Below are 46957 nucleotides of genomic sequence, written 5' to 3'. Positions count from 1 at the left end.
AATTGGAAGAGGAGTTGCATCCTAGAAGGAATTGAAAGTCAGAGACTATTTTTGCAAGAGTATTAAGTATATTGGCCCGTTGCATCCTAGAAGGAATTGAAAGTTTGTTTCGTTTTCCTCTTTCTCCCTCAATTATCTTGAGGTCTTTTCTTTTGTTGCATCCTAGAAGGAATTGAAAGACTATAACTTTTTGCGTGGTTGTGGGTTGACTTAAACTAAGTTGCATCCTAGAAGGAATTGAAAGAGGTAGAACTCTATATCTGCATACTTTTTAGCGTATTTCGGTTGCATCCTAGAAGGAATTGAAAGCTTGGTGACGTAATCAGTGTTACTGGTGTGCTATATGTTGCATCCTAGAAGGAATTGAAAGTTTTTTCATCTCCTTAATTTTTTGACTGAACATGCCCCGTTGCATCCTAGAAGGAATTGAAAGATATTTATCGTGTTCATATTCCACTCTTTGTGCCATACCCTGTTGCATCCTAGAAGGAATTGAAAGCACACTATTTCTTTTTCTCTATTAGTGCAATATTTTGCAGTTGCATCCTAAAAGGAATTGAAAGCCCATATATATAGCGGGAACCCATTCCCGCATTAAGAAAGTTGCATCCTAAAAGGAATTGAAAGAAAGACTTTAGAGCCAATAAACATAAAATATATATATTGTGTATTTTTTAATGATGACATTGATTATCATTACCTATTCCTTTGTTCCTTCTCATGAAGTAATTGTCCAGCCTTTTTCATCAAAATTTTCACGGACTGCCCTTCTCTCATTCTCTCAAACCTATTCAAAGCATATTGAAAATCCTGAAGAGGGAAAACCTTTTCGTGTGACCGCAATAAAGAAGGAAGGCAAACCACTTTATTCTAGGAAGGGGAGATTTGTAACTCTTCGCGCCAATGAAAAGTACACATTTAACGTAACCTCACTTGATAACGACTTCATGCAAGAGGCAATCTCTAACCCTTCCTTTTCATTTGAGATTTATAATGAAAAATTTTCAGTTGAGCTAGAGAAGATGGAAATATACGATGAGGAGAGGATTACTGCACTTATTCCCGACGATAGGCTAATTAGAATAGATTTTCTCACTCCTACCCTTCTCCAGCCTCCCCGTCCTTCCTTTAAAAGGAAAAAGAACAGATACGTCATTTTCCCTTATGTACCCCTCTTAATGTCATCCATTGTATCTCATTGGAATAAGAATATGGAAAGAAAAATAACAAACGTTTTAGGTCTTAGAACGCTCTATTACCTAAAGGAAGTTGATTACAGGCTTTTCCCCATTACCGTAAAATACGATAAGGGTTTTGTTAGAGGATTCACGGGTTGGTGTCTCTTTTCGCTTGAGGCTAAGAGGAACTCCAAGTTAAGAAACAACATCCTGACCCTCTTATCATACGCTAACTTCGTCGGTGTAGGTAAATCAAGGGCCATAGGCTTTGGCGAAATCAGGGTTAGATCAGCAGATCAGGGACGAAAGGAGAAATCTAATAGCGAAGCGCAGCAAACGTAATTTAACCCTTTCATTTGGGGTTGCCCTAAATTTAAATATGAGAATAATAAGTATAAAATAGTAGATAGGTGATAAAATGGTTGTAATTAATTTATGGAATCCACAAAACGTAGACTTTCTTAGTGCGCTTGTGATCTCATATTTACTTGGAATTCTTCACGGAGTAACTCCTGACGAACACACGTGGCCAATAACTTTCTCTTATTCTGTTGGAACGTTTAGTGGAAAAGGAGGTGCGAAGACGGGGCTAATATTTTCCTCAGGTTTTACTTTACAGCGCTCAATTCTCTCTGAGCTAGCTTACTTGGCACTGGCTGGGATATTTATGACAACTGCAGCCTTTGGAATAACCTACATAATAGTTGGTTTAGCTATGTTTTTGGCTGCAATCTACATGATAAGGACTGGGACTTATTTTCACGTTCACGCGCTAGAGAGAAAGCTTGGAGTAATGACCGGTGTGCATAAGAAGGGCAGTGCATTACAAGAGGAGGAGCTTTCCCATAAGATAAATCCATCTGGCATTAACGAAAAGGATCTAACTAAACCTGTCCCAGTAAAGTTAGCGTTAATTCACGGATTTGTAGCTGGTTTTGGATTTGGAGCATTTGCATTAATAATTTACACAGTCCTAGCTCCAACTATGCCAAACGTGTACTTAGGCTGGGTACCTGGATTTCTGTTTGGTATCGGCACTCTGACTGCTCAGGTATTGTTCGGAACGTTTTTTGGGAAATTTATGGAGACTAGAAAGCACTTGACCATGAAGGGGATAGCTTTAGTAGGGAAGACCATAACTATTACAATCCTGGAGTATGGAGGGTTGGCCTTCATATTGGGAGGATTAGGAGTTCTAGCTTTTCCTCAAGTTTTAGCATATAACATTATAACTCCAATTAAAGTCCATAACCTTCACTCTTTAGGTATAGGTTTCTTCCTAGTGATCATAACTGTCATAATCTTTGGGATTTACGGATATTATAAGGGCACAAAACTAGCCGTAAAAATGGGTTACGTTAACGAACGTAAATGAGGTGAACCTCTTGCCCGCATTGACACTCCTCGACTGCCTTAAGTTTTAGTAAAGGTGAGATCTTGCCTGGAAATCCTTCACCCTGCGCTAGGCTTACGCCAGAACCAAAGATTCTTGGCGAAATTGTAACCCTTATCTCGTCAAAGCAGTCCTCCCTGATAAGACTCCATATTGTTTTACCTCCTCCCTCAACCATTAGTCTTCTAACCCCTAGGGCATAAAGGTCCTCAGTTAAGGATTTCATAGTTAAGGGGTTTATCACTCTTACCTTAACTCCCTTTTCTTCGACCTCTTTTTTAATAAGGGGATTTGGATTTTCACTGTAAACGATTGTTGGGGGAGGCGTTTGAAAGATCTTGAAAGAAGGGTTAAGGTTTAGGTCTTTACTGATCACTACTCTAACTGGGTCTTTCCTAACTGGAGATCTCCTAGAAGTTAATGAGGGATTATCTAACCTAACAGTGTTTCCCCCAACAAGGATTGCATCTACCTCGCTTCTAAGTATGTGTTGCCTTTCCTTATCGTATGGACAACTAAGTTCACTAAAGTGATCTACGGAGGCGAGTTTTCCGTCAATTGTTATTGTAGAGAAAATAATAATGTAAGGTCTCATCAGGGTATATTTAAATTAGGCTTTTTAAAAAAATATTAACTATTTACACGAGAAGGAGATGACGTTTATCAACAATTTTTTTCAATGAATACTTGTTAGGAAAAAGTAAGATGTTAAGTTAACCTACGAAGGTAAAGTTTTGCCTTCTGAAGGGGTTCTTATTTAGATTATTAATTGAAGTTTAATGAGTTTTTATTATAAAATTCTCTATACGCTTGGAAAGAACAAGAATCTTTCAGTTTTTCTAGTGATCACGCTAAGAATACCCTCCAGACGAGAGGTGAATTGACGTTTCCTCATAAATTCTTATATGGTATACTGCGGTTCTACAATATGACGAGGGGTCATGACAAAAAGCTGTTCTCTAATTTAAGCTGTTCTCTAATTTAAAAAGTGTTAATTACGTCTTGCAGAATTAACTCGTATTTGTTTACGCTCAGTTCGTTACCTGACACCTCAACTATCACTACGCTCTCACCCGAGTGCGCTACCCCTAGACTAACAGTAACGTTATTTATTACTGGACTAGTTACGGCGCCAGAGTATCCGCTATAGCTCAGGTTTTGATAAGCGACATGATAAGCGTGAGCCGTCTCGTTTATAACGTAAAAGTAGTATTGAAAGAAACCAGAGGCAAACGAGGAGTTTGTAAAGTTAAATGCCACTACAGTAGCGTTTTCAGATCTATCGGTCAAAGACGTTATGACGTATTCTTTGATTTGCGTACCTGCAGGAAACGTAGACGATGAATTTTCGACTTCCTTTGTACCGTTCAATATTGACAAACTTACCGTTCCGTTGTTGTTAACTGTGATAATGCCACTGTAGTTGTCGTTGATTGCCCAATCTCCTCCATACAAAACACTGAACGTCTGAGGTAAGGAATCACTAGAAGAGCTGTGAGTGGAGGGAGTTAAATTACTTGTACTCCTATGTAAAAGTAAGAATCCTCCTATACCTAAAGCTATCAACGCTACTGCAAGAGCTATGATGAGGAATTTTTTGTTCCTATCCGGTTGTGGATTTGACATGGTATTGCGTTGTTTTCCTATGTAATAAATGAAGATCAATGTGAGAGTGGAAACGTTTTGTTCCACATTACAGCGCTTTCTCCAACTGTGAACTTGATTGGGGGTTTGGGCTTTATGGACAGTAATTGTCATGTTCGTGAACCCTTAGGCTTCACCACGTTCTGAGCCCATCATAACGATCAATTATTTGAAAACCTCGCCTTAAAAATGAATACTTAACCTTCTTCTGTTAGCAAGGCCCAGTTGTGGAGACGAGCTAAAGGATTTTTTTAAAAAAAAAGACCTATTTTATTCAAAGGTAAAATCACTGGAAGGTTACGACAAAGGTAAATTATGCCTTAAAAACCAATTGAAAGTTGTTATAAACTGTTCATCCCTTTTTCTTGATCGTGAAAATTAACAGTGAAGCTATCGCTATTATCAAAGCTATAATTACATACTCAAGAATGAATAAATTCTTTAGTTTGTCCTTCTCATCCGAAATTGAATGTTGTAATTTTGAAATACTATTCTCGAAGTTTACCTCTATTGACGATGTAGAGCTAATTTTATCTTGCTGTATTGCTTTCACGTAAATTGTGTACGTTCCATCAGGATATTGGGTAGTGTTGATCTCTACTTCTAGTCCTCCTCCCTCATTGAACGTCTTTATCAGTTTCCCGTCTATGTATACTTTCACGGCGCGTATATCGCTTCCATTTACATATACTTTTATGTGAACTATTCCAGTTAAGTTTGATAAGGCTTTAGGAGAAATTATACTGATTATAGGAACATGTGGTTTGATCCCTGTAACGTTAGAGTTTATTGTAGTTATTGTAGAACCGTTAAGGGTAACGTTTTGCACACGGCTATTTATTAACGTTATAGAACCATTAATAACTCTTAACCCACTTAAAGTTGAAGATATAACAGTTAAGTTCTCGTCAATCACCGTAACGTTTGAGGCGTTAACATAGTCTAGCGTTATTCCCCTTTCTATTGTTACGTTATCAAGAACGGAATTAGATATTTCTCCACTCATGTTAATAATGTCATTTGTTAGGTAAAGGTTGAAAGGTTGTATGCTCTGTATCACTTCTCCTTTAACCTGAAGGTAAGGTAATACATAAAATACATCCTGATAGTTATAGGTGTTTTCCGTTGGATATCCGTTATACGCATTACCGAAGATTACGATGCCAAAAGGTCCCGAGGCATATGGGTTATTGTAGTAGGACAAGTTACCAGAGGAGAGATCTGAAGGTAAAGTGAGGTTGCCTTCCCATAATCCTAGAGTTGAATTAAAATAAAGTGGAACATCAAATTCGTTATTTAGCTGAATCGTCGTCTCTTCCTCCTTATAGATCTCCGGGTATACCATTGCAGTAAATATACCGTATTTAACCTCCTTACCTGATTCAGCAGTTATGTTTGCGTATATCTTGATAGTAGACCCTTCATAGGCTAGCTTATTTATCAAGTAATGAACTTCAGAAATGGATGGAGATACGTAAATTTCCCCATAGAAGAGTCCAACCTGAGACCAGTTATCACCGTTAGGGACAGTAGAGTTTATAATAACGTAATAGTAACCGGGAGGAGTTAAATTAGGTACATCAAGAAAGTTTTGCCATGTGAGAAATTGCAGCCCTCCCTCTATTACAGGAATTGGGGGAATTGCAGTTTCGCTTATAATCTGCCCTCTTTGATTTACTAACTCTGCAGTTATGTTAGCCCCGAAATTAGTGGGGACTCCATCTACATATATGCTTTGTCCAGGAGCGACTACACCTGGCATTGAGGCTATGTGTGAAAGGACTATCCATAGTCCTTGCTGGAGATCTCCATTAATCCCAAATGTGTAACCAAAGAACTGTGAGGAAGCCCTCAACATATACACTCCAACAGGTAATTTTACCTTACTGGAGTAGCCGACTATACCTAAACCATAGTAAGTGTTGGGAATAATGGAGAAGTTTGCTTCCCCAACCTTGGTGTACGTGTTGTTTACAATGTTATAGGAGAATATAGAAGCGTTAAAGGTATAAGTAACGTTAACTGGTTTTCCGTAGATGGTATATACCATTGCGTTTACTGTTGGATCGCCTAGAATAATTATTTTAAATGGTGGTATAAATTTTACTAAATAGCCTAGAAATGCTTCACTCATACCTATAACTTTTCCATCCAAAACCATTACAAAGGCTATTCCAGAAGCATTAGGTATCTTAACTTTTCCGGTCCACAGCGTTCCGTTGTACTTCAAGTGTACTGAGGTAATATTGCCCTCCCACGTCTCAACTATTGCCGTGAAGTTCCCCTGCGTTACTTCCTTCCCATTCCAACTAATGTTTGAGATTATGTTCATCGTCTGACCTGGGTAAAACACTTCAGATTCCGTGCTAGAGTTCTCTAAAGTTACAAGGGCTGTTGGAAGCAATTTATTGTTAGTTATATTGAGGTAATGTGCAAGGTAACCTAAGTTTAGCGTCCCCCACCCAGTTACGTAATTGTATCCGTACTTTGCTTTCCATGGTATATTATAGCCGAAGTCTATTGGGGTTATTGCCTTTCCATATATGGATAAATTCTCAGCGATAGAGTAAATTATAGGGTTTAGAAGACCTAGCCTATGCCCGATATACTGATCTAAGAGAACAATAGAACCGGCAACTAGCGGAGATGCCTCGCTAGTCCCTCCTATGATTTGACTTTCATTACCTGGAAGGATAACATATATGGCTGGGTATATATTTGAGTTTGCCGATATATCTGGCGTAGTCCTTCCATTGGGAAAAGTAGGAGGAGTATGCATTCCTATTTGATACCAAGGTTTCGGCTCAATTACACTAATTCCTCCAGTGGAACCACCGTCATTGACTCTGAGAGGGATAAATCCATAACTAGACCATGCAGTCTGATAGGAACCGTTAGGAAAATCCACATACGTAGTAGTTCCTCCAACCGCAGTGACAAAAGGAGAAGAAGCTGGATAAACCACTCCTCCTAGGGGACCATAACTATAACCCGAACCTCCTCCATCTCCACTGCTAGCTAAAAAGGAAATTCCCTCAGAAGACCCTAGCGCGTAATACATATCAGTCATCATTATAAGGCTATAAATTGAGGATGGATCCTCTAGAATTGAAGACTCGGGAAAACCAAAGCTTTGAGACAGGACGTCAACTCTGTCCTGTTGATCTATGAACGCTACGATAGCTGGAAGGCTCAAGCTAGGATTTGCTACGTAAAGATCGATGTTCGCCCTAGGAGCCATTACGTGAGAGATTTCTACGTCCAGACTAATCTCATCTGCCCAACCAGATATTATCCCACAATTCGGCTCATATGAACCTACGGGGATGATAGTGAGGTTTGAATTAGGAAGATTGTAGACCCTGTCGAAGTAGTTAAGTTGTTCAGATATTAGGGGATCTCCCTCAAAATCTAGAATACCTATGGTGTAGTTGTTTCCATCAATCCCTTTTAAGTAAAGTGATGTTGCGTTGTAAACCCTCTGCATTACTGTAGGCGGATATCCTTCTATAGGTTCAGTAATGTTTCTAGAGGATTGCATTTCCTCTGTAAGAGAATGAGTGATGAGGAAATTAGGTTTAGATAGAAAAATTGAGGTGTAGTTAGATGAAAAGACGTAGGCTGAAACGCTTGAAGTACCATAGGAAGTATAATACGTTAATGTGCCATTTCCGTAAACTGAAAAGTGCAGTCCAAGGTACTTCTCTGCTTGCCCTGCAGTTCCCTGAACGACTATAATTGAATCTAGTGCTTTCAGGTCGATTTTAAACCCGTGATCGATAAGGAAACTCTCAATCTCATCAAATCTTTTAACGGGATAAAACATTCTTTTCACTTCACTCTTAGTCAGAAAATGATGATATAGTGGAGAATACGGGTCTGAAGTAGATAGCGCATAATAGAAGATCTCACTTACGTCCTTAGGTGTTACGAAAACGGTTATCGTAACATCAGTTGATGAGCTAAGTGGACCTAGGTAATGAAAACCTTTCAGAAGTACTGGTGGGCTGTTGGCGGATGAAGTTATTTCGGTTGAACTATAGCTTACTGGAATACATAAAATAATCAAGATTGCTAGCGATAGAATTTTTAAATTTAAATTATACATGATTGTTAGATAAAAAGTGTATATAAAAGTTTTATCGCTAGTCTTTTTCTCCCGTTAACCTTTCATTGATGTAGAGTTTTGACTAGTTTATAATCGTTAATATACAATGCTTTATCGTTATCAAGGTGTTTTCAAGCTAATTATGACGTTAATTAAATTAATCTTTTTTTTATACAGGAAAAATTAAGATAGAAATGCGAACACAATGATGAGTTTACCCAGTTTTAGGTGTGAATAAGATAGTTTTTAATCCAAGTAAAGTAATGTTTGCATGGACTACTCTTTAGCTTACCAAAAAGCAATAGAAGATCCCTCCTCTTATTGGGATTACTTCGCAAACAAGCTAAAGTGGAGAGAAAAGTGGAGCAATACTCTCTTAGGAAGAAAATGGTTCGTAAACGGGAGGGCTAATATAGCTGAAAACTCGTTATCCCATGAAGGTAAAGCCTTAATCTGGTTTGGTGAAGGCGGAGCAAAGAGAGAGATAACTTACGCTGAATTAAGGGGAATTGTAGATTCCATTGCCTCAACCCTAAAAAGTAAGGGGGTAAAGGAAGGGGATCGAGTAGCAATATACATGCCAAATATCCCTGAAGCTATAGCGTCTATTCTTGCCTGTGCGAAGATCGGTTCGGTTTACACGCTACTATTTGCGGGTTTGGGAGAAGAGGCTATCTCGTCTAGACTTGCCGATCTGAATCCTAAGATAATTATCTCAACCGAAAAGTCTAGCAGGAGAGGAAAGGAGATTAAGCTGTTCGATTTAGGAGGTATTAATTTACCTAGGGGACTGGAACCCAGTGACCTTAATTTACCATATTATTACCCAGAGAGTAACGAACCACTTAAGATCATGTATACTTCTGGAACTACGGGAAGGCCAAAGGGCATTGTCTTGCCTCATGGTTCGTGGATGGTTGGGGACTATAACGTATTTGACATAATGTTCTCTCTAAGGGAGGGTGACGTCGTATTCACCACAGCCGATGTTGGATGGATAACGTTCTCCAGGATAATGTATGGCACTCTGATCCACGGCGGAACACTAGCTTTCATGGAAGGAGCCCCAGACTTTCCTAGGGATAGAATACCTAGAATAGTGGACGATGTAAACCCAAAGGTGTTCTTTACGTCCCCAACGCTTATTCGTCTCTTAGCGAAATTAGACGTAAAACCAAGAAGGATAGAATACGTAGCAACAGCAGGAGAAATAATGAACGAGGAAGCTTGGAAGTTCGCCGAGAGTTTTGCGGATAATGTTACGGACGTTTATGGTCAAACTGAAGCTGGATACATAGTTGGCACTCCATTTGCCTTAGGAGTTGAACCAAAGAAAGGTTTTGCGGGCGTACCATTCCCTGGAGTTGTTCTAGAGACTGTTGACGAACAAGGTAAACCTTCCTCTCCAGGTATTCTATTAGTTAAGACACCGTTCCCAACTCAATTCCTAGGAGTTAATAACAATCCGAGAAAATACGAAGAGTACTTCTCCCTAGGTGGACACAATACCGGGGATATAGCGATTATCGAACACAACTACGTCAAAATCGTGGGTAGATCTGACGACATGATAAAGGTTGCAGGCCATCGTCTCACTAGTGGCGAGATAGAGGCACTAATCTCCTCAATACCTGGAGTAGTGGAAGTAGCTGCAATTGGTATTCCTGATGAAGTCAAAGGAGAGAAAATTGTAATATTTTATGTCGGGGATCCAGCGGTAGACATTAAAGGAGAGGTAAGAAAGAAGTTAGGTCAGATTTACGTCATAGATAAAGTGTATAACGTTGAAAGGCTTCCAAAGTCTAGAAGCGGGAAGATTGTCAGGAGGGCTCTTAAGGATTTAATGTCAGGAAGGGAAATAGATAAGACAATCCTAGAAGATCCAGAGGTTTTATCTGAAATAAAGGCTAAGATAACCTCTTCTTAAGCAACTTTAACACTTCCTTAGCAACTTCTATGTGAATAGAGATGTCCTCTCTAGAGTGTGCAACTGAAACAGTCCATTCTCCGTCATAATCGGAGGATGGAATTATCCCTCTTTCAAGCATCATTTCTGCGTAAAGTCTAAACTTGGACGCCGATACCTTCAGAAAGTCTCTATAGTTTCTTGGTCTACTTCCAAAGAATAAAGAGGAACTAATACCCCATGAGGAGATATTAGCGTTTATTCCATAATCAAGGATTAGCTCTTCATAAGCCTTGGTCAAATCCCTGTTAAGTTCTATAGATTTATTTATGTTTTCCTCAGTTACTACATTAGTAAGGACAGCCTTTGCCATTACCGCCGGAAATTTATCGACTTTGAAGTTAATTACCTTAAGGATATCGTGATCTCCGCCAACGGCATATAAGGACATCCCATTGGCTAAAGATGGACCGAAGATAACCATGTCCGGTTTTATTCCTAGTGATCTTAAGGCTCCTCCATAGGTTTTAGTAGAAGTTTTTGTCTCATCGAATATTACAGTTATACCTTTTTCCTTAGATGTTTCAACAACTTCTCTAAGGAAATCATGGTCTGGTGGTACTATACCCATATTCATTGGAACCGGTTCAAGAATTACCACAGCAACTCCCTCAGATAATCGCTTAAAGGAATCTATATCGTTCCAAGTAGCGTAAACTACGTTTCTAAAGAAGTGTCTATGGAAGTGACCTTCAAATGACAGAATCTTTTTCCTTCCAAGTGTAAGCGCTTCTACCAAGCGTTTTATGGGATCGCTGTGGGATATTTTAACTTCCTTCAAGCCATATATGTTCCTTATTAATTCTTCAACTTCCCTCCTTCTCACGGAACTAGCGAGACCAAGAGAGTCTACAATCTCGCTATTACCAAAACCGGCAATTATGTCTCCTTGCACCATGTTAAAATCTATGTATTCCTTTCCTTCAACGTCTACTACTCTACTTCCTTTTCCAGACCTTATTAGAACAGGGTACGTGATCTGGGCAGAATTCCCCAGTCTTTCTTCATAGAAAGAGCTGGGCTGTTGTCGAGACGAACTCATTCACTCACAATATATTTATCGAGTGGGGGAATAATATACTTATCTTATTTATCTTAACGGAGGACATGAAACTTTTTCCTATTTTAAATCAGAAATAAGTTTTTTATGTGTATATAAATGCTATTATTTTCAAAATGATGGATGGCAATTTTTAGCTACTTGGAAAAAATGGTTGTTGATAATCTTTTTCCTATTTCTCAGATTGAGCTAATTGTCTTGATCCACTTGTTTAGGTAGAGGGGTCAACTCCACAGGATCTAAGGTGACCCCTCCCTGCACGGAATAACTGAGTATCTGAAACAGTTTCTCTCATCAAACCCTATAGAGATCAAAAAAAATTTTTAAAACTGAACAACTTAATTAATTCTGTATGGAGCCAAAAGGGTTTACAAGGGATACAGGTAAAGCTGTTGTCTCACAGTTTATAGGTTTTATGTTAGACTCATATGACCTTACTATGATTCTTTCAATAGCTCCAGTAATAGCCAATGTTTTATTACCTCCTCAAACACCTCTTTTAGCAGCGTTTTCTGTAATTTTAGCCTACTCCTTAACAATAATATTTAGACCAGTTGGATCTGCAATATTTGGTAATTTAGGAGATAAGATAGGGAGAAAAAACGATCTAATAATTACGATTCTAGGCTTAGGTATATCGGGTGCTTTAACTTCAGCTTTACCTACGTATGCACAAGTTGGGATACTATCTTTTATTTTATTTGTAATAATAAGAATTTCAGTTGGTATATTTGCTGGTGGAGAGTATGCTGCCGGACATCCTTTTGCGATGGAATGGACTCCACTAAAGTGGAGAGGATTAATAAGCGGAATTATCCAAGGAGGATTTTCTTTTGGTGCAGCAATAGCTGCAGCAGTGGAAGGAGCATTTATAGCAATATACGGCGTTAGCGGGTTAGAGGATTTTGCCTGGAGGTATCTATTTCTCACTGTGCTAGTTATAGCCGTCCTCGCCCTTATAATTAGACTGACTATGAAGGAAACCCCTATTTTCGATGACGTTAGGGAAAAGAGAATAATTAGAAAAAGTCCTTTCTTAGACCTCTTTCGTAAGCCGTATAGAAGAGACTTCCTTCAGGTAATGGTTTACATGACTGGGATGTTCTTCTTTGCATATTCGCTTTTCGCGTTTGTCCCAACAATCCTGGAGCATAGCCCGTCAGTATTCAGCCTTGGAACAGCTGACTCAATTTACGTATATGGCACTTATGCTGCTTTTGCCGGTGCGGTTATCTTTGGAGCTATATCCCAATACGTAGGTAGGAGGAAGTTAACTCTAATTTGGGCTTTAGCAACTGCGATAATCGCTATTCCGATTTACTATCTTTTAATTCGTGGAGCTACAATCAACAGTATACCATTAGCTCTTATAGCATCAATAGTTATAGGTATAATAACGCAAGGACCTTGGGGAATAATTCCAGTCTATCTTTCTGAGAGGTTTAAAGCGTCAATGAGAGCCTCAGGAGTAGGATTTGGTTACTCTTCAGGTATATTCTTGGGAGGATGGTTCAGCATTTACGTACCTCTCATGCATAACTATCTATTCAAATCAATAGATACTCCAACTAACATTTGGTTCTCTACCGCTGTACTTCTAATCATAGGTGCTATTCTTGTAGGAATAGGACAATTCCTAGGACCGGAAACTGTAGGAACTAAATTGACGGAATCGACCCCAGTGGAAGAAGTCAACAAGGGGTGAAATTTTTTCCTCTATTTTACCTTCTTCTATTTAACATTTTATAGGAAATCTTAATAAGTTTCTTATTACTTTTTAGTTATGGAGCTTAAGGAGTTAACGAGTAAGCTCATACAATTCAAGACAATTAATCCTCCCGGAGAGGAACTTTTTGATTGTGCAGGTTTTATAAGAGACTATCTAACCGATAATGGGTTCCAGGCAAGGATTCAGGAATTCGTAAAAGGTTGGCCTACAGTTATCTCAGGAAAAGATGGGGGGATAATGTTGAACGGACATTTTGATGTCGTTCCTGCTGGAGAAACTACTTCATGGAAAGTTGACCCCTTTAGAGGATTAGAAATAGATGGCAAAATATATGGCAGAGGGTCAACTGATATGAAGGGAGGATTAGCTGTCTTAATGAAGACATTTGTTGAGATTTCTGAATCGCTAGATTATCCAGTTTTATTTACTGCAGTTCCAGATGAGGAAATTGGAGGGAAAAGTAGCTTAGAGATCTCAAAGATTTTTTCTCCTAAGTTCGTAATTATAGGTGAACCAACTGGCCATGACAAGATCATGGTAGGAGAAAAGGGAATCTTACAGTTTAGGATATCAACTAAAGGAAAAACTGCACACGCAAGCACCCCCACATTCGGCGAGAACGCTATAAATAAGCTAATAGACGACTTGATATCCTTAAGAAGTCTGGAAAGGGATGTTGAACCCGAGAACGCACTAAAGGAAGCTATGGAAGGAGTTAAGGAAGTTAATGAGAACCTATATAAGGATGTAAAAAGAGTAACTGTTAATGTAGGAACAATAAAGGGAGGATTAAAGGTAAATGTAGTACCCGATACGGCTGAGGCTGAGATTGACATCAGAGTTCCTCCAGGCTTACTAACAAAATCTATTCTAGAAGAGGCTAAGAAAAAAATTAAGGGAAATTTAGATCTAATTGATTTAGCTGAACCCTCGTTCTCTCAGGGAGAATACGTTAAGAAATTTATGAAAGAGAAGGTTCCTCTCATATCAACTTACGCAACTGATGGAAGACATTTCAGAGAAAGGGGAATAGAAACTATTGCTTACGGACCTGGAGAACTTAACTTGCTTCATTCCACAAACGAATACGTTTATGTAAGCGATTTGGAATTGGCGTACAAAAACTTAAAGAGTTTTTTTGAGGTGTTAAAATGAACGCGACGAGGCTCTTCTTAAAACTCTTGAAGGAAAGGGGAATTGATAGGATATTTATGGTTTCTGGAACAGATTACGCAGCGTTCATAGAACAAAAGGTCGAGGATCCCTCTCTCCCCGAGTTTGAGGTCATACCTCACGAGATAACTGCTGCGTCCGCAGCTCTGGGCTATTCTCTAGGAGGTAAGATAGGTACTGTTGCAGTTCACACAGTTCCTGGGACAGCTAATGCCCTAGGCATAATAATTAACGCTTATACTTCAAGGATTCCACTAATCGTGATCGCTGGGAGGTCTCCTTACACAGAATCCGGAAGTGTGGCCAGTAGAAACTTAAGGATTCACTGGACTCAAGAGGCAAAAGATCAAGGTGGAATATTAAGGCAGTGGGTGAAGTGGGATTTTGAGGTCAGGGACCCAAATCAAATACCAGAGGTTGTTTCTAGAGCAATACAAATAGCCACAAGTGAACCGAAAGGCCCAGTTTACGTTGAGATTCCCAGAGAAGTAAGCATAGCTGAAGCAAAGGAAAGAAAAGTAAATGCAGCGAGCTTTGAACCTGGACCTACAAGAGAAAGTGTAGAAAAAGCTAAGAGGTTGATAGAGGAGGCTGAGAACCCTGTGATAATTACGTGGAGAGCTGGAAGAAGAAAGGAGTGGTTTAACTCTTTAAAACGGTTCGCTGATTCGTCAGGTATTCCAGTAATAAACTACGTGGGGGAAACGGTAAACTACCCAACTGATGGACCAATGGCAATTTCAAGGAGTGTTAGTGATTCGGATCTCTTGATTGCAGTTGAAGTAGAAGTGCCTTGGATCCCAAAGAGGGAAAAGGTTGAAGGAAAAGTAATTAAGGTAGACGTTGAACCTTCGTACTCCTATATACCATTTTACGGATTTCCGTGCGATCTTTGCATTCAGTCTACTCCTTCTGCTTTCTTCGACCAACTTGACATTAAAAACGAAGAAAGAAAAGCAAAAATTCTAGAAGAAAAGAGTCTTCAAGATAAGAAAAGGGAGGAAGAAATCCAGTCTCTGAAACTAGAGAGGAAGATCCATCCCAAGGTTCTCTCATATTATATAGGTAAAATAAGGGAGAAGATCAACGCTACTATAATCGATGAATATCCTCTTAATCCTAAATATTGTAAATTGAGTTTTGACGAATATTATGGAGATCTCTCAGAAGGCCACTTAGGATGGGCTTTAGGTTCAACAATAGGATATAAGATGGCCACGGGAAAGGACGTCATAACCACTGTTGGGGATGGCTCGTTCATATTTGGAGTTCCAGAAGCGTTCTACTACGCTCAAATTCCTTCTCTTGTGGTAATATACGATAACGGTGGATGGTTAGCTACAGCAGAGGCAGTGGAAGAGGTTTACCCTGAAGGATTAGCCAAGGCGAAAAAGGTATTTCCTGGCGCAGACTTTAAGAGATACGACATAGGCGGAACTGTAAAAGCTTTCAACGGTTACTTTAGACTAGTGGAAAGTATAGACGAGATTGAACTTGCCTTAACTGAGGGAATTCAAGAGGTTAAGAAGGGAAAAATAGCTGTAGTTCAAGTTATAGTAGAAAAAACTAGGTAGTTAAGACAAATTTCTAACAACTTCTTCTATTTCCTTATAGTTTGGTTCCTTTCCAGGATCGTCTGATACCCACTTATACCTTATTTTGCCTTCCTTGTCTAGAACGAAAACAGATCTCTTAGCTGTAACGTAACCTGGTAGAAAAGGAAATTCCATCGGTATGCCAAATTGCTTAACTGCTTCCCTATTATAGTCGCTGAGTATTGTGAAATTTAACTTGTTCTGATCTTTAAAAGCCTTGTTGCTAAACGGAGGATCTACGCTAATGCCAACAACCGTAGCGTTAATCTCGTTAAATTTAGACATGGAATCCCTAAAAGTGCACATCTCCTTTGTGCAGACTGATGTAAAAGCTCCAGGATAAAATGCGATTACTACTACCTTTCCTCTAAAATCCGAGATTTTAACTTTCTTTAAATCTGTATCCACGAGTTCTACATCAGGTGCTTTTTGATTTATTTCAACCATAGTTTACATCTTGGGGAAAAGAATTTAAATAATGTTTCAAAAAATTTTAAACCTACTTTTATCTCTTTAAGATCGAATTGAGGTCTAATTAAAAGCTCATGAATTGAGTAAATTCCGCGATTAAGATTACGTAAATTTCTTCGTATTCTATGAAATTAACTATTTATAAAATTAATTGTAATAGATTCACTAAATGATGATTAATATTGAATAAGATACTTCGATCTCCTTTGTAAAGGATATCCTAATATTATAGAATCTAAAGATTACTTTCAACAAAATAAGATAATAAATATTAAATGTGATATGAACTTCAATTGTTAGATAAGATCGCTTTATCAATTTTAAGAGTGTACCTAACTTCATCTCCGTTCTCTCTCCTTGTTACATCTAGTTTAAAGTATTCAATTAAATTAACTATATCCCTCTCCTGCGAACTTCCTTTTTCAACTACGATTTCTAGAACATCTCCTTCTTTCAATTTTTTAATCTTAGAATATGCTAAAAGTTGGGGAACAGCACAGCATAACCCTACCAAGTTTAACTCTACTCTCATGAGTTTAATTTCTAATTAACCTTTATATTTTTAGGGTTAACTGTTCTTTAACAAAATTTTTAATAAAAGAAAAAAAGCTTATAAATTTGGCTTCTAAGGTTACTCTATGAAGGCTAATATTTACAATGATAGTTATGAACCTCTACTGGATCTCAGAAAAAGCTGGAAATTCTATCTACTTAAAGATTTAAAAGCGTTAGACTACGGCTACGTCGCTAGGTTTAGGTGGTTAGGGAAGGATTATTGGGTATTTGCCTGGACTACAAAGGACTCAGTAAAAATATTGGAAGAAAATGGGAAATTCTCAATAACAGTTACGTTTAGCAATATTAAGGGAAAGATAACAGCAGAACTTGATTACGAGGGGATAGCTAGCTTTGCCTCTAGAATAATTTTAGGTAAAATTACAAAAAACCTAGAAGAGTACTCAAAGTATTTGCATGCGCAAACAAATTCCAGTTCAGGGAGCGTCCTCCTAATGAACGCTCTAAGTCCTAGAATTTCTAAGACATTGGATCTAAGAGGTACAACTTGCCCTATACCCGAGATAGAGACAAAAAAGGCTATACTTAAGTCGTCTCCTTACGACGTTATAGAGGTTCTAACAGATCACCCTGCAGCAATATTTTACACTCTTCCTGAGGTTGCTAAAGTTTTTAACTGTAGATATGAGGTTCGCAATAAGGGAGATTACGCGTCTTTTATTATTTACCTTAGTAGGATGGAATGGAAGGAGAACAACTTCTCCTTGGAAGATATAAAAAACCTCATAAGAAACGAAGGATCTTTAGCTAGACTTTACGTTTACTTCGATAAGATAGAGAAACAAAAAACAATGCAGAACTTTTCCCCAGAAATTTTGAATTATCCAGGATTAACACTTATTGTTGCTGCTTCGCAAGGTAGAGGGTGGCTCCTCACTGCAATAGAAAACGACGGAAAGCTGCTAGCAGCTAGACTTGAAAGAGGAAATACCAAACTGTTTGACGATGATGCAGTTAACGATCTCTCTGAGGAAGAAGGAACATTTAATGTATATTATCTAAAAACATCAAAACTTATTATAGACAAATACTCAATTTAGTTATGATTGATTCTTGTGGTTGTAATATAAAAAGAGTTTACGCATCGGATTTCCTAATGAGGAGACTGTTTAGACAAAGTAAACCTCCTAAAGATTATAAAAAGCTAGGAGATGCAGAAGTACAAGGGAGGCATTTTTCTATATACTATAAACCTCCCTTGGAATTGGCGTATACATCAAACGAGTGTCCACTGGTTATAATAACGTTAGAGGCTTTATGCGAGGCATTCAAGGATAGAAGGCTTAAGACAAATAACGCTGTTGATCTCCTTAAGGAGATAAGGGGATTCCAAGTAAATGAGTTATCTCAGCAAACTGCTCAGGAGTTGGTGAAGATCCTTGAAAAGAGTAGCTTACTTAGTTGAATCCTCCCTAGGAAACTACATACTTGGACAGATGATAGTACCTCAAATAGAGGAAGGAAGACATGGAGTTGAAGTTGTTGGAATGTTCTTTATAGATAATAACGTATACTTACTAATCAAGGGAAATCCGCTAGCGGAAAGGCTTGGAAAATTATCTAAAGAGAAGCAAATATATTTGCAGGCGTGCGATCAGTGTACTTATATGAGGGACTTGGCAGGAAAACTTATAGACGAGGCAAAAATAGGTTGTTTCCCTGACTTCTATAAAGCGGTAATAGATAAAGTGGACTTGATTATTACAATATAATGTTTCTTTACAATCAACTACAATAAGGGTTTAAAAGTCCAATAAGCTTTTATAAGTTATTTTCGTTGTTTTCTTTATGAATTATAAGTTAATTTTGCTCGCTGGTTTCATTGTAATAATTGCTGTAGGCTTCGGCGGAGCTTACCTAATGCTACATACCCCATCAACAACGAGTGTAAAAAGTCCTATAACTTCCTCAATCTCGACCTCTCCTACATCTAAGGTTTTCACTAATTTCGACCTCTTAGTATTAACTCAAAAGGGGATTTCTATGGTGATTAATCCGTTCTCGACAACCGATAGCTTTCTGGGTTTCCAACATGTAGTAAATATTTCACCTAACGTTCCAGACCAAGTGTTCTATTGGGAAGAAATGCCATACAACATGAGTTTATCCCAAGGAAAGGTAGTTTTTATGCCGTTAAATAATGGAACAGTATTTGTGGTAAACGCTACTACACAAAAAACCGTAAAGACGTTTAGCGTCGGAGATAAGATAGGCTTTATAGGCGTAGCGTATTCTCCGAACGGCGAATACGTAGCAATAGCAGACGGACCAAACGGAATAGTTGAGGTAATAAATACAAGAACGTTACAGGTTGTTTGGACTGATACTTTTGTATCACCTACAGGTAGGACGTATTATCCATGTGATATAAGATGGAGCCCATCAGGGAATTACTTACTAGTACCTATGAGATTTAATAATAGTATTGATGAAATTAATCCAAGCAATGGATCGGTTGTCAAAGTACTTTCGGCATCCCCTGGATCTCAGCCTTATATGCTAAGTCCTAACGTACAGGGCACAATGCTAGCAGTTGAGTTTGCTGGAAACGATTCCATAGGTTTTTACTCATTGCCTAGCTTAACGTTCCAGGGAATGGTAAAAATGCCTAGCGGGTTAATCCCCCAGAGAGGAACTTTCACACCTAACGGTGACTACTACTTAGAGGCTGCAGCTAACGAGAATGAAGTGGTAGTAATATCAACGTCGTCCTTCACCGTAAGTAATACGATAACTTTACCTTCCACTTCCTCTCCAGGACTAGCAGAGATAGGTCTAACTCCAGGTGGGAGTTACGCATATGTAGTAATACATGGAAACGTTAAAACTGGAGGTATGATAGTCTTGATTTCGTTAAGCACTTTTAGCGTAGCATATGAGGTTCCCCTTACTACAGCTCCAGCTATAGTATTACCTCTGCAACAAAGCACGGCTACATATCTAGTTGATAACGTGATGTTACCCCCAGTTACTGGACTCCACTGCTAGGTGATCGAATGAAGGCATTAAACCCTTTTTTCTATTATTTCATTTTCTTTGAAGCAACAGTTATAGCTCCAATAATTGTGAATGGAGCAAGAATTTATAGTATTTGGTATTCTCCATTAGCAGATACTGGTAGGTCCACGTTTCTTTTACCCTTTCTAATATTTGTCGTGATCGTTATAGCAGTATCAATAGTCATTGGTATGATAATCTTCAGAATCAAAAAGGGAAGATTTATCCTAGTTACTGGACCAATGAGACCAAGATCAGTCATAAAGGCAGTAACTAAGGATAGCTTAGGTAGATGGTTAGTAATCGGTTACTTTTTATCTTACCTAATTTCTTACCTCGTAGTTTCTGGAATTCTACTAATACCTAACTTAAACGTTAGTCAATACTTTCTAGACTTAACCGCCATTACCTACTTGGGAGAGGGAATTAACGTAATCCCATTGGGATCTGCATATTTGGTTATTAACTTACCTTTAATACTGCTTGGTTTCGCAGTGGACTTTTTCCTTACAATATCCATGATACTTTCCTATTATTTAGTTTCTCTCGTTTACGTATCAGCTAATATCTACAGTTTCCCTGTGCCAAAGAGCATGAGGATTTACTCCTTAAGTACAGCTGGAGGATTTTTGACTGCCTCTGTTCCTTCACTAGGAACTATTGCTGGAATATGTTGTTTAACCCCAACGGCTATTAATTCCTTGCTATACTTAGCTTCAGGAACTTTACCTTTAACAAAGGGATTAGCCTGGAAATATGGAACTTTTATAGCAGGAGCATGGACAGGTGGAATCTTACAGGTATTAAACTTGGTCTCTCCAATGATCTTAGGAGGATTAATGCTAGGGATTTCAATATATTATATTTACTTGATCTCGAAAAGGTTAAATAGGGTGCTACAAGGTGAGTAGAGTAAGTTCTGTGTCCTTTTGGGAAGTGGCTATGAGGTTAATCGTAGCGTCAATATGGATTAATGCAGGGGTATTTGATAAATTGCTCAATCCTGGCTTCCTAAACCCTAATTCTAACTCGTACATAGGTTTTACTATACTTTACTTCTCTCAAGGTTCGATCATAAAGGGCTTCCTTTACGCTGTTGCTTTTCCTCATCCTATTCTTACTGGTCAACTAGTAATGATAGGAGAGATAACTTTCGGTACTCTTCTTTTCTTAGGTTTGACTACTAGAATGGCTGCTACTGCAGCCTTTTATACCAACTTAATTTACTTTCTTTCAGCAGCATGGACTGGAGCAGAGGAATATGGTATAAACTTGTTAATGATGGCAGTTGATGTATACTTAATTCTATATGGTTCAAACGAATTTTCAGTTGACTCTCTGTTAAGCCATAAGATCAAGATAATAAAAGATCCAAAGCCTTGGATAATTGTTGCATCCTTAGTATATATCTCTGTTGTGATTTACCTCTACTTAATGGGAATCTAGATCGCTAAGATAAACATTACCCCTTTATACTATGAAATTTTAAGTTTTTATCCAACTTATAAAATAATGAGCTTATAAATCCGAGAAATTTATAAACGTTATTTTCATTATTTTATTTAGGTGTGAAAAAGTGGGTTCGGAACTAACAACGAGAAATCCCGATCAAGTTCTAGACGTTAGAGGTGAATCATGTCCTATTCCCGAAATGGAGGCCCAGAAGAAACTGAAGAAGATGAAGGGAGGACAAATATTAGAAGTTCTTACAGATCATCAGCCTGCTGTTGACGTTACTCTACCTTCTCTATGTAAATCTCACGGATATCCCTACGAAATCATAAAGGATGGTGAACAATATAAGTTCAGAATATTAAAGGTGGGCTAAGTGCCCGCTCAAGTCCTTGAACCCGTTTTTTCTTACGGTTGGCCAATTGTTTTCGCTGTGTTTGCTGCCTCCGGCTTTATTCTGGGTTGGGCAGCCCAGAGAGGAAACTACTGCTTTGTTAACGCTATGACATCTATTTTTACTACGAAAAGTTTTGAGAGATTTGGAGCACTTCTATTGCTTTTTGGACTATCAGCTCTTGGAACTGGCTTACTTGTAGCTACTGGATTCATTCCAAGCAGTGATCAATTTTACTTTAACTACTTTGGTGGGTGGTATATTTTAGTTGGTTCCACAATATTTGGTTTTGGCGCAGCCCTTGCAGGAGGATGTAATTTATCAATGCTATACAGGGCTGCGTCTGGTTATGTGCAGAATTGGATAGAACTCTTCGGCATGATGATTGGTACTTACATCTTCGCTATAGGTATATGGCCATTCCAACTCTTCACAATGGAAAAGGGAATTCTATCCACTACTGCCGGAGGATACGTAGAGTATTTACCTTACTTAATTTTCCATTCTGTTTCAAATGAAGCTGTACTCCTCACAACATTAATGCTAGCCATCCCACTAATATTCTTAGGCATCTACCTTCAGATTTATACAAAGAGAAAATGGAATAAGGTAGCTAGAGGTGAGAGGGGAATTCCAGGAATATTTGCTGTCCCAAAGCTTGGGAACTCTCTAGGACTTCCTTCTCCTACAGTTCTTCCAGAAAAGGTAAAGCTTAGTAAGGAAATAAAGGATTTAATTCTGCTAAGAAAACCTTATGGGACAAACTTAACAACAGTTATTTTAGCTTTAGACATAATTCTTGTATTCATAGTTGGGGCTGGATATACTTTTAATTACTTAGTCATCACTTCGTCTGATGGAGGTAGATTCTTTGAATATATAATGATGATGTTTGGACAAAACTTGTTCATAACTACTCCCTGGTTCAACGACTCTCTTCCAATAGTTGATACTAGCACATTAATGGTAGTTATGTTGTGTGTAGGGGCTTTCACTTCCTCGTTCCTGAGCGGAGACTTTAAAATAAGAATTCCAAAGGACAGGAGGAGGTTGCTTATAGGTTTTATAGGTGGAATCCTCGTTGGTATAGGCGTTAGAATGGCGTTAGGTTGCAACGTTGGATTGATGTGGACAAACTTTGCTCAACTGGGCTATGACGGAATAATATTCCTGTTCGGCATGTTGTCTGGAGTATATCTTGCAGTAAAGGTTCAGGAGAGGTTGTAGGCTATGTATTTAAGAAAGGTTTTAGCTCCTCTAGTACTTTCGCTTTTTGCAATGGGCTGGTATAGGTTTAGTGAAGTGTACATTGTTGGATCAGATCAGATAGCTCTATGTCATGGGAATTACGCCGTCTACGTTATACCAGCGCAATTAGACGGGTATTTAGTAGCCAATCTTTGGATATGTTATTCCTTAGTGTTTGTAGGATTGAGCATGTTCTGGTATAACCTTGTTAAATACGTAAAGGATAAAGGCTTTTTAACTGAGGGAAAGGGAAGTATTGACTTAGCTTTTCCGTTGGCAATAGCTGCTGAAATTATAGCTCTTTTCACTATAGGTAGTTCAATCATAGGAGGGGATATGACCATAAGACTGGCAGGATATACTTGTTTAATAGCTTGTTTAATGTGGTTCTGGTACTCATTAGTTAATATTATAAAGGTGAGAACTCTTGCCTGATTATGCTTTCTTCATAATATCCGGAGAGAGGGAAAAGCTATACATGGCGTTCATTACAGCAATAGGTTACGTTTCTGCTGGTAGCAAAATTTACATGTTCTTCACAATGGACGGTTTGAATGGCATAACAAAAAAGGGACTAGAAGAAATCAAGCTAGAAAACGTAAAACCATTAAAGTACTACGTTGACAATTTAATAGAACTAGGAGAGAACGACATAGAGCTAGCTGCATGTGAATTTGGAATGAAAGTGAAAGGAATAGGAGAGGAAGATCTTATTCAAGGAGTGAAAGTAAGTGGAGTTTCAGAATTCGCGTATAAGAGCTCGACAGCAAAGAGCATTCTTGTTTTTTAGCTAAACGCAAGTTATAACCACTTCCATTTAATTTTTTATTTTTATAAAAATAACTCTCTTTTTAAGGAGGTACTATCAAAGCTAGGATATAGTGATTAAAATGGCAAAGATACACTAACTGCAGAAAACTGAAAAACTGTTAAAACCTCTTGAGTTGAAAATGTAGTATTTAGATCCTTTTATTCTAAATCCAAATCTAAAGTTAGCCAAACTTTGGGGCCTAATGTGGAAAGTATTATACTTTGTATTGTTCCGCCTTTATTTTGTGGTTAAGGAGTTATAACTATACCATGAACAAAATGAGAAACCTAAGGCATGCTCTCCAAAAACCTTAACCTCTACACATCACTTTTTAGTAGGAGGCTATTTAAACGGTTTTTATATTTACCATAAGTTTACAGATACATTTATTTTAAATATAGTAGAATTAACTCATATGTTAAATCATCGTAGTTTATGATTATTTTTTCAAATTATATTGAAATACTATATTAGTTTTAGAAAATGGTCTTAGACTTCACGCTGTAGTATCTATGAAACAGCAAGTTAAATAGAACTAACGAGCTAAGCTAATAAAAGTTGGTGCATTTTATTAAGATTAGCTTTTTAAGGCATTAGAAAAACCTTTTAAAAAAAGCGATTACGATTGCAATATTGTATACAATACCGTGCTTTATAGTAGTTAGTCTTATATTTAGAAACATTATTTACGTTTTACCTGCTCTTCCTTTAATTTACATATTATATATAAAGAATAAAATTCCTAGAATTAATAATCAGAAAACTTTACAACAATTTCCCAAGAGATTATACAATAAAAATCCTAACAACATAAAATTTGATAAAAAGGGGATATTTATGCTTTCCTTCAATGCTTAAAGACGAAAGCACTATTGTTTCAGATGATGATGCTATATTTAAACGTAATAACGTGTTAGAGATATATACTAAATATGAAGGAATAGATGCGTTCATAAATGATAAGTAAATGAAAATTTTACATATATGTATGGATAAATCTTCTATCCTTCATTAATTCAACGTCCTCAGGAAACGCTAAATTCGAAGATAATCTAAATGCATAACTAGTCTCTGAAAAGTTTTCTTTCACTAATTCCATAGTTATTCTTCTAACCTCCCTTTCATCGGCTATCCCTAACAAATGAAGGTATTCATGAAGTAGAATTACGTACAGGTATTCATATGCGTATTGAGTATTATTAACAATTCTATAGTATGGAATTTCATTCACAAATATAACATTACTTCCGGCCCTTACAAACGCCAATACATTCGGATTAAATTTAGCAAATTGAATTCCATCAACTACTATCTCTTTTCCCATCCTTGCCTTTACGTCGATACGCACTTTTTCTAATACAGTGTCTGGCAGTACGGAAACTGTTGGCATAGTTTTGCTTTTGATTTGATAAATAAAACTCTTTCCAGCTCTAGTTTATAGATCAAATTATGAGGATTTTAACTTAATGAGGATAAGGGGTTAAAACTTCATTAACGCGGATTCCTTATAAAAGTATATAAGGTCCCTTTTACGTACAATAATTATGTGTTCACCATAGCGTTATTTTAGGGCTTACAGTGATGAACAGATATAAGTAAGGATTGGGAGTTTTACTAGGTCCCTTATTTCCTCTCTTAGTTTCTATGAGATGAGAGAGATCTTCAGAGAGCAAATGAAAAAGGAGGGAAAAGAGGTCAGTAGTTATCTAAACAATCCAGGGCTCCTCTAAAATAGTGAGATTGATCGTAAGGTCAGATAGTTTACTAGTATACCCTAAAGGATGATAAAACTTGTCTATAACATATTTTAAACCAGTTCGCTATTTATAATCAATGCGCAGAAAGTACCTAGCGTTCATGCTTTTATTCTTGAGTTTAATACCATTATCCTCTATGGCTGGACTAATCCCAGTTCAGCATGCAGAATATGGAGTATTTCAGGGGACTATTTTCTTGAATAATGATAGCTTTGTTGCGTCAAACTACGAAGGATTTAATCCAGGTCTTGGTACAGATCGCCTAGCATTTAATCCATTAAATAATTATATCTATGTTACAAATTCATTTAATAATAGTGTTTATGTTATAAATGGAACTAAAATAGTTGGAAGGCTTAATATCCCTAGATTCCCAACTGACATCGTTTTCAATCCCATAAACGGTTATATATATGTAGCGGACGCAGGTTCAAATGAGGTCACAGTCATAAAGAACATGACTATCATAGCCAACGTTAAAGTAGGAGATTCTCCTCATGGACTAGCGGTTACGTCTTCAGGTTACGTATATGTAGCTGACTCTATCTCAAGACAAATAACTGTAATTGATAATACATCAGTAATTAGAGAAATTTACCTAAATTTCAGCCCATATGAGATTGTATATGATCCCTCTAATGGAGATCTCTTTGTGACATCTACCAACTTTAATGGCGTTTACATTATACATAATGGAAGTATATCAGAGATCCATGGAAATTCTCAGCCTTACTCGATCTCTTATGACGAAAAAAATGGCGAGGTTTACATAGATGGTCTATTCAAAGGGTTTATCTCAGCTATTTCTTCAAAGGACGTCATTATAGAAAACATCTCATTTCCATATCCGTCTTACGGCTTAGCTTTTTCATCAAACGGATATATTTACGCTACATCTATCAATGGTAGCGTTTTTGTAATCAATAATCTAATATTAAAGAATTTCCATGTTGGGAAATACCCTAAGGGAATTGTACTTGCTAATGACAAGGTATATGTAGCTAATTATGACTCGAGTACAGTTTCGGTAATTAACCTTAACCTTAGTTTCTTTCATTTTCTAATGATTAAGGCTATACCTGACAATATCACCTTCTCGGTAGAATATAATGGAGAGATATTTAGCTCGATAAATGGAGAACTCTCTTTTATCTCAACTCCAGGAAATTACTATCTAATAATTGAGAACACTTCTCTTTACTACACAACAAACACGTCTCTTGAAATATCTCTAGGTAATAGCAATAGAACAGTATATATCTACTATTTAAAATATGCTTTCATTGAGGGACATGTTAACCCATATAATTCCTTGATTTTCCTAAATGGAAAGAAAGTTGCGACCACGGGAACTTTTCTCTTAGAGTTACCTGCAGGCAGATACAACATAAGAATAGAATCTCCTGGATATCAGAATTATAGCATAAACGTGACTCTTTCTAATGGACAAATTTATATCCTTAACACAACATTGAAGATTTTAAATACAACATATCTAAATCCTGAATACCACATTACTCTCGTTGATAAACCAAGTTCACACAAAAATTTTATAGAAATTTGGCTTATAATCTTGGGAACGAGCATAGGGATTATCTTGTTCTTAACTAGAAATAAGATTTAACTTTATAAGAGATTTTTTTAAAAAAAAGTTAAATATATTTTTATGATAATGCTAAAGGTTAAAAACTATAAAAGGGAAAAAGAATTATGAAAGTTGCGGTAGTAGGTTGTAGGGGATTTGGAAGAGTCCATTTGAACGCACTTAAGGAATTAGGGGAAGAAGTTTACGTTTTCAGTAGGGAAAAGGATTACGCTAAGGAATGTGCGGAAGAGTTTAACGCTTCGCAATACTTCACGTCTTTTGAGGAAGTTATAAAATCAGATGCTGACGTTATTGACTTAGTCGTGAGTCATGAATCACACTGCTTTATGGCAATAAGATCTATGAGTGCAGGGAAAAACGTAATGGTGGAGAAACCCATTGCTATTAACATGAATGAAGCTCGTTCTATGATAAACGCCTCAAGTAAATACGGTGTAAAATTCATGGTTCTAGAAAATCACTACTTAGATCCAATGGTTTGGGAAATCAAGAAAAACATGAATAAACTAGGCAGAATATCCCTAATAAACGTAAGGAACTTAAGGTTAAATAGACCTGAAGGATGGAGAAAACACAAGGAGTTAATGGGAGGGGGAGCTTTAATCGACGGAGGAATACATTACATTGATTCTCTTCTGAACCTAGGGGGAGAATACAGCGAAGTGAAGGCAAGCTGTAAAAAGTTTTTCTCAGGATTAGAAGGAGAGGACACTGTTACGGCAGTTTTTCTCTTCAAACAAGGTATGATCGGAAATTTCACCTACAGTTGGTCAACTCCCTCCTGGAATCTTCCTCACTTTGAGGTATATGGAGAGAATGGAAATATAATGGATGAAGGAGATGAAGTGGTGTTGAAAATTTTAGGTGAAGACGAAAGGAGATTTAAGATAGAGAAAGTTAATACTGTAAAGGAAGAGATCAGACTTTTTCTGGACTCAATAAGGAAGGATAAAGAACCTCCAATTCCCTTAGATATTGCAATAAGAGATCTAAAATGCGTTCTAGACATTTACACCTCTTGCGGGGAGAACTAAAGACTGCACGTAAGCTAGACCCCTCATTATCTTTGCCATATCTCCTTCTATGTAAGAGTTCCCAAAATCTCCAAAAAAGAAATTATTAACTCTTAAAATTGTTGCGGTTCTTCTAGGAATGAACGTATTTTCTTCACCTAAGGCGTTTCTCATAGCTATTTTTCCCGCTGATATCGCTACTTCTGCTGACATAGGGATGTCCTCGTTGGAAAAAGTCGCACAATCTCCTGCTCCAAACACGTCTCTGTAATCTATGGATCTCAGGTTTTTATCAACTATCATCCTATGGTTCTTGTTAGTATGCCCAAAGTCCTCTACTATACTAGGCCCCTTTAATCCTCCTGCAAACACTGTCACCTCTGACTTAATCTCACCGTTAGAAGTTACCACTGAATTCTTTTTTACCTCTAACGCTTCAGTTCCTAAAAGCAATTTTACTCCATTTTCCTCTAATAGAGTTCTTGCCCTTTCTGAAGAAGCTGTTGACATTGTAGGTAAAAGTCTATCTCTTCTCTGAACTAATGTGACGTTTTTCCCCCTCAAATTTCCTGCGATCTCAACACCAGTGGCTCCTCCTCCAATAATTACTATATTCTTTGAAGTTTCTATTTTACTTTTCAAATTTACCGCATCCTCAAAAGTCTCTATTTTGTGGGCAAACTCTTTTGCCCCCTTTAATCTCGGAAGATTCTGATGATGCCCCAAAGAGACAATTAGCTTATCAAATTTTATCTCAGTTTCACCTACAATTACCCTTTTCTCCTTGTAGTCAATTTTGGATACTTCTCCCTTGATTACCTTAGGATATTTTGCCTTGACCTCTGTCTCGTTCCTGATCCCACAAACAAAGTCAATTAGCCAAGGAGTCAAGGTAAAATAGCTCTTCCTATCCACCAAAATTGCATTACTATTCTCAGAAAGCGCAGAGAGACCTGCATATCCTCCACCTAAAATTACTATCACTCAAATCCCCTGGAGTTTTTCTCTAAATATGGATATAACATATCCTTCTGCCTGCTTAAAGGTCAATTTAGGAGGCATTGGTCTCTCGTTTGGGTCTATGATTGCATCTAATAAAGCTGGACCTTCAGTCTTCAAGAACTCATCAATTGTTGTTTCAGCATCATTAGGATCAGAAATGGAAAAAGCCTTAAAACCTATAGATTCTGCCAACTTACCTAGATCCGGATTATAAAGGTCTACTCCCCACTCAGGGTAACCCATTACTTCCTGCTCAAACTTTATCATTCCTAACTTTGAATTGTTATATACTATAATTTTAACCGGGAGATTGTACCTCTTTGCTGTTATCATTTCCATCATTGTCATAGTAAATCCTCCATCTCCAACGAAAGAGATAACTTGTCTTGAATTCCCCACTGCAAACGATGCACCGACTGCCCCAGGGACACCTATACCCATTGAGCCTAACCATGATGAAAATACAAACGTTTGCTGTCCAGACGCCCTGAAGTGTCTCGCCGTCCACATTGTTACGTTGCCAGTATCAGTAACTATTACTGCATTCTTTGCGCATTTCTGCGAGATAAGGTACGCAATTTTTTGAGGCTTCATTGGTTTATCATTGCTCTCCTCTTGTTTCCTTAAGGAGTTTAACCAATCCTCCTTTGAACCTTTCATCTTCTCATAAAACTTCTCATCTTTCTCCTCTACGTCAATCTTTAAGAACGAGTCAACTGGTATTGGATAAGATAAATCAACATTAATTCTTTTACCTATGTGAGATGGATCTATGTCGACTTGAATTGTCTTCACGTCCTTTGGGAGGAAGTTCACGTATGGAAATACTGTTCCTAGCATTATGAGAAGATCTGCCTTGTCAATAGCGTCAATAGATGGTTTACTTCCTAGAAGGCCTATTCCTCCCATAACCTTTGGATCGTCATCAGGCAGAATACCCTTACCATTAAGGGCATATATTACAGGAGAGCCGATTTTCTCGGCAAAGTCGTTTATACCCTTAGATGAACCCCTGGAACCCCCTCCTATCATAATAACAGGCCTTTCGCTTTTCTTTATAAGCTCCTTTGCTTTTGTGAAGTCTACCGAATACTCTACCTTAGCTTCAACTGTATCCTTAACCCCCTTATAATTTACGCTTTTCCTTAGAATGTCAACCGGCAGGTTAAGATGTGCAACTCCTCTCTTAGTTTTAGCTTCTCTTATGGCCCTTCTTATTAAATACTCTGCATTATCTGGATTAACTATCATCTGGTTAAACACTGAGACATCATCAAAAAGCTTCAGCAAGTTTACCTCCTGGAAGTAATCATGACCAATCATATCTGACTCTACTTGGCCTGAAAAGGCAATAACTGGAACGTGATCCATTTTTGCGTCGTAAAGGCCATTAAGTAAGTGTATTGATCCAGGTCCCGAAGTGCCCATAACTGCTGCGGGCTTTCCTGTTATTTTCCCCTCGACAGAAGCAGCAAAAGCAGCCCCCTCTTCATGCCCTACATGAACATATTTAATATTGGACTTTCTTATTGAATCTACAAGAGGATCTATAGAGTCCCCTGGGATTCCGTATATTCTTTCTATTCCACTCTCTTCAAGTACTTTTACTATAACGTCTGCAACAGATGTCATAATAATCTAATCGAGAACTCTGATATAAAATTAATCGAGAACTCTGATATATTCGTATATTATGAAAGTCTTAAAATCTTTCTAAGAAGATTAATTCTATGTCATCAAACCTAATAAATTGAAATAACTATCTGGAGATAAGTTAAGAGGATAGTACACAATAGATATGTACAGACAATTCCATGAAGGAATCAGTTGCATAAAGATAAGGTGGGATACCTCTAGGGACAAACGGAAAGTGCAAAATACCCTCTTCATAGACGAATTGATAAAGCTTAAACCGAAAGGCGAGATGGTTTTACTTCTCTATCTAATTTCAACTGATCTTTTAACCTCAATGTTTGTTATCCGTGTACGAATAAATTTAAAGATTCTAGTGAGGATATCAAATTATTATCTAAGAAATGACTTAATACTTTCTATAAGGAGATTTTCATCCCTATAGTCTTGATGTTTTAGTCCATGATATCCCGGAGATTGAAAAAACACTAGAAAGGTTTAAGATTTTTGCTAGCTAATTCAATTCATGAAAATCCAAGACATTGAACCAATTGTTCTAACCTCTAAGGAAAAAGGAGGTGCTACATGGGCCTCTAGTGCTATTTTGGTTAAAGTAACAACTACTAACGGTATAGTTGGATATGGAGAGGCAGTTCCGACTCTGAGGATTGTGTCAGTATATAATGCAATAAAGCAAGTAGCCAAGGGATATATAGGAAAAGAAGCTGAGGAAGTTGAAAAGAACTATCATGAGTGGTATAAACAGGATTTTTACCTTTCTAGGTCTTTTGAATCCGCTACAGCCACAAGCGCTATTGATATAGCGTTATGGGACATTTTAGGGAAGGAATTGGGATCGCCTATCTATAAACTACTTGGAGGTAAGTTTAGGGAACAAGTTAAAGTTTACGCTAATGGATGGTATTCAGACTGTGTTACACCTCAAGATTTTGTGATGAAAGCTAAGGAAGTTACTAAAATGGGGTATAAGGCGTTAAAGTTTGACCCGTTTGGGCAATACTATGACTGGATAGACGAAAAAGGATTAAGGGAGGCTGAGGAAAGGGTAAAAGCAGTTAGAGAAGCTCTTGGGGACGATGTTGAGATTATGATTGAACACCATGGAAGGTTTAACGCAAATTCAGCAATTGACATCGCTAAGAGAATAGCTAAGTATAATCCTCTATTTATGGAAGAACCAGTACATCATGAGGATATTGAAGGATATAAAAAATATAGGACTTCAACCAGCGTTAGAGTTGCGTTAGGGGAAAGACTAGTCAGCCTAAAGGAGGCAATGTTCTACATTGATAACAGGCTTGCGGACGTATTGCAACCAGACCTAACTAATGTAGGGGGTGTTACAATAGCTAGAAAGGTTGCAGCATTGGCTGAGGCAAATGATGTGGAAATAGCTTTCCATAATGCCTTTGGTCCTATACAGAACGCTGTCACACTTCAGCTTTCCTCGGTTATACCAAATCTGCTTATCCTTGAAAGCTTTTATGATTTCTTCCCTCAATGGAAGAGAGATCTAGTTTATGGAGAGACACCTATAGAAGGAGGATATGCAAAAGTTCCAGAAAAAAGCGGAATAGGCATAAATGTAAACGAAAAGTTAATCGAACAACTCAAGGCAGAACCAATCCCACTAGATGTAGTTGAGGAACCTGTTTGGGTAGTAAAGAATACGTGGAGGGGATATTAATGGAGATCGTTGTCCCTATAGTTACTCCGTTTACTAGCGACGGAAAAATTGACGAAACTAAGGTAAGGACACATGTTGAAAATTTGCTAAAAAAAGGAGTAGATATTATATTTGTTAACGGTACTACTGGATTAGGTCCCGCCCTTTCTGCAGAGGAGAAAAGGAAGATGTTTGACGCAACTATTGAGGTCACTGACAAGGTAATATTCCAAGTAGGTTCTCTGAACTTGAGCGAAACAATGGAATTAGTAAGTTACGCTAACAAGAAAGATTTGATCGCAGTAGCATCTTATCCACCTTATTATTTTTCTATACCAAAAGAGTTTATAGTCAAATACTTTAAAGATATATGTTCGAAATCATCTAATGCCGTTTACCTTTACAATTACCCTTCAGCGACTGGAAAGGACGTAGATGCAGATATGGTTAAAGAAATAGGATGTATTTCGGGAGTCAAAGATACTAATCCTGATTTCGCACATACTTTGCGATATAAAGAACTCGGTATAAAGACATACAATGGAAGCGATAGTCTGGCTATGACTTCGATGGCTTCCGGGTTAGACGGGACAGTGTCAGGGGCCGGAAACTATGCACCAGAAATCCTTAATCAGATAAGGGAATCGCTAAGAAATGGAGACGTTGGAAGTGCAATCAAAAATCAATTCGTGTTAATTGACCTAGTAAACCTCACTAAAAGGGTAGGGCAATTCTCTGCAATATATGAACTAGTGGAAGAGTTTCAAGGCTATTCAGTTGGATATCCAAGAGATCCAATTTACCCGCTTTCTAAAGATAGTAGCGAAAAATTAAGAGAAGAAGCAAGAAAAATCTGGAAAAAATAATTTTTTAAAATTTAGGATTTTTCCTTGACTTCGCTCTTTTGACTTTCCTTTTTTGGTTTACCGAGTATAGAATCTGGAAACTGATTGTAAACTAATGCGCCTAAGAACAGCAGAAAGACGGCTATAAACCCAACTGCCGCAACTTGAGATCCCGTTAAAGGCTTTGTAGCAGTATCGTTGGTAACAGCTGCAGCCACGACAAGCATCAATATAAAGCCGACTATCAAGATGGCCTTATACGCTTTATCAAGGGAATCTAGGTTTGTTCTACTCATCATTTTCTCTCACCTCTTCCTGTAAACGTAATGAGCTGTTATCAGCATTGCCGCGAATACTGCTGCAGTGAACTCTAAACCGCTTATTGCCATCTGTAGATCACCACTTAATATATGTCCAGATGCGCACCCATCAGCCATTCTTGCTCCAAACAGCATTAGATAAGCTCCGCCAAATGATCCTAGGAACCTTGTAATCTGGCTGTTTCCGAATCTAATGCTCCAGCTAGGAGGTATAATGTTCCTAAAGGAAGTAAACCTCCTAGTTAAGAACACTGATGCAAACAATGCTCCCATTAAAGTTCCTATATCGCTAAATGGTTCCCAACCTATTCCAGCAAACACGCTTTGACTATACTTAAATGTCGGGAGAAATAACATTCCTGCTAACCATGAATCTGTAGTGCTCTCTCCAAAAATCTGGTGTAAAAACATCTCTAGAACAACTGTTAGTCCAACAATCCCAGCAACCGAAACCATAAACCACCTAGTTACATTACTTTCTGTTGCGTAATACTCATTTAACTTCTTAGCAATGCTATTTTCAGAATAAGGCAATCCACCATCGGTTAGGAACATTGCTGTCTCTTTATGTTTCTCAACTTCGTATGGAGTACTTCTCTTCTCAATATTTTCCCTTAAGCAACTTCTTACTCCACCTTTATATCTTGGTAAATAGTATGCAACTAAGAATAATCCTACAGCGTAAACTAAAGAAATACCAAAAATAACGGCAGGGGTACCATACCACGGTCTAATTATAAACTTGTCTACATGAGTACCTCCAATGACTACGCTCCCGAAGTTTAGCGTATTTACTAACCACTGGCCAACAGGTGTCTGATAAAGAACTGTCCATGTCGCAGCTCCAAGTATAGCGCCAAATACTGCATAGATTGCATCCCTTCTTCCCTCACCTAAGGCCATCCATATAGAACCAGGGAAATAACCGCTTATCGCCAAACCGCTCCCAAAAATAAGACCGCCAATACCGACTCCTATTACGTAAAGAGGCTTTGGACTAAAGTGGAAACCTATACCTAAAGCATATAGTCCGTAGAGAACAGGTGCAGATATTGCTAAACCAAGAGCTATACATATAACAAAAAGTCTATCTTCCCACTTTGCCAACCTTATCAACGTCTCTGGATTAGCTATTCCCCAAATTTCCGCAGCTGCACCGATTATAAAACCTATTAGTATTCCAACCCACATAGGGGCTGTATAAGTTATCATTCCGTTTCACTAACTTTCTTTTTTCTTGTTGTTACTAAAGAAAGTAACATATTATAAAAAACCTAAGTGTATATTAACAATGTTAATTATCATTAGAATTTATTTCAAATAGAAGTATATATATTAGTGCTAAAGGAAGGAATTATTTCTATATAACAAAAAATATTACTAATATAGTAAAAATAAAATGCTTTTAAATAAACATCGGATTGTTCGGTATGAAACTTTAGCGTAACGTCTTTTAAATCTTTCCATATAGATATAAGCATTCCATATTATGCATAAATTATGCATTTTTTCTTCTTTTTACAATAGATTAATTAAGTGAGTATTTTCTCTAGCAAGGGTATTAAGCTTGCTAAACAGATTTTTAGATATGCAAGGAATTCCAAACTTAATAGCAATCTCTAGAAGAAAAAGGATGATAAGAATTATACCAATAGTTTTCTTTCTTTATCTAATAAATTTTTTAGATCGAGTAAATATATCTTATGCGATAGATGCAGGGATGTTTAATTTTCTTGGAGTACCATCTAAGGAAGCGGACTTCATAGCCTCTATAGCTTCATCTCTGTTTTTTGTGGGTTACTTTATACCTCAGATTTTCTCCAATCTTGGAATAAATAGATATGGAGTAAGAAAAATTTTCACTATAGCTTTCACGGCCTGGGGGTTAATAACGATTGCAACAGGTTTCGTAACCTCAGTCCCAGAGGTTTACGTATTAAGGTTTTTGCTGGGAATAGCCGAAGGACCTTTTTACGCTGGAGTAATCTTTTACCTAAGTCTATGGTTCTTAAAATCAGAAAGGGCGACAGCAAATAGCCTATTTAACGCTGCTATACCTATAGCCGGTATTGTGGGTAGTATAATAGCTGGTAGTATATTTTCGTTTTATGGAGATTATCCTGGTTGGAGGATCCTATTCTGGTATGAAGGAGGTCTAGCTTTAGTTGGAGCTGCCCTGGCTTTTTTCCTGTTGACTGATTTCCCCCATCAGGCAAGTTGGCTTTCTAAAGACGAGAAAAAAGCGTTAGAAAGCGCCATAAACGAGGAATCTGCTCAAAAGGTAAAAATTAAGTGGACAAGATCATTAAAGGATAGAGATGTCATAATTTTAGCTCTTGTTTATTTCCTTGGCGTTACTAGTTTATATGGATACTCGATCTGGTTACCCAGTATAATATCATCAATCTCTGGAGTTTCAGCCGCTGAGTCAAGTTTTCTTTCTGCTATACCTTATGTAATTGCATCTATATCATTGTTCTTCATTGCGACTTATTCAGACAAAAGACAAAATCACAAGATCACTACTTTTCTAGTCTTCATTGTTGCTGCATTAGGACTAGCGGCTAGCGCTGCGACAGTTAGCATTGTCGTAATTTCGTTTATATTATTTTGCATTGCTGCAATAGGCATATTTAGCTTTCTATCTCCTTTCTGGGCTATTCCAACAAAGTTTTTAGAGGGGGACTCAGCAGCTGCTTCTATAGGTCTAATAAATGCCGTTGGAAACTTGGGTGGAATTGTAGGGCCAATAGTAGTTGGTTACTTAGAGTTAATCACTAACTCTTTCGTTTCAGGAGTTTACGCAATGGCTCTATTTTCTTTACTTGCGGGTCTAATACTTCTACTCGTTAAGAGGGAAAAAATCAAAACTAAATAATAAAGTATTATTTTTTTAACATAATTTCAATCTTTTTTAGTATTGTGCCCTGATCCGGAAAGTCATACATAACTTTTCTCTCTAGTAATGAACATAGATCTTCTTCTCCCCTTTTTCTACACCAATTAAGGGCCTCATTATACTTTCCTTCCTTAACCAAATAATAGATGAGCTCCAGGGTAGCTTCCTGAGTATGGGTAAGGTTATTGAATAGGACTTTCTCCTCTATCTTCTTTAGTTCAGACTCTAGGTCGTCCTCATTAATTCTACTCTCCGCATTATTAGTTAGACACGCCAACATTACCCCATCAATTGGCTTCAACGAAGGATCAATCAAGGAAGGTAAAGGGAAAGTAGATGAAAGCTTATCGGATACAGAATTAAATGGCTTCCTTCCTGTAGTAACTTCATACAAGACCTCACATACTTGATAGATGTCGGAAGAGGGACCAATCTTTCCTCCAGAAATCTCCTCAGGAGAAGCGTATTCTATTGTGAAACGCGAGTTAGTCATCTCTCTTGATAAATAACTGGCAGAATCCCAATCCGTAAGCTTTCCCCTACCCATATCATCTATCAATACGTTTGATGGTTTTACATCTCCGTGAACTATTCCCTTCGAATGAGCAAATTTAAGAGCAGAGATTACATCCCTGGATATTCTTATTGCGGTAATTAGATCTAGTTTTTTTATCTTATCTAAACTCTTTTCTACGTATTCCATTACCAAGAAGGGAGGATCAATACTATAGTCTATGAGCTTAACTATGTTTGGATGTTCGAGACTTAACCAAATACCAACCTCTTTTATAAAGTCTTTATTTAGTAATTTAGGAATCTTAATAGCATAAAACTTTCCTTCCCTTTCGACCTTGTAAACCTTTGATGAACCCCCTTCACCTAAAAGAGAAACTATTCTATACTCCCCTATATTGTCAGTGGATTTCGTCTTTGGAGATGTATTAGGTTGATTGCTCGATCCATGTTGTGAAACACCTTGATTAAGTGAACTCAAAGCAGACGCGTACTTTGGATTATTTGGGGAAAACCTCAATGCTTCTCGAAACTCTACTTGAGCTTCGTAAAGTCTCCCCATAATTTTTAGAACATTTCCTAACTCATAATGATATTCTGCAATATCTGGCTTTAATGAGATTGCTCTTCTCAAATCTTTTTCCGCATAACCCAATTTCCCAATTCTTTCCGCGCAAAGCGCTAGTATATAATAGGCATCAGCATTAAACGGATCTATTTTAAGCGATCTAAGAAGAACCTTTGATGCGTTATAATAATCTCCATTATTGTATAGCCTTAAGCCTAGCTTAAAAAGATAAGAAGCCATCGGCCTTTTAAAAAGTGAAGATATCTCGTGGTCAAATATATCAGAAAACATTCTTGAACCTCCCCAACTATTCCAAATTATTGAGAAAGTTATCATTACAAAAAGAGAAATCATAAATAAGAAAAAAAAGAAATCGAACAAGGGACGAAATGGTGCACTGAATGCCATACCTATGGCAAATAGGGCAACTAGAACACCTAAGGATCTATAGATCGCTGACAACTTTATATCCCTTTAATAGACAAATTGAAAACCATGGCATAAAAACATTGTGTAAGGTCAAGCGTTTCTTATAACTTCACGATTTATCCTTAAATTCCTTACTTTTTCTCTCAATTTATTCAATCTATGTATTATATCTTCAAGTCTTCTTCCTCCGACTAACTCCTTCATTATGTTCATATATTCCTTGAACTCTTGTTCTCCTTCAATATTTTCTATTCCTATTCTAATATTTTCAATTTCTTTCTTTAACATCTCCCTCCTTTCCTCCAGAGATTCTGGAATTTTAACTCCTTTACTCTGTAATAACTCTATTTTCCTCTCTACTTTGTTTAGTTCCATTAGCAATTCGTCTAATATGTAATAGAAATTAAGCCCTTTATTGAGAACCATGGCTATCACTCCATTCCTCAAATTTTCGTAATACATCTGAGGTTGTAGTTGGCTTTGTCTCTTTCAATGCCCTTTTAATTTCATCGCTCTTTATAACGTCAAACTTTATGATCTTTTCACTAAAGTCGTTAACCCTTCTTATCATGTACATTATTGCCTTTTTACAAACGTAAGATATCTCCCTTCCGGTATAACCTTCGCTATTTTCGGCTAGTTCCTTATAATCTGCCTCCGTCGTAAATCCCCTTCCCTCTATCTCATGCCTAAATATTCCTTCTCGAGCATTCGCGTCTGGAAGTGGTACGTAGATTCTATAGTCAAACCTGTTAATTATTGCTTCGTCCAGATCCCAAGGTCTATTTGTACTCCCTACCACTAATGTAAAGTTCTGTTGACTCTTAAATCCGTCCATTTCAACCAGCATTTTTTGAATTAGCCCTGTTCCCACATTTTGCCTTTGTTCTCTACTTATTGCAATACTATCAATCTCGTCTATAAAGATAATAGATGGACTCATTTTTCTAGCTAAAGAAAAAATAGTCCCTATCATTTTTGGAGCGTCGCCAACATATCTTGATAGGACGTTAGATATGTTCACATTAAAAAAAGTGGAGTTCAAGGAACTAGATAGAGCAGACGCAAGTAATGTCTTTCCGTTCCCTGGGGGTCCATAAAGGAGAACAGATCTTGGTGGATCTAGCTTTACTTCCTTCTCTGGTTTACTTGTTGCCATGAAAATTACTTCCATAAAAAGTTCCTTGATACTTTCCATCCCTACGATGTCCTCGAACTTTACAGAGGATTTGACAATCATTGATCTAGCTATAGAGTCGAAATCTGGCTCTTCCTCTTCTACTATTGTAACTTCCTTATTCCTTCCTAATAATGTCCTTGATTTTGCCCTTAGTCTTCTTGAATTTATTCTATAAATCTCTCTAGTCTCTGGCGAAACCTTTTCCGATGCTCTTTCATACATTTCAGCTGCTTTTCTATAGAAATTTGCTGCGCTCTCCTTATCGCCTTCCTCTTCCGCTATTTTACCTTTATTTATTAGTACGTTAGCCTCATTAAGAAGGAGGAATTCTAAGGACATTACGCCTCTTCCTTAGTGAATTCCTTCGTAACCTCCTCTGGCTTTCTTTCACCCTTTTCTACCTCAGTCATGGCAGAGAGTATTTCTCTCTCATCTTGTGATACGTCTTGATCCTCTAGTCCTTGAGGTCCTTCCGCATTATAGATTTGCCTTAACTTGCCTATTATCTGATCTTCTGACATCCTTTCATCAATTAACCACCTCTCTAGCGTTTCGCTATCAACGTCATTTACTATTTTAGCCCAAACTTTAGAACTAAATGTTTTTTGAGCTTTTTCTTTAATTCTATCTATTTTGTATAAGACTCCTAATCTTAGATTTATCTCTTTTAGATCCTTATCTATATCTGCTATCCTGTCCTTTATGTTCTTTATCTTTGTTGCGTTTAACCTCTTTGTTGCCTCTGACTTACCAATAGATTCGTTAAAAAGCTTCGTTGCGTCTTTCTCCAACTCAGCCCTTGTTGCCTCTAGCTTTTTCTGCTGTAACTCTAAGTATTGAATTTCTTGTCTGACGTCCTTTTGGTTCAGACTCTTTAGCATGCTTTTCCTCCTGAACAGTGAGACCATTTTTGATCAAACTAAAGTAGAATCTGGAAAATAAAAACTTTTCTCCATTTTGGAGATTCTTCCTTATATCCGATTTTGAGAATAAGTATAAAATGAGAAAAAGGAAAATTTTTATGTATATCCGTTATATAGTTATTGTGTACTTAATAGAAGTGAGTTACAGAAACGAACAGGAGAGAAAGAGACTTGATTACGTTTTAGAAAAGTATAGAGATTCGACAATGGGCTTAGAAGGATATGCCTTTAAGGTATTTGACGATAGATATAATGAGGTAGCTAGCGAAATTATGAGGAAATTTCCTCAAGAGATTGTTAAAGTTTACAAAGTTGAAGAAGTCGAGTTTAAGGAGGAGGTTTATTCATTAAAGGCAACTTTTTCCTTCTCTAAGGGAATTTCAGAGGTTAAGTCTTTTGTAGATTACCTTATAGCAAAGAACAAGGGAATATATCTGGGAAAATTTTCTGGAGAGGAATATGAAATTTATACTAGGAAAGGGTTGGTAAGACTAACAGTGAACTTATCTCAAGAAGGAAAAGTAACGCTTAAGCTAGAAATGAAAGGCCCAAAGGACGCTGTAGATAGAGTTTTCCAAGAGATCTCTAAGGAACTAGAGATCTTCGGTGGGGAAAGATGATGAATTGTGAGGAAGTTTTCAACAAAGTACTTCAGGTTGTTAGAAGCGACGAAATTTCGCTTTCCAAAATGTTAGAGGAAATAAGAGTGAACGAATTTAACGAAATGAAGAGGAACAGGGAAGAATATGAGAAGTATTGCCTAGGGAAGGACTTTCACGATAACTCTGTAATGTTGGGTTACTTTGATTTAGCGTTATTAAAATTGGCATTTTCTATTGATAATCCTGGAATTAAGTCACAATTTACGAGAGATGAAATTGAGGCCTTCCAAAAGCTTGACAGATTCATAAGGCTGGATTACGTAACTGATAAGGAAATAGTTTCCGCTCTACTGAACAAGAAAGGCCAAATTTACGACGTAATCAAGACCTGGTATTATATGCAGATGTATGAATACGAGAAGCTCATAGATCCCCTTAGCTATAATGTAAGGGAAACGCTGGCTTCCGCACTAAGACAGGAATATAGAAGAAGGATGGAAAAGATAAAGCTAGGGATAAGGAATTATATGGATATTGACCCGGGATCAACAAGAAGGTTATTTGAGGAGTACGAATCAGCAATTCTCTCAAGGGCTGAGCTCGAAAGACAGAGGGCTGAGGATCTCCTCAATGAAAATCTAGAGGAAGGAGGTTCTGACCAGATAGTAATTTCTATGCTTGAACGTAGGATATCTCAGTTGAGAGAGGAAAGGGACAAACTGCAGGCTGAAGTAGAGGAACTTAAGAAGAAAATAGAAAATGTCGATGAAAACACGAAAGTAGTCCTAAAGGGAGAAATAGAGAATTTACAGAGAACGAACCAGGAATTAAGAAAGAAAGTTCAGGAATACGAGGTGAATCTCTCTAAATTGAAAAGCGAAAACGAAGAGTTAAGATTAAGAGTGGAGAAGGCTGAAAATCCCTCAGAAAGGTACGTAAGATTTGATGAAGCAAGAATAATGGAAGTTAACTTCTTAGGAAGATTTGAAATGAAGATGAATTCTCTACCGAGAAAATTCTATGATCCTATTAGAAGGGGAGAGTTCTTGGTAAAAGAATTAAAGGAATATTACGTTTATAGATACGACCAGAAGGGACTTCTCAGTCAGTTAGGAATAAAGGACATAGCTGTATATCCCCATAATAGTGAGATATTATTTGTAGCAAAGAAGAACAGAATTTTTGGTGAACCATTAGAGATTGTTGTAAAGGGCATATTTCTCTCTCACATAGAGAGTTTTATTAAGTCCTCATTTGATAACAACCCAGTTAGTCTAGCAGACCTACTTAACGTTTTAGATAGAGCCATAGAGAGCGGTAGGCTTGGAAAGGTACACTATGTCGTTGGAATTGGATCTCCTACAGGATTCGATGAGAGAGTTAAAAGATATGTCACGTCTCAAGAGTTCAAGGAATCATTTGTCAACTTCTATGTCACATTAATCCTCGTTGATCTGGAGTCTGGTGAGGTTTATTACAACAAAGGAGACAAGTTAGTAGATCAATACTTAGAACTATTTGAACCAGATATTGAATCAGAAAAAATTGAAAAAATAATAAATTACCTTAAGGAAAAAATAGCTTTAGAGAAAGCTCTCAGCTTGGAGAGAGTTATTGAGGAGACAGGATATTCTAAGTTAGTTGTAAAAAGAGCGTTCTTAGAGGCTGAAAAGGAAGGGATCGGAAAAGTAAAGAGAATAAAGGATAAGCTATTCGTGGTCTCTGAATGAGGATTTTGCAGAAAAGAGTTCCTGCAATCTCCAAAACATTTTATCATAATAAATAAGAGATGCAGAATAATTTGTTACATTAATCTTTTTCACTTCCCCTACTATAATTTTATGATCTCCCTCGCTTACTATATCCTTCACTTTTGCCTCTATGTACGCATAAGCTTTACTAAGAATTGGGCCGCAATTTCCCAATATATACTTTACCTTAGAAAAACGTTGATGAACGTCCTCTGAAGAGAATATCCTTGCTATCTCTACATCGTCAATAAAGTTGACTACAAACATTCCACTTTCCTCATAGGGTTTTTCGTTTCCTTTAGTTACATCAGCTAAAAATAAAATTAAAGGAGGATTGAGAGAGACCGAATTAAACGTATTAACAGTCATTCCTATTGGTAGATTGTTCCAGAATGTTGTTACAATTACAATCCCGAGAGGCAATGTCCTCATTACATCCCTTAAGTCCATAAGTACTTTTACTTGTTTAAGTTAAAATAGTCACAATTAAACTGATTAAAAAGCTAACATGGATAGCCTTGCGATGTCCTTATCCCACTGAAGTGGAAGTGCATCTGCATAGGAGGAGGTAAAAAGATCTCTTTTTTGAAGAGGTTATCTATTCTTACAACTGAAAGCCTCGCTCTTTAGAGCGGGGAGGAGGTCAGCTTTACGACCTATATCCTATCTAATCCCAATAGAGATAAAATTTTGCTAATTTATAAATCTCTGATGAAGTTAAGTATAGAACCTTGGGGGGTAAATATTCCATTTCTTCTTTTGGCAATGGTCTTCTGGATTATTGGAGGTATATTTCACTATTCCCATCCATACTTTATGATTCTCGGGGCATTTGAGATCTATTTAGGCATGATAATCCGTTTATTTTTCCCTGCTAGAAAATACATTCCAGTTCAGTTACTAATTCTCATTTCTTCGGCTATACCAATGCATGTGATGCAGATTTTTTCCTCTTTTATGTTAGTTATTTTGGAAATTTGGGCCTTTAAAGATGTGAAAAATTATGGAGGAAGGATAATTAAAAACTTTCTAGTTTTCTCTTCCCCTTTCGCATTTATCGTAGCTTGGTCAATTTTTAATTATTGGTTTTTGATTTGTGCACTTTCTTTGTACTTATTAGGAGTTAATATTGGAGTTTTTTCTGCTACATTAAATAATAAGGCTATATTTGGATTTAAACAATTTCCACTAGTAATTCTAGTAATTGTTATGGCATTTATAAAACAGATGCTACCTTTCTTGATCGCCTTTTATTTTGCCTATACTTTTAATGAATTTAAATTAAATAAAACTGGAAATTTTACAAAATATACCTCTATTATTGTAACTTTTTCGTCTTTATTTCTGGGAGATTTCACCCACGCATTCACTCTTGGTGTAATGGCCCCCCTATTTTCTTCTTGTATCTTATATTCCACCTCAAAGTATAATTATGTAAAGGCTTGGGTCATCCCCCTATTATATGCCCTATCATATTATCTAAGAATTATATCATTACCCTTATCTGAAATACCTTTTGGGATCGCGAGTCTTTATTTTCTCTGGCTATTCAAAGATAACTTAACTTTAGAATCACTAAAACTCGGAATATCTAAAGTATTTCTTCAAAAATAATTTTTTAAAAAAAAATTACCTTCTTCTTATAGCTAAGATTGCTAGAGCTATACCGACTATTGCCAAGACAATTGCCACTATTGCTAGATCTATGGCATAACTCTTAACCGAGTCTACCTCATTGTTTATTGAGGATATACTGGAGGATAAGTTACCCTTCAGGGATGAGATATCGCTATTTGCCGTAGCGTTAACATTTGAGACTTCTCTAGATAGGGAACTCTCCTTAGAACTTAAACTACTAACGTTACTGCTTACGTTAGAAAGGTTAGATGATAGGCTTGAGATTGAGTTCTCGAAGTTCAAATAAGTTACATTTGACGAATGTAATCCATCGCTCTGAAGAGAGAAGACAGTTAAGTTATACGTACCGTCTGGATATTTTGCAGTATTTATAGAAATTACTTGGGTGCCGTTTGTGAAGGAAAATATTGGCATTCCATTAAGATAAACTATAGTCTTCTGAACTTCTTGTCCTATTACTGAGACTTTAACGTTTATTGTTCCAGTAAGATTACCAGTGGGAGCAATAATTGAGATAGACGGGAGAGTTGGATATACATCCTGTAGTAATGACTGAGATGGTACTATAACCGAGTTAATTAGTTTAATATCTTTTGCAGAGCTTGAGAAGAGATATACAGTGCTGTTATAGAACGTTAAGTTATAGGCATTAACTTGATATAGACTGATGTCGCTATTCTTGAATATCGCATTTGTAACGTTACTATCTATAAACCTTATATTGCTATCAATAAACGTATCATTAACAAATACATCATTAGAATATGTCCCGTTTACTTCTATCGTATCGTTAACAAAGGCAGAATAATAAGTTAACGGATCGGTTATGGTTTTTCCTTCAGTTAGCAAATATGGCATAACGTAAAATACGTGCGCTGCAGACAAGCTTGTTGTAGTCGGATTGCTCATAGCCGAAACTCCAGTTACTAGGATATCGAAAGGAGCTCCATCATATAATCCTAAGAATAATCCTTGAAGGCTTCCCTCAGAAACTACAGAAGGTGTAGTGAAGTTACCAACCCACTCTCCTATTGCTGGATTATACCATAGAGGAACCTCAATTTCGATACTAAGAAGAGAGTATTCGCTAGATAACACTGTTGGATAGACTACTGCTGAATACATTCCGTATTTTACTGGAGATCCTCCTGAAGTAATATTAGCATAAACATAGACGGTTTGTCCTTCATAAGCGTACTTTGTTGAGGAAACTTGAACTGATGAGTAGGGTGAGACATATATTTGTCCATAGAAAGATCCGTTCACATAAGTATTTAGACTCAATGAGTCATAAGATGCTTTTAGAAGGACTGTATAAAGACCTTGAGGTGCAGATGTCGGAATATTTAAATATCCTAGAAATATTCCTGAGGAATTAAGAGGTATTAACGCCTTTGAGATTACTTTACCCTGGGAGTTAACTAGGTAAGCTGTTATATTAGTTCCAAAAAGCAAATCTTCAGCAGTAGACGGCGAGATCATTGCCAAATTTAAAGGACATTGTATACTTCCTTTAATAATAACCTGTTGTCCTGGAGCTACCGAACCTGGCTCTGCTATTACTGGAGGTAAAATAAATAAATTCTGAAGATATATTCCATTAGTAAATGAGACAAATCCAAACGCATTTATGCCCTCTAACATATCGTTACCTACAGAGGTTGTATTAGGTAAAACTCCAACGTAAATCCCGAGTTTTTGATTAAATTGAAGAGTAAGTTCCTTTATTGGCAAAATAGTGTTTGTTGTTATATTATAGGAGTACAACATTACTGAAATAGTAGGAGAAAGTGACGGCATTCCGTATACGTTGGTTATGCTTGCCTCTATATAATCGTTTCCTAATTGAGCGTATGTAGGAACGAACGTTTGTGGACTTATAAACGTAATAAAGTACCCAGAGAAAGTTTCTGCCCAACCTAATCCTGATATTCCATCCGAAGAACCAGTAACGTAGATGTAAAGTATACCTTGGGCATCTGAAGGTAGAGTAACGTTACCTCCCCACATTCCATTTATAGAGCTATACTTCAGGCTTATCTCGGATATATTTCCTTGAGTTGACTCGATAATAGCATTAAACGTTCCGGAAGTAACAGGTAACTTATTATAGCTTATGCTAGCCTCAATATACATTGTTTGACCTGGACAAAATTCAAGTGGTGTTTTACCCGTATCGTTCTGTAAAACTACGGAAATATCTAATGATGTTGGTGCAGTGCTTGTAACTTGCTTTGCGTCTAGGGCAAATTCTCCAACGTTTATTGTTCCCCAACCAGTAACGAGATTATATCCATAGCTGGCAGTCCACGGTATGTTATAACCAAAAGTAATAGGTGTGATAGCTTTTCCGTAATCAACGTTAGCTAAGTCGTAAAGCAGGGGATTTAACATTCCTAGGCTCGTATTAAGATAGCTATCTATTAGAACAACCATGCCCGCAGTTAATGGTGAGGCCTCACTAGTTCCACCAATAATAGAAGTTATATTTCCAGGGCAGATAATATCGATTCCAGGATATACATTAGCGTTAGCAGAAATATCTGGCAATAGTTTTCCAGAGGGATAAGAGAAAGGAGTTTTCAAATTCCATTGATACCACGGCTTTGGTTCTATTTCACTAACTCCACCTGTAGATCCGCCGTAATTGGCATCATTGGGGATGAAGCCATAATTCGACCATGCCGTTTGATAATATTCCTGTTCTGGGAATGAAATATATGTGGTTGTTCCACCAACAGCTGTCACAAATGGAGAGTCTGCTGGATATCCTACCGTCCCAAGTGGTCCATTACTA

41 protein-coding genes and 1 CRISPR repeat array (1 of these 42 cut by a window edge) are annotated in these 46957 nt (G+C 37.3%); of the genes, 24 read left to right on the top strand and 17 right to left on the bottom strand.

Annotated elements, in window-relative coordinates; translation table 11 throughout:
* Positions 1–13 precede the first annotated feature (13 nt).
* Positions 14–627: direct repeats of the CRISPR family, unit length 25 nt; unit sequence GTTGCATCCTAGAAGGAATTGAAAG.
* 50 nt (positions 628–677) lie between these two features.
* Both cas6 and CM19_RS06550 read left to right on the top strand, forming a co-directional pair.
* Complete coding sequence (gene cas6, locus CM19_RS06555) at positions 678–1520, top strand: CRISPR-associated endoribonuclease Cas6 (protein ID WP_235185634.1); 843 nt, start codon at positions 678–680, stop codon at positions 1518–1520.
* A 76-nt stretch (positions 1521–1596) separates the two neighbouring features.
* Entirely contained in the window at positions 1597–2553 is a 957-nt protein-coding gene (locus CM19_RS06550; RefSeq protein WP_048099607.1) for a hypothetical protein, read from the top strand.
* Here the strand turns inward: CM19_RS06550 and CM19_RS06545 are convergent.
* The 3 genes from CM19_RS06545 to CM19_RS06535 all read right to left on the bottom strand — a co-directional run bounded on the left by CM19_RS06545 (position 2537) and on the right by CM19_RS06535 (position 8323).
* Positions 2537–3166, bottom strand: coding sequence for a 2,5-diamino-6-(ribosylamino)-4(3H)-pyrimidinone 5'-phosphate reductase (locus tag CM19_RS06545; RefSeq protein WP_048099606.1), 630 nt, complete (start codon positions 3164–3166; stop codon positions 2537–2539). The two genes, CM19_RS06550 and CM19_RS06545, sit on opposite strands and share 17 nt — an antisense overlap.
* A 386-nt stretch (positions 3167–3552) precedes the next feature.
* Positions 3553–4197 carry a hypothetical protein gene (locus tag CM19_RS06540; protein WP_048099605.1) on the bottom strand — a complete coding sequence of 215 codons (645 nt, stop codon included), beginning with the start codon at positions 4195–4197 and terminating at the stop codon, positions 3553–3555.
* 370 nt (positions 4198–4567) lie between these two features.
* Positions 4568–8323 (bottom strand): protease pro-enzyme activation domain-containing protein, encoded by a 3756-nt coding sequence (locus tag CM19_RS06535; RefSeq protein WP_048099604.1) that lies wholly within the window; start codon positions 8321–8323, stop codon positions 4568–4570.
* Between the two features lie 271 nt (positions 8324–8594).
* Here CM19_RS06535 and CM19_RS06530 point away from each other — a divergent pair, with 271 nt between their 5' ends.
* On the top strand, positions 8595–10250 hold the full coding sequence (locus CM19_RS06530; RefSeq protein ID WP_048099603.1) for an AMP-binding protein: 1656 nt from the start codon (positions 8595–8597) through the stop codon (positions 10248–10250).
* Here CM19_RS06530 and CM19_RS06525 read toward each other — a convergent pair.
* Positions 10231–11331 carry an aminotransferase class III-fold pyridoxal phosphate-dependent enzyme gene (locus CM19_RS06525; protein WP_048099602.1) on the bottom strand — a complete coding sequence of 367 codons (1101 nt, stop codon included), beginning with the start codon at positions 11329–11331 and terminating at the stop codon, positions 10231–10233. The genes CM19_RS06530 and CM19_RS06525 overlap by 20 nt on opposite strands.
* A gap of 370 nt (positions 11332–11701) precedes the next feature.
* Here CM19_RS06525 and CM19_RS06520 point away from each other — a divergent pair, with 370 nt between their 5' ends.
* The 3 genes from CM19_RS06520 (at position 11702) to CM19_RS06510 (ending at position 15825) form a co-directional block, all read left to right on the top strand.
* On the top strand, positions 11702–13054 hold the full coding sequence (locus tag CM19_RS06520; protein ID WP_048099601.1) for an MFS transporter: 1353 nt from the start codon (positions 11702–11704) through the stop codon (positions 13052–13054).
* Between the two features lie 78 nt (positions 13055–13132).
* On the top strand, positions 13133–14233 hold the full coding sequence (locus CM19_RS06515) for an ArgE/DapE family deacylase (RefSeq protein ID WP_048099600.1): 1101 nt from the start codon (positions 13133–13135) through the stop codon (positions 14231–14233).
* Positions 14230–15825: a thiamine pyrophosphate-requiring protein gene (locus CM19_RS06510; protein WP_048099599.1), complete on the top strand. Its 1596-nt coding sequence runs from the start codon at positions 14230–14232 to the stop codon at positions 15823–15825. The genes CM19_RS06515 and CM19_RS06510 overlap by 4 nt, the downstream gene beginning before the upstream one ends.
* Here the strand turns inward: CM19_RS06510 and CM19_RS06505 are convergent, their stop codons facing one another.
* On the bottom strand, positions 15826–16293 hold the full coding sequence (locus CM19_RS06505; RefSeq protein WP_048099598.1) for a peroxiredoxin: 468 nt from the start codon (positions 16291–16293) through the stop codon (positions 15826–15828). It abuts the gene before it with no gap.
* 313 nt (positions 16294–16606) lie between these two features.
* On the bottom strand, positions 16607–16849 hold the full coding sequence (locus CM19_RS06500) for a sulfurtransferase TusA family protein (protein ID WP_048099597.1): 243 nt from the start codon (positions 16847–16849) through the stop codon (positions 16607–16609).
* A 106-nt stretch (positions 16850–16955) separates the two neighbouring features.
* On the opposite strand from CM19_RS06500, the gene CM19_RS06495 reads away from it, so the two are divergent.
* The 10 genes from CM19_RS06495 to CM19_RS06450 all read left to right on the top strand — a co-directional run bounded on the left by CM19_RS06495 (position 16956) and on the right by CM19_RS06450 (position 23774).
* Positions 16956–17933 (top strand): sulfurtransferase TusA family protein, encoded by a 978-nt coding sequence (locus CM19_RS06495; protein WP_048099596.1) that lies wholly within the window; start codon positions 16956–16958, stop codon positions 17931–17933.
* Between the two features lie 2 nt (positions 17934–17935).
* Complete coding sequence (locus CM19_RS06490) at positions 17936–18298, top strand: hypothetical protein (RefSeq protein ID WP_048099595.1); 363 nt, start codon at positions 17936–17938, stop codon at positions 18296–18298.
* A complete protein-coding gene (locus CM19_RS06485; protein WP_048099594.1) occupies positions 18273–18605 on the top strand; it encodes a DsrE-related protein in 333 nt (110 codons plus the stop codon). The genes CM19_RS06490 and CM19_RS06485 overlap by 26 nt, the downstream gene beginning before the upstream one ends.
* Before the next feature lie 76 nt (positions 18606–18681).
* Positions 18682–19881, top strand: coding sequence for a YncE family protein (locus CM19_RS06480; protein WP_048099593.1), 1200 nt, complete (start codon positions 18682–18684; stop codon positions 19879–19881).
* Between the two features lie 8 nt (positions 19882–19889).
* Positions 19890–20801, top strand: coding sequence for a hypothetical protein (locus CM19_RS06475; protein WP_048099592.1), 912 nt, complete (start codon positions 19890–19892; stop codon positions 20799–20801).
* Between the two features lie 31 nt (positions 20802–20832).
* The gene (locus CM19_RS06470) at positions 20833–21336 is read left to right on the top strand and encodes a TQO small subunit DoxD (RefSeq protein ID WP_048099660.1); all 504 of its coding nucleotides are present in this window, start codon (positions 20833–20835) and stop codon (positions 21334–21336) included.
* Between the two features lie 130 nt (positions 21337–21466).
* Positions 21467–21718, top strand: coding sequence for a sulfurtransferase TusA family protein (locus CM19_RS06465; protein ID WP_048099591.1), 252 nt, complete (start codon positions 21467–21469; stop codon positions 21716–21718).
* A complete protein-coding gene (locus CM19_RS06460) occupies positions 21719–22963 on the top strand; it encodes a YeeE/YedE family protein (protein ID WP_048099590.1) in 1245 nt (414 codons plus the stop codon). It begins immediately after the preceding gene.
* Positions 22964–22966: 3 nt separating this feature from the next.
* Complete coding sequence (locus CM19_RS13460; protein ID WP_081801226.1) at positions 22967–23419, top strand: hypothetical protein; 453 nt, start codon at positions 22967–22969, stop codon at positions 23417–23419.
* Positions 23412–23774, top strand: coding sequence for a DsrE family protein (locus tag CM19_RS06450; RefSeq protein WP_048099589.1), 363 nt, complete (start codon positions 23412–23414; stop codon positions 23772–23774). Before CM19_RS13460 ends, CM19_RS06450 begins: the two co-directional genes overlap by 8 nt.
* Positions 23775–24771: 997 nt before the next feature.
* Here the strand turns inward: CM19_RS06450 and CM19_RS06440 are convergent.
* On the bottom strand, positions 24772–25185 hold the full coding sequence (locus CM19_RS06440; protein WP_048099587.1) for a hypothetical protein: 414 nt from the start codon (positions 25183–25185) through the stop codon (positions 24772–24774).
* Between the two features lie 443 nt (positions 25186–25628).
* Between CM19_RS06440 and CM19_RS06435 the strand changes: the two genes are divergently transcribed.
* Together CM19_RS06435 and CM19_RS06430 are read left to right on the top strand one after the other, a co-directional pair.
* Positions 25629–27176 (top strand): PEGA domain-containing protein, encoded by a 1548-nt coding sequence (locus CM19_RS06435; protein WP_081801225.1) that lies wholly within the window; start codon positions 25629–25631, stop codon positions 27174–27176.
* 86 nt (positions 27177–27262) lie between these two features.
* Positions 27263–28192, top strand: a complete 930-nt coding sequence (locus CM19_RS06430) for a Gfo/Idh/MocA family protein (protein ID WP_048099585.1) — start codon at positions 27263–27265, stop codon at positions 28190–28192.
* Here the strand turns inward: CM19_RS06430 and CM19_RS06425 are convergent.
* Positions 28160–29155: an NAD(P)/FAD-dependent oxidoreductase gene (locus CM19_RS06425; protein WP_048099584.1), complete on the bottom strand. Its 996-nt coding sequence runs from the start codon at positions 29153–29155 to the stop codon at positions 28160–28162. The genes CM19_RS06430 and CM19_RS06425 overlap by 33 nt on opposite strands.
* Complete coding sequence (locus CM19_RS06420; protein WP_048099583.1) at positions 29156–30805, bottom strand: thiamine pyrophosphate-dependent enzyme; 1650 nt, start codon at positions 30803–30805, stop codon at positions 29156–29158.
* A gap of 526 nt (positions 30806–31331) precedes the next feature.
* Here CM19_RS06420 and CM19_RS06415 point away from each other — a divergent pair.
* Together CM19_RS06415 and CM19_RS06410 are read left to right on the top strand one after the other, a co-directional pair.
* The gene (locus tag CM19_RS06415) at positions 31332–32513 is read left to right on the top strand and encodes a mandelate racemase/muconate lactonizing enzyme family protein (protein WP_048099582.1); all 1182 of its coding nucleotides are present in this window, start codon (positions 31332–31334) and stop codon (positions 32511–32513) included.
* Positions 32513–33358 (top strand): bifunctional 2-dehydro-3-deoxy-phosphogluconate/2-dehydro-3-deoxy-6-phosphogalactonate aldolase, encoded by an 846-nt coding sequence (locus CM19_RS06410; protein WP_048099581.1) that lies wholly within the window; start codon positions 32513–32515, stop codon positions 33356–33358. Before CM19_RS06415 ends, CM19_RS06410 begins: the two co-directional genes overlap by 1 nt.
* Positions 33359–33369: 11 nt before the next feature.
* Here the strand turns inward: CM19_RS06410 and CM19_RS06405 are convergent, their stop codons facing one another.
* Positions 33370–33636 carry a hypothetical protein gene (locus CM19_RS06405; RefSeq protein ID WP_235185633.1) on the bottom strand — a complete coding sequence of 89 codons (267 nt, stop codon included), beginning with the start codon at positions 33634–33636 and terminating at the stop codon, positions 33370–33372.
* Positions 33637–33642: 6 nt separating this feature from the next.
* Positions 33643–34869: a YeeE/YedE thiosulfate transporter family protein gene (locus CM19_RS06400; protein WP_048099580.1), complete on the bottom strand. Its 1227-nt coding sequence runs from the start codon at positions 34867–34869 to the stop codon at positions 33643–33645.
* Between the two features lie 376 nt (positions 34870–35245).
* Here CM19_RS06400 and CM19_RS06395 point away from each other — a divergent pair, with 376 nt between their 5' ends.
* Positions 35246–36535, top strand: coding sequence for an MFS transporter (locus CM19_RS06395; protein ID WP_048099579.1), 1290 nt, complete (start codon positions 35246–35248; stop codon positions 36533–36535).
* Between the two features lie 7 nt (positions 36536–36542).
* On the opposite strand, the gene CM19_RS12545 is transcribed toward CM19_RS06395, so the two are convergent.
* From CM19_RS12545 to CM19_RS06375, 4 genes are read right to left on the bottom strand one after another with little or no spacing between them, the layout of a single operon-like run.
* Complete coding sequence (locus tag CM19_RS12545; protein ID WP_052349469.1) at positions 36543–38099, bottom strand: serine/threonine-protein kinase; 1557 nt, start codon at positions 38097–38099, stop codon at positions 36543–36545.
* A 57-nt stretch (positions 38100–38156) separates the two neighbouring features.
* Positions 38157–38492, bottom strand: a complete 336-nt coding sequence (locus CM19_RS06385; RefSeq protein WP_048099578.1) for a hypothetical protein — start codon at positions 38490–38492, stop codon at positions 38157–38159.
* The gene (locus CM19_RS06380; RefSeq protein ID WP_052349468.1) at positions 38479–39585 is read right to left on the bottom strand and encodes an AAA family ATPase; all 1107 of its coding nucleotides are present in this window, start codon (positions 39583–39585) and stop codon (positions 38479–38481) included. Before CM19_RS06380 ends, CM19_RS06385 begins: the two co-directional genes overlap by 14 nt.
* Positions 39585–40127, bottom strand: a complete 543-nt coding sequence (locus CM19_RS06375) for a hypothetical protein (protein WP_048099577.1) — start codon at positions 40125–40127, stop codon at positions 39585–39587. Before CM19_RS06375 ends, CM19_RS06380 begins: the two co-directional genes overlap by 1 nt.
* Before the next feature lie 179 nt (positions 40128–40306).
* Here CM19_RS06375 and CM19_RS06370 point away from each other — a divergent pair, with 179 nt between their 5' ends.
* Positions 40307–40789 carry a hypothetical protein gene (locus tag CM19_RS06370; protein WP_150111397.1) on the top strand — a complete coding sequence of 161 codons (483 nt, stop codon included), beginning with the start codon at positions 40307–40309 and terminating at the stop codon, positions 40787–40789.
* A complete protein-coding gene (locus CM19_RS06365; protein ID WP_150111396.1) occupies positions 40786–42501 on the top strand; it encodes a hypothetical protein in 1716 nt (571 codons plus the stop codon). The genes CM19_RS06370 and CM19_RS06365 overlap by 4 nt, the downstream gene beginning before the upstream one ends.
* Here the strand turns inward: CM19_RS06365 and CM19_RS06360 are convergent.
* Positions 42481–42972, bottom strand: a complete 492-nt coding sequence (locus CM19_RS06360; RefSeq protein ID WP_048099574.1) for a flavin reductase family protein — start codon at positions 42970–42972, stop codon at positions 42481–42483. The genes CM19_RS06365 and CM19_RS06360 overlap by 21 nt on opposite strands.
* A 261-nt stretch (positions 42973–43233) precedes the next feature.
* Between CM19_RS06360 and CM19_RS06355 the strand changes: the two genes are divergently transcribed.
* Positions 43234–44136 carry a hypothetical protein gene (locus CM19_RS06355; RefSeq protein ID WP_048099573.1) on the top strand — a complete coding sequence of 301 codons (903 nt, stop codon included), beginning with the start codon at positions 43234–43236 and terminating at the stop codon, positions 44134–44136.
* A 15-nt stretch (positions 44137–44151) separates the two neighbouring features.
* Here the strand turns inward: CM19_RS06355 and CM19_RS06350 are convergent, their stop codons facing one another.
* Positions 44152–46957 carry the 3' portion of a protease pro-enzyme activation domain-containing protein gene (locus CM19_RS06350; protein ID WP_048099655.1) on the bottom strand. 1103 nt of this gene lie beyond the right edge of the window, so 2806 of the gene's 3909 nt are visible here — the last part of the coding sequence; its start codon lies off the right edge, out of view — the gene reads right to left on this strand; the stop codon is at positions 44152–44154.

The sequence above is a fragment of the Candidatus Acidianus copahuensis genome (assembly GCF_000632495.1).
Taxonomy (GTDB): Archaea; Thermoproteota; Thermoprotei_A; order Sulfolobales; family Sulfolobaceae; genus Acidianus; species Acidianus copahuensis.
The sequence above is the reverse complement of the archived record's forward strand: the minus strand, read 5'-3'. Positions and strand labels throughout refer to the sequence as shown.

Bases quoted from the DNA above. Each gene is read 5' to 3' on its own strand.
- CM19_RS06540 (WP_048099605.1), bottom strand. From the start codon at position 4,197: ATGTCAAATCCACAACCGGATAGGAACAAAAAATTCCTCATCATAGCT.
- cas6 (WP_235185634.1), top strand. From the start codon at position 678: ATGATGACATTGATTATCATTACCTATTCCTTTGTTCCTTCTCATGAA.
- CM19_RS06470 (WP_048099660.1), top strand. From the start codon at position 20,833: ATGAGGTTAATCGTAGCGTCAATATGGATTAATGCAGGGGTATTTGAT.
- CM19_RS06505 (WP_048099598.1), bottom strand. From the start codon at position 16,293: ATGGTTGAAATAAATCAAAAAGCACCTGATGTAGAACTCGTGGATACA.
- CM19_RS06365 (WP_150111396.1), top strand. From the start codon at position 40,786: ATGATGAATTGTGAGGAAGTTTTCAACAAAGTACTTCAGGTTGTTAGA.
- CM19_RS06480 (WP_048099593.1), top strand. From the start codon at position 18,682: ATGAATTATAAGTTAATTTTGCTCGCTGGTTTCATTGTAATAATTGCT.
- CM19_RS06510 (WP_048099599.1), top strand. From the start codon at position 14,230: ATGAACGCGACGAGGCTCTTCTTAAAACTCTTGAAGGAAAGGGGAATT.
- CM19_RS13460 (WP_081801226.1), top strand. From the start codon at position 22,967: ATGTATTTAAGAAAGGTTTTAGCTCCTCTAGTACTTTCGCTTTTTGCA.
- CM19_RS06475 (WP_048099592.1), top strand. From the start codon at position 19,890: ATGAAGGCATTAAACCCTTTTTTCTATTATTTCATTTTCTTTGAAGCA.
- CM19_RS06440 (WP_048099587.1), bottom strand. From the start codon at position 25,185: ATGCCAACAGTTTCCGTACTGCCAGACACTGTATTAGAAAAAGTGCGT.
- CM19_RS06535 (WP_048099604.1), bottom strand. From the start codon at position 8,323: ATGTATAATTTAAATTTAAAAATTCTATCGCTAGCAATCTTGATTATT.
- CM19_RS06415 (WP_048099582.1), top strand. From the start codon at position 31,332: ATGAAAATCCAAGACATTGAACCAATTGTTCTAACCTCTAAGGAAAAA.
- CM19_RS06405 (WP_235185633.1), bottom strand. From the start codon at position 33,636: ATGATGAGTAGAACAAACCTAGATTCCCTTGATAAAGCGTATAAGGCC.
- CM19_RS06495 (WP_048099596.1), top strand. From the start codon at position 16,956: ATGAAGGCTAATATTTACAATGATAGTTATGAACCTCTACTGGATCTC.
- CM19_RS06360 (WP_048099574.1), bottom strand. From the start codon at position 42,972: ATGGACTTAAGGGATGTAATGAGGACATTGCCTCTCGGGATTGTAATT.
- CM19_RS06550 (WP_048099607.1), top strand. From the start codon at position 1,597: ATGGTTGTAATTAATTTATGGAATCCACAAAACGTAGACTTTCTTAGT.
- CM19_RS06515 (WP_048099600.1), top strand. From the start codon at position 13,133: ATGGAGCTTAAGGAGTTAACGAGTAAGCTCATACAATTCAAGACAATT.
- CM19_RS06420 (WP_048099583.1), bottom strand. From the start codon at position 30,805: ATGACATCTGTTGCAGACGTTATAGTAAAAGTACTTGAAGAGAGTGGA.
- CM19_RS06490 (WP_048099595.1), top strand. From the start codon at position 17,936: ATGATTGATTCTTGTGGTTGTAATATAAAAAGAGTTTACGCATCGGAT.
- CM19_RS06395 (WP_048099579.1), top strand. From the start codon at position 35,246: ATGCAAGGAATTCCAAACTTAATAGCAATCTCTAGAAGAAAAAGGATG.
- CM19_RS06530 (WP_048099603.1), top strand. From the start codon at position 8,595: ATGGACTACTCTTTAGCTTACCAAAAAGCAATAGAAGATCCCTCCTCT.
- CM19_RS06410 (WP_048099581.1), top strand. From the start codon at position 32,513: ATGGAGATCGTTGTCCCTATAGTTACTCCGTTTACTAGCGACGGAAAA.
- CM19_RS06380 (WP_052349468.1), bottom strand. From the start codon at position 39,585: ATGTCCTTAGAATTCCTCCTTCTTAATGAGGCTAACGTACTAATAAAT.
- CM19_RS06375 (WP_048099577.1), bottom strand. From the start codon at position 40,127: ATGCTAAAGAGTCTGAACCAAAAGGACGTCAGACAAGAAATTCAATAC.
- CM19_RS06430 (WP_048099585.1), top strand. From the start codon at position 27,263: ATGAAAGTTGCGGTAGTAGGTTGTAGGGGATTTGGAAGAGTCCATTTG.
- CM19_RS06385 (WP_048099578.1), bottom strand. From the start codon at position 38,492: ATGGTTCTCAATAAAGGGCTTAATTTCTATTACATATTAGACGAATTG.
- CM19_RS06520 (WP_048099601.1), top strand. From the start codon at position 11,702: ATGGAGCCAAAAGGGTTTACAAGGGATACAGGTAAAGCTGTTGTCTCA.
- CM19_RS06545 (WP_048099606.1), bottom strand. From the start codon at position 3,166: ATGAGACCTTACATTATTATTTTCTCTACAATAACAATTGACGGAAAA.
- CM19_RS06435 (WP_081801225.1), top strand. From the start codon at position 25,629: ATGCGCAGAAAGTACCTAGCGTTCATGCTTTTATTCTTGAGTTTAATA.
- CM19_RS06500 (WP_048099597.1), bottom strand. From the start codon at position 16,849: ATGAGAGTAGAGTTAAACTTGGTAGGGTTATGCTGTGCTGTTCCCCAA.
- CM19_RS06355 (WP_048099573.1), top strand. From the start codon at position 43,234: ATGAAGTTAAGTATAGAACCTTGGGGGGTAAATATTCCATTTCTTCTT.
- CM19_RS06400 (WP_048099580.1), bottom strand. From the start codon at position 34,869: ATGATAACTTATACAGCCCCTATGTGGGTTGGAATACTAATAGGTTTT.
- CM19_RS06525 (WP_048099602.1), bottom strand. From the start codon at position 11,331: ATGAGTTCGTCTCGACAACAGCCCAGCTCTTTCTATGAAGAAAGACTG.